The sequence below is a fragment of the Brevibacterium casei CIP 102111 genome, assembly GCF_900169275.1.
Lineage (GTDB): Bacteria > Actinomycetota > Actinomycetes > Actinomycetales > Brevibacteriaceae > Brevibacterium > Brevibacterium casei.
Genome location: NZ_FXZC01000005.1, coordinates 170,619 through 228,289, shown reverse-complemented (window position 1 = coordinate 228,289; position 57,671 = coordinate 170,619). Strand labels below are relative to the sequence as shown.

47 protein-coding genes (1 of these 47 only partly in view) are annotated in these 57,671 nt (G+C 69.7%); 22 read left to right on the top strand and 25 right to left on the bottom strand.

What is annotated here, in order from left to right:
* The 3 genes in view from BC102111_RS13240 to mtrA are tightly spaced (each overlapping or abutting the next) and all read right to left on the bottom strand, a layout consistent with a single transcriptional unit that may run on beyond the window.
* Nucleotides 1-13, bottom strand: partial view of an LpqB family beta-propeller domain-containing protein gene (locus tag BC102111_RS13240; RefSeq protein WP_009374856.1) — the beginning only. Its footprint begins 1,712 nt before the window's first position; the window shows 13 of its 1,725 coding nt (coding positions 1-13); it begins with the start codon at nt 11-13; its stop codon lies off the left edge, out of view.
* Nucleotides 10-1,887, bottom strand: a complete 1,878-nt coding sequence (gene mtrB / locus BC102111_RS13235) for an MtrAB system histidine kinase MtrB (protein WP_101624569.1) — start codon at nt 1,885-1,887, stop codon at nt 10-12. The genes BC102111_RS13240 and mtrB overlap by 4 nt, the downstream gene beginning before the upstream one ends.
* A complete protein-coding gene (gene mtrA / locus BC102111_RS13230) occupies nt 1,884-2,564 on the bottom strand; it encodes an MtrAB system response regulator MtrA (RefSeq protein WP_009374854.1) in 681 nt (226 codons plus the stop codon). Before mtrA ends, mtrB begins: the two co-directional genes overlap by 4 nt.
* Before the next feature lie 79 nt (nt 2,565-2,643).
* Between mtrA and BC102111_RS13225 the strand changes: the two genes are divergently transcribed.
* The 5 genes from BC102111_RS13225 to BC102111_RS13205 are packed head-to-tail and all read left to right on the top strand — an operon-like array spanning nt 2,644 to nt 7,938.
* Nucleotides 2,644-3,699 (top strand): hypothetical protein, encoded by a 1,056-nt coding sequence (locus BC102111_RS13225; protein WP_101624568.1) that lies wholly within the window; start codon nt 2,644-2,646, stop codon nt 3,697-3,699.
* Entirely contained in the window at nt 3,696-4,364 is a 669-nt protein-coding gene (locus BC102111_RS13220; protein ID WP_101624567.1) for a DUF4129 domain-containing protein, read from the top strand. Before BC102111_RS13225 ends, BC102111_RS13220 begins: the two co-directional genes overlap by 4 nt.
* Complete coding sequence (locus BC102111_RS13215; protein WP_101624566.1) at nt 4,361-5,581, top strand: DUF4350 domain-containing protein; 1,221 nt, start codon at nt 4,361-4,363, stop codon at nt 5,579-5,581. Before BC102111_RS13220 ends, BC102111_RS13215 begins: the two co-directional genes overlap by 4 nt.
* The gene (locus BC102111_RS13210) at nt 5,578-6,651 is read left to right on the top strand and encodes an AAA family ATPase (protein ID WP_009374843.1); all 1,074 of its coding nucleotides are present in this window, start codon (nt 5,578-5,580) and stop codon (nt 6,649-6,651) included. Before BC102111_RS13215 ends, BC102111_RS13210 begins: the two co-directional genes overlap by 4 nt.
* The gene (locus BC102111_RS13205; RefSeq protein WP_063249426.1) at nt 6,652-7,938 is read left to right on the top strand and encodes a DUF58 domain-containing protein; all 1,287 of its coding nucleotides are present in this window, start codon (nt 6,652-6,654) and stop codon (nt 7,936-7,938) included.
* 2 nt (nt 7,939-7,940) lie between these two features.
* Here BC102111_RS13205 and BC102111_RS13200 read toward each other — a convergent pair whose 3' ends face one another.
* Nucleotides 7,941-8,939: a stage II sporulation protein M gene (locus BC102111_RS13200; RefSeq protein ID WP_063249427.1), complete on the bottom strand. Its 999-nt coding sequence runs from the start codon at nt 8,937-8,939 to the stop codon at nt 7,941-7,943.
* A 67-nt stretch (nt 8,940-9,006) separates the two neighbouring features.
* Between BC102111_RS13200 and BC102111_RS13195 the strand changes: the two genes are divergently transcribed.
* Entirely contained in the window at nt 9,007-9,840 is an 834-nt protein-coding gene (locus tag BC102111_RS13195; RefSeq protein WP_063249429.1) for an RDD family protein, read from the top strand.
* A gap of 6 nt (nt 9,841-9,846) precedes the next feature.
* Here the strand turns inward: BC102111_RS13195 and ahcY are convergent, their stop codons facing one another.
* From ahcY to BC102111_RS13180, 3 genes are read right to left on the bottom strand one after another with little or no spacing between them, the layout of a single operon-like run.
* The gene (gene ahcY / locus BC102111_RS13190) at nt 9,847-11,307 is read right to left on the bottom strand and encodes an adenosylhomocysteinase (protein ID WP_101624565.1); all 1,461 of its coding nucleotides are present in this window, start codon (nt 11,305-11,307) and stop codon (nt 9,847-9,849) included.
* A 38-nt stretch (nt 11,308-11,345) separates the two neighbouring features.
* Nucleotides 11,346-12,788 (bottom strand): phosphohexomutase domain-containing protein, encoded by a 1,443-nt coding sequence (locus tag BC102111_RS13185; protein ID WP_101624564.1) that lies wholly within the window; start codon nt 12,786-12,788, stop codon nt 11,346-11,348.
* Between the two features lie 30 nt (nt 12,789-12,818).
* Complete coding sequence (locus tag BC102111_RS13180) at nt 12,819-13,181, bottom strand: DUF3499 family protein (RefSeq protein ID WP_257957740.1); 363 nt, start codon at nt 13,179-13,181, stop codon at nt 12,819-12,821.
* Between the two features lie 90 nt (nt 13,182-13,271).
* Here BC102111_RS13180 and BC102111_RS13175 point away from each other — a divergent pair, with 90 nt between their 5' ends.
* Entirely contained in the window at nt 13,272-13,634 is a 363-nt protein-coding gene (locus BC102111_RS13175) for a metallopeptidase family protein (RefSeq protein WP_009374829.1), read from the top strand.
* Nucleotides 13,635-13,644: 10 nt separating this feature from the next.
* Here the strand turns inward: BC102111_RS13175 and BC102111_RS13170 are convergent, their stop codons facing one another.
* The 3 genes from BC102111_RS13170 to BC102111_RS18260 are packed head-to-tail and all read right to left on the bottom strand — an operon-like array spanning nt 13,645 to nt 18,802.
* Nucleotides 13,645-15,102, bottom strand: coding sequence for a DUF5719 family protein (locus BC102111_RS13170; protein WP_101624563.1), 1,458 nt, complete (start codon nt 15,100-15,102; stop codon nt 13,645-13,647).
* Nucleotides 15,099-18,365 (bottom strand): glycosyl transferase family 2, encoded by a 3,267-nt coding sequence (locus BC102111_RS13165; RefSeq protein WP_009374825.1) that lies wholly within the window; start codon nt 18,363-18,365, stop codon nt 15,099-15,101. The genes BC102111_RS13170 and BC102111_RS13165 overlap by 4 nt, the downstream gene beginning before the upstream one ends.
* Complete coding sequence (locus tag BC102111_RS18260) at nt 18,362-18,802, bottom strand: WhiB family transcriptional regulator (RefSeq protein ID WP_269447355.1); 441 nt, start codon at nt 18,800-18,802, stop codon at nt 18,362-18,364. Before BC102111_RS18260 ends, BC102111_RS13165 begins: the two co-directional genes overlap by 4 nt.
* A 318-nt stretch (nt 18,803-19,120) precedes the next feature.
* Between BC102111_RS18260 and BC102111_RS13155 the strand changes: the two genes are divergently transcribed.
* From BC102111_RS13155 to BC102111_RS13140, 4 genes are all read left to right on the top strand, one after another.
* Complete coding sequence (locus BC102111_RS13155; protein ID WP_232252568.1) at nt 19,121-20,248, top strand: coenzyme F420-0:L-glutamate ligase; 1,128 nt, start codon at nt 19,121-19,123, stop codon at nt 20,246-20,248.
* Between the two features lie 271 nt (nt 20,249-20,519).
* Nucleotides 20,520-21,074, top strand: a complete 555-nt coding sequence (locus BC102111_RS13150) for a hypothetical protein (RefSeq protein ID WP_232252567.1) — start codon at nt 20,520-20,522, stop codon at nt 21,072-21,074.
* Nucleotides 21,062-21,844 (top strand): CoA transferase subunit A, encoded by a 783-nt coding sequence (locus BC102111_RS13145; protein WP_040340918.1) that lies wholly within the window; start codon nt 21,062-21,064, stop codon nt 21,842-21,844. The genes BC102111_RS13150 and BC102111_RS13145 overlap by 13 nt, the downstream gene beginning before the upstream one ends.
* 11 nt (nt 21,845-21,855) lie before the next feature.
* Nucleotides 21,856-22,521, top strand: coding sequence for a CoA transferase subunit B (locus BC102111_RS13140; RefSeq protein ID WP_009374820.1), 666 nt, complete (start codon nt 21,856-21,858; stop codon nt 22,519-22,521).
* A gap of 450 nt (nt 22,522-22,971) precedes the next feature.
* Here BC102111_RS13140 and manA read toward each other — a convergent pair whose 3' ends face one another.
* The 6 genes from manA to BC102111_RS13110 form a co-directional block, all read right to left on the bottom strand.
* On the bottom strand, nt 22,972-24,288 hold the full coding sequence (manA, locus tag BC102111_RS13135; protein WP_095375695.1) for a mannose-6-phosphate isomerase, class I: 1,317 nt from the start codon (nt 24,286-24,288) through the stop codon (nt 22,972-22,974).
* A 429-nt stretch (nt 24,289-24,717) separates the two neighbouring features.
* The gene (locus tag BC102111_RS13130; protein ID WP_095375694.1) at nt 24,718-27,315 is read right to left on the bottom strand and encodes an NlpC/P60 family protein; all 2,598 of its coding nucleotides are present in this window, start codon (nt 27,313-27,315) and stop codon (nt 24,718-24,720) included.
* Between the two features lie 359 nt (nt 27,316-27,674).
* Nucleotides 27,675-29,174: an LCP family protein gene (locus BC102111_RS13125; RefSeq protein ID WP_095375693.1), complete on the bottom strand. Its 1,500-nt coding sequence runs from the start codon at nt 29,172-29,174 to the stop codon at nt 27,675-27,677.
* A 252-nt stretch (nt 29,175-29,426) separates the two neighbouring features.
* A complete protein-coding gene (locus tag BC102111_RS13120; protein WP_009374816.1) occupies nt 29,427-30,575 on the bottom strand; it encodes an acyl-CoA dehydrogenase family protein in 1,149 nt (382 codons plus the stop codon).
* A gap of 36 nt (nt 30,576-30,611) precedes the next feature.
* Nucleotides 30,612-31,151 carry a 5-(carboxyamino)imidazole ribonucleotide mutase gene (gene purE, locus BC102111_RS13115; RefSeq protein WP_101624560.1) on the bottom strand — a complete coding sequence of 180 codons (540 nt, stop codon included), beginning with the start codon at nt 31,149-31,151 and terminating at the stop codon, nt 30,612-30,614.
* A gap of 1 nt (nt 31,152) precedes the next feature.
* Entirely contained in the window at nt 31,153-32,322 is a 1,170-nt protein-coding gene (locus BC102111_RS13110) for a 5-(carboxyamino)imidazole ribonucleotide synthase (RefSeq protein WP_101624559.1), read from the bottom strand.
* 143 nt (nt 32,323-32,465) lie between these two features.
* Here BC102111_RS13110 and BC102111_RS13105 point away from each other — a divergent pair, with 143 nt between their 5' ends.
* Complete coding sequence (locus tag BC102111_RS13105; RefSeq protein ID WP_009374813.1) at nt 32,466-32,960, top strand: GtrA family protein; 495 nt, start codon at nt 32,466-32,468, stop codon at nt 32,958-32,960.
* A 42-nt stretch (nt 32,961-33,002) separates the two neighbouring features.
* On the opposite strand, the gene BC102111_RS13100 is transcribed toward BC102111_RS13105, so the two are convergent.
* Both BC102111_RS13100 and BC102111_RS13095 read right to left on the bottom strand, forming a co-directional pair.
* Nucleotides 33,003-34,181 (bottom strand): alkaline phosphatase family protein, encoded by a 1,179-nt coding sequence (locus BC102111_RS13100; protein ID WP_101624558.1) that lies wholly within the window; start codon nt 34,179-34,181, stop codon nt 33,003-33,005.
* Entirely contained in the window at nt 34,181-34,768 is a 588-nt protein-coding gene (locus BC102111_RS13095; RefSeq protein WP_095375688.1) for a DUF5998 family protein, read from the bottom strand. Before BC102111_RS13095 ends, BC102111_RS13100 begins: the two co-directional genes overlap by 1 nt.
* A 61-nt stretch (nt 34,769-34,829) precedes the next feature.
* Between BC102111_RS13095 and BC102111_RS13090 the strand changes: the two genes are divergently transcribed.
* From BC102111_RS13090 to BC102111_RS13080, 3 genes are all read left to right on the top strand, one after another.
* On the top strand, nt 34,830-37,502 hold the full coding sequence (locus BC102111_RS13090; protein ID WP_009374810.1) for a bifunctional acetate--CoA ligase family protein/GNAT family N-acetyltransferase: 2,673 nt from the start codon (nt 34,830-34,832) through the stop codon (nt 37,500-37,502).
* Nucleotides 37,503-37,882: 380 nt separating this feature from the next.
* Nucleotides 37,883-38,434, top strand: a complete 552-nt coding sequence (locus BC102111_RS13085; RefSeq protein WP_009374809.1) for a TetR/AcrR family transcriptional regulator — start codon at nt 37,883-37,885, stop codon at nt 38,432-38,434.
* Nucleotides 38,435-38,589: 155 nt separating this feature from the next.
* The gene (locus tag BC102111_RS13080) at nt 38,590-41,325 is read left to right on the top strand and encodes a DNA gyrase/topoisomerase IV subunit A (RefSeq protein ID WP_095375686.1); all 2,736 of its coding nucleotides are present in this window, start codon (nt 38,590-38,592) and stop codon (nt 41,323-41,325) included.
* Nucleotides 41,326-41,773: 448 nt separating this feature from the next.
* On the opposite strand, the gene BC102111_RS13075 is transcribed toward BC102111_RS13080, so the two are convergent.
* A complete protein-coding gene (locus tag BC102111_RS13075) occupies nt 41,774-43,597 on the bottom strand; it encodes an adenylate/guanylate cyclase domain-containing protein (RefSeq protein ID WP_232252566.1) in 1,824 nt (607 codons plus the stop codon).
* The gene (locus BC102111_RS13070) at nt 43,597-44,550 is read right to left on the bottom strand and encodes a biotin--[acetyl-CoA-carboxylase] ligase (RefSeq protein ID WP_095375684.1); all 954 of its coding nucleotides are present in this window, start codon (nt 44,548-44,550) and stop codon (nt 43,597-43,599) included. The genes BC102111_RS13075 and BC102111_RS13070 overlap by 1 nt, the downstream gene beginning before the upstream one ends.
* Before the next feature lie 67 nt (nt 44,551-44,617).
* Here BC102111_RS13070 and BC102111_RS13065 point away from each other — a divergent pair, with 67 nt between their 5' ends.
* The gene (locus tag BC102111_RS13065) at nt 44,618-46,198 is read left to right on the top strand and encodes an acyl-CoA carboxylase subunit beta (RefSeq protein WP_009374805.1); all 1,581 of its coding nucleotides are present in this window, start codon (nt 44,618-44,620) and stop codon (nt 46,196-46,198) included.
* Nucleotides 46,195-46,530, top strand: a complete 336-nt coding sequence (locus BC102111_RS13060; RefSeq protein ID WP_009374804.1) for a hypothetical protein — start codon at nt 46,195-46,197, stop codon at nt 46,528-46,530. Before BC102111_RS13065 ends, BC102111_RS13060 begins: the two co-directional genes overlap by 4 nt.
* A gap of 22 nt (nt 46,531-46,552) precedes the next feature.
* Here BC102111_RS13060 and BC102111_RS13055 read toward each other — a convergent pair whose 3' ends face one another.
* The 3 genes from BC102111_RS13055 to BC102111_RS13045 all read right to left on the bottom strand — a co-directional run bounded on the left by BC102111_RS13055 (nt 46,553) and on the right by BC102111_RS13045 (nt 49,528).
* Nucleotides 46,553-47,338, bottom strand: a complete 786-nt coding sequence (locus tag BC102111_RS13055; RefSeq protein ID WP_101624556.1) for a TetR/AcrR family transcriptional regulator — start codon at nt 47,336-47,338, stop codon at nt 46,553-46,555.
* 64 nt (nt 47,339-47,402) lie between these two features.
* The gene (locus BC102111_RS13050; protein ID WP_101624555.1) at nt 47,403-48,200 is read right to left on the bottom strand and encodes a carbon-nitrogen hydrolase family protein; all 798 of its coding nucleotides are present in this window, start codon (nt 48,198-48,200) and stop codon (nt 47,403-47,405) included.
* Nucleotides 48,201-48,331: 131 nt separating this feature from the next.
* Entirely contained in the window at nt 48,332-49,528 is a 1,197-nt protein-coding gene (locus BC102111_RS13045) for an MFS transporter (protein WP_063249449.1), read from the bottom strand.
* Nucleotides 49,529-49,703: 175 nt separating this feature from the next.
* Here BC102111_RS13045 and BC102111_RS13040 point away from each other — a divergent pair, with 175 nt between their 5' ends.
* Nucleotides 49,704-51,383 (top strand): DUF885 domain-containing protein, encoded by a 1,680-nt coding sequence (locus tag BC102111_RS13040; protein ID WP_101624554.1) that lies wholly within the window; start codon nt 49,704-49,706, stop codon nt 51,381-51,383.
* A gap of 99 nt (nt 51,384-51,482) precedes the next feature.
* Nucleotides 51,483-52,175 carry a GntR family transcriptional regulator gene (locus tag BC102111_RS13035; protein WP_095375679.1) on the top strand — a complete coding sequence of 231 codons (693 nt, stop codon included), beginning with the start codon at nt 51,483-51,485 and terminating at the stop codon, nt 52,173-52,175.
* A 28-nt stretch (nt 52,176-52,203) separates the two neighbouring features.
* On the opposite strand, the gene BC102111_RS13030 is transcribed toward BC102111_RS13035, so the two are convergent.
* Nucleotides 52,204-53,064 carry an aspartate/glutamate racemase family protein gene (locus BC102111_RS13030; RefSeq protein WP_101624553.1) on the bottom strand — a complete coding sequence of 287 codons (861 nt, stop codon included), beginning with the start codon at nt 53,062-53,064 and terminating at the stop codon, nt 52,204-52,206.
* A gap of 32 nt (nt 53,065-53,096) precedes the next feature.
* Entirely contained in the window at nt 53,097-54,614 is a 1,518-nt protein-coding gene (locus tag BC102111_RS13025) for an NCS1 family nucleobase:cation symporter-1 (protein WP_101624552.1), read from the bottom strand.
* 344 nt (nt 54,615-54,958) lie between these two features.
* Here BC102111_RS13025 and BC102111_RS13020 point away from each other — a divergent pair, with 344 nt between their 5' ends.
* From BC102111_RS13020 to BC102111_RS13010, 3 genes are all read left to right on the top strand, one after another.
* Nucleotides 54,959-56,011, top strand: coding sequence for an Rv2578c family radical SAM protein (locus BC102111_RS13020; RefSeq protein WP_180960646.1), 1,053 nt, complete (start codon nt 54,959-54,961; stop codon nt 56,009-56,011).
* Between the two features lie 147 nt (nt 56,012-56,158).
* Nucleotides 56,159-56,896, top strand: coding sequence for a DsbA family oxidoreductase (locus BC102111_RS13015; RefSeq protein ID WP_101624551.1), 738 nt, complete (start codon nt 56,159-56,161; stop codon nt 56,894-56,896).
* Between the two features lie 73 nt (nt 56,897-56,969).
* Nucleotides 56,970-57,542 carry an NADPH-dependent FMN reductase gene (locus tag BC102111_RS13010; RefSeq protein WP_101624550.1) on the top strand — a complete coding sequence of 191 codons (573 nt, stop codon included), beginning with the start codon at nt 56,970-56,972 and terminating at the stop codon, nt 57,540-57,542.
* Nucleotides 57,543-57,671: the final 129 nt, after the last annotated feature.

The following is a 57,671-nucleotide window of genomic DNA, read 5'->3' as shown; positions in this document are numbered from 1 at the left end:
CGGTCGTCGTCATGGGCGTCCCTCCTGTGTCTCCGCGGGCGGTTCCTCGACCGTGCCGGTCGCCGCCGTCGCCGGCTGCTGTGCCGCCGCGTGCCGTGTCCCCGACTGCTCCGGGGCGGTTGCGGCGGCAGCGGGCGCTGCCTGCGCGGTGCGACCGCCCGACCTCTCCGGCGCAGCGTCCGCGTCGGGTTCGGTCTCGACGACGATCGGGATCGATCCGGTCTGGATCCGCACCGAACCGTCGGATGACAGCGGCCCGGCGACGAGCGCGGCACCGCGGATCTGGGCGTCGCGCGGCGGCAGAGGCAGCGGCGAGGAGGTGATCTCCTGGTCCGGTCGCCGGGGGATCGTCAGCCGGAAGCACGACCCCTCCCCCGGGTTGCCCCACACCTGGAGCCAGCCGTTGTGGAGGTGCGCGTCCTCGAGCGAGATCGCCAGGCCGAGGCCCGAACCGCCCAGGGTCCGCTTGCGCGCGGGGTCGGCCCGCCAGAACCGGTCGAAGACGTGCTCGACCTGCTCCTCGTTCATGCCCACGCCGTGGTCGCGCACGCTCACCGCCACCGCCTCGGCGTTCGAGGCGACGTAGACGTCGATCGGCTTGCCCTCGCCGTGCTCGATGGCGTTGACGACGAGGTTGCGGATGATCCGGGTGATGCGCACGCGGTCGATCTCGGCCATCACCGGCGACGAGGGGGCGTGGACGACGATGTGCGTCGACATCTGGTCGGCGACCATCGAGACGTTCTCGATGACCGAGGTGACGATCGCGCAGACGTCGACGGGTTTGGCGACGAGGGCGGCGGCGCCGGCATCGTAGCGGGAGATCTCGAGCAGGTCCGAGAGCAGGCTGTCGAAGCGCTCGGCCTGCGAGTTGAGCAGCTCGGCGCTGCGGGCGGTGACCGGGTCGAGGTCGTCGCGGGCATCGTAGATGAGGTCCGCGGCCGCGCGGATCGTCGCGAGCGGCGTGCGCAGCTCGTGGGAGACGTCGGAGACGAACTGCCGCTGGAGCACGGACAGCCGTTCCATCTGCTGGATCTGGTGCTGGAGCGTGTCGGCCATATCGTTGAAGCTCTCCCCGAGCACGGCGATCTCGTCGTTGCCGTGGACGGGCATCCGCTCGTCGAGGTCGCCGTCGGCGATGAGCCTGGCCACCTCGGCGCCGGTGCGCACGGGGGTGACGACGAGCCGGGTGACGATCCACGCGACCGCGCCGACGAGGACGACGAGGACGAGGGCGGCGACGAGCATCGAGCGCTGGACGAAGTCGAGCGTGTTCTGCTGCTCGCGGAGGTCGCCCAGGTAGTAGAGCTGGAACTGACCCGCACCGGGGATCGTCAGCTCCTGGGTGATGAGCAGGCCCGGTCCCGCATCGCCGGGCAGACTCACCGACTGGTAGAGCATGTCATCGGTCGGGGCCTGTCCGATGGCCGCCTGGAGATCGTCGCTGACGGGCATCGCCGACACGGAGCCTGCGGAGGAGTCCATGCCCGCGCTGATCGTCGAGAAGGCGGAGTTCGGGTCCTTCGGCTCGAGCGAGAGCGCGTAGACGGACCCGGTCGACCGGTTGTAGATCGACGACAGCTGCGCGGAGAGGTTCTCCTGGGTGATCGCCTGCCCGTCGGCGGGGGCGACGCTGCGCAGCTCGGAGACGATGTTCGACGCCTGCCCGGAGAGCGAGTCGAGTCGGGTGTCGAAGAGTCCGCGAGAGATCTGCTGGGACATGTACGTCCCGACGCCGAAGATCGCCACCGAGGTGAGGATGATGGTGAGGACGACGATGCGGACCTGGAGGGAATAGCTGAAGGACCTGCGGACGAACTCCCAGAACGTCTTCAGACTCTCAGCGGTGGTGCGGAGGGCTCCGCGCACGGCGGAGGAGGGTTTCACGCGGCTCGGCCTGCCTTGTATCCGACGCCGCGCACCGTGACGATGATGTCCGGCTTCTCCGGGTCACGTTCGATCTTCGAGCGCAGACGCTGCACGTGGACGTTGACGAGGCGGGTGTCCGCCGCGTGCCGGTATCCCCAGACCTCCTCGAGCAGGGTCTCCCGGGAGAACACCTGCCACGGCTTGCGGGCGAGCGCGACGAGGAGGTCGAACTCGAGCGGGGTGAGCGAGATCGGCGCCCCACCCTTGGTCACGGTGTGGCCGGCGACGTCGACGACGACATCGCCGACGGTGAGCAGTTCGGGGGCCTGGGGTTCGGAGATCCGCAGGCGCGCGCGCACGCGTGCGATGAGCTCCTTGGGCTTGAACGGCTTGGGCACGTAGTCGTCGGCACCGGATTCGAGTCCGAGGACGACGTCGACGGTGTCGGACTTCGCGGTGAGCATGATGATGGGGACGGACGAGACCTCGCGGATCTCACGGCACACTTCGAGTCCGTCCTTGCCCGGGAGCATGAGGTCGAGGAGGACGAGATCGGGTCCCACCTTCTGGAACTCGTCGAAGGCCTGGTCGCCGGTCGCGCAGAAGAAGGGCTCGAAGCCCTCGCTCTTGAGCACGATTCCGATCATCTCGGCCAGGGCCGTGTCATCATCAACTACGAGGATACGCGCGTTCATACCTCTATTGTCGCCCAAAGTCCGGTGAAGTTTCGACCATGACACTCTCCCCCTGACTTCCATGGCAGGATTGAGGGTGATGGGACGCACGAACGCATGGACTTCGCAGGTCAACTGGCATACGGGCCGGTGGCAGCCCCGCGGTCCCGCTCCCGGTCCGCAGCCGTGGTCACCGCCGCTGAGGCGGGGGATCCTCGCGAAGCGGCCACTGACGTTCTTCGAGGTCCTCGACTCCGGCTTCCGCCTGCTCCGCTTCGCCCCCGGACCGGCGATCGGCGCCCCGCTCATCGTGCTCAGCCTCTGGACCCTCCTGCTCACCGCAGTCGGCGCCGGTCTCGCCCTCACCTTCCTCCCCTTTCTCCGCGACCTCATGGGCAACGACGAGGCGCTCTCCGGGTTCTCCCTCCTCGCCCAGCTCGGGTCGTTCGTCCTCAGCCTCCTCAGCCTCGGCCTCGTCCACTTCCTCGCCGGGCTCACCGTCCCCGCAGCCGAGGCCTCCTTCGGGGCGAGGCGGATGGGGTTGGCCGAATCATGGCGGGCGCTGCGCGGCCGACGGTGGCGTCTCGTCCTCGCCGCCGGACTCATCACCGGCATCGACCTCGGACTCCTCCTCGTCCTCCTCGTCCCCGCGACCCTGCTCAGCCTCGCCGAGGCGACCGTGCCCGCCGTCGTCGTCGGCGTCCTCTCCCTCCTCCTCTGGGTCTGCGCGGTCGTCTGGGTCAACCTCCGCCTCGCACTCGTCGGCACGGCCATCGGCGCCGAGGGGCTGCGCGTGCCCGCGGCCGTGGCCCGGTCATGGCGGCTCACCGGTCGCGGCCTCTGGCGCCTCCTCGGTCAGCTCGGCCTCGGCTACGTCCTCTCCAACCAGCTCATCCAGCTCATCCTCAGCCCGTTCCTCCTCGTCCTCACCACCCTCGCCGTCATCGGCCTCGCCGCCGCCGAGGGCGACGTCGCGGTGATGACCGCGATCGGCATCGTCGTCGGGGCAGTCGTGCTCGCCCTGACGACGATCTCCTCGGCTGTCCTCTTCGGCTACTTCTCGTGCCTCGTGTGCGCGTGCTATTTCGATGCCAGGATGCGCGGCGAGGGCTACGACCTCGTCCTCATCCGCGGTGAGGAGGAGCGCAGCGCATGAACACTGCCGCCGCCCTCTCCGCCGCCCCCGTCGACCGCGACACCGGGCGGAGGTGGCTCGAAGAGGAGCTGCGCCGCGACGAGTACTCCGCGACCGACCTCACCCCGCTCGAACGACTCGGCCGCTGGGTCGACGACGTGCTCTCCGGGCTCGTCTCCGCCGCTCTTAGCGGGAACTCCCCGTGGCTCCTCCTCCTCGTCGTCCTCGCCCTCGCAGCGATCGTCGTCCTCATCGTCTGGCGGGTCCGGCGCCTCGGCCTGCGCCGGGTGCAGGTGCCCGTGAGCGCCTTCGACGCCGTCGTCGCCGCCCCGCAGCCGCAGCCGTGGCGACAGAGCGCGCAGGCCGCAGCGGACCGCGGGGACCTCCGCACCGCCGTCGCCGACCAGGCACGCGCGATCTTCGCCGTCCTTGCGCTGCGCGGCGTCGTCGACCTCGACGACGCGGCCACCGCGAGCGAACTCGCCCGCACCGCAGGCCGGGCCGTCCCCTCCCGTGCGGAGGACCTCGACCGGGTCGCCGAGGTCTTCAACGACCTCGTCTTCGGCGAGGAGTCGGCACCGCAGCGTTCGGACGACGAACTGCGCGCGCTCTTCGCGCAGTTCGTCAGCCTCGACGCCGATCTCTCCCGCCTGCCCGCGGGCCCACAGACGGGAGCGCTGCGATGAGCGCCTCCCTCGACGTCGCCGCCCGCGGCACCCGCACGGCCCCCACCGTGGGTCTGCGGACCCGGATGCGCTCGGCCGGGGTGTGGATCGTCGGCGTCGCCGTCGTCCTCCTCACCGTCATCGTCACGATGCTCCTCGGCGACGACGGACAGCCCGCCGACCCCCTCCACTTCGATTCGACACAGCGCGACGGCACGAAGGCGCTCATCGAGACGCTGCGCGACCACGGCACGCAGGTGAGCACGACAGAGGACGCCCAGGAGGCCCGCGAGGCAAGCGCCGTGCCGGGTACGACGCTGCTCATCCTCACCGGCGCCGAGGGACTCTCCCGGGGCGACGTCGACGGCCTCACCTCGGCGCTGGCCTCCCAGGGCAACCGGCTCGTTCTCGTCGACCCAGGCGTCGCGGTCGCACGCTTCACCGCGCGCCTCGCCGCCGACGCCGACTCCGACCCGCTCGCCCAGCCCGATGCGACCTCCCCGCCCGACTGCCCGCTGCCCGCGGCCCGTGCCGCCGGCGAGGTGAGCACCGGGCAGACCCGCTACGAGCCGGTCGACGGCGCCACCGTGTGCTATCCCTTCACCGGCCCGGGCGTCGACGAGCAGACGAGTCCTGCGGGTCAGCTCGTCGTCGACGACGGCGGCCGGTTCCCCGTCACCGTCCTCGGCAACCCCGCATGGGTGAGCAACGGGACGATCACCGAGGACGGCAACGCGGCGCTTGCCCTCTCGACGCTCTCGCAGACCGACCGCCTCGTCGTCTACTACCCGCGCCCGGACGCCTCCGGGGACGCTCCGCCGTCGACGCTCGACTACGTGCCGGACTGGTTCATCGCCGGCACCGTATGGATGCTGCCCTGCCTCATCGTCGTCCTCCTCGTCGCCGGCCGCCGCTTCGGCCCGCTCGCCGTCGAACGCCTCCCCGTCGTCGTCCCCGCCGTCGAGACCGTCCACGGTCGTGCCGCACTGGCCGAACGCAGCGGCGACCGCCTCGGCGCCCTCCACGCCCTGCGCACCGCCGCCCTGCTGCGCATCGCGCGCCGACTGGCACTGAGCTCGGAGGCCGGGCGGGAGGAGATCCTCGCCCGGATGAGCGCGACCACCGGACGCGACCCCACGCAGCTGAGAACGGTGTTCGTCACCGCGGTCCCTGCCGACGACCGCGAGCTCACCGCCCTCGTCGACCTCATCAGCACCATCGAAAGCGAGATCCCATGACCACAGGCCCTCACCCGCACGACCAGGCTCCCCCGGCACCCGCCCGGCCTCCGATGCCTCCCGCCGAGGCGACCCCGCGTTCCCCCGCCGGAGACGCAGCTCCCGGGCAGGGCGGCGACCCCGACCCGCTGCGGGCGGCCTTCGCCGCTGTGCGCGCGGAGATCGGGAAGGCCGTCGTCGGGCAGGACGATGCGGTCACCGGACTGCTCCTCGCGCTCCTGTGCCAGGGCCACGTCCTCCTCGAAGGTGTGCCCGGCGTCGCGAAGACCCTCCTCGTGCGCAGCTTCGCCACTGCTGTCGACCTCGACCACACCCGCATCCAGTTCACCCCCGACCTCATGCCCTCCGACGTCACCGGCTCCCTCGTCTGGGATGCCTCGGCGTCCGACTTCGAGTTCCGTCCCGGCCCAGTGTTCACCAACGTCCTCATCGCCGACGAGATCAACCGCACCCCGCCGAAGACGCAGTCGGCACTGCTCGAGGCGATGGAGGAGCACCAGGTCTCCGTCGGCGGGCGCTCCCGCAGCCTTCCCGAGCCGTTCCTCGTCGCCGCCACACAGAACCCGCTCGAGTACGAGGGCACGTACCCGCTGCCCGAAGCCCAGCTCGACCGGTTCCTCTTCAAGCTCGTCCTCACCCTGCCCGATCGCGACTTCGAGTACGAGATCCTCGACCGCCATGCCCGCGGCTTCGACGCCTCCCAGCTCACGGCCGCAGGGCTGAGGCCCGTCCTCGACGCCGCGATGATCGCCCGGGCCCGCTCGGCGATCGCCGGCGTCCACATCGCCCCGGAGATCATCTCCTACATCGTCGACCTCGCCCGGGCCACCCGGGAGGCGCCGTCGCTGGCCCTCGGCGTCTCCCCGCGCGGGGCGACGCGGATGCTCGCCGCCGCCCGGGCGTTCGCGTGGCTGGGCGGGCGCGACTACGTCACCCCCGACGATGTGAAGTTCCTCGTCCCGATGACGCTCGGCCACCGGGTCATCCTCCGTCCCGAGGCGCAGATGGACGGCCTGAGCGTCTCCCACGTCCTCGACTCGATCGTCGCGACGACCGATGTGCCCCGCTGAATGACCCCGCGCCTGCTCCTCCTCACGGTCTCAGGGATCGTCCCGGTCATGCTCGCCCCCGGCTGGCAGAGCCTGGCGATCACCGCCGGTGTCATCGTCGTCCTCGCCGTCATCGACCGGTTCGCAGCGCCCTCGCCGGCGCTCGTGCGCCTGCAGCGGACCCCGGGTCCGATGGTCCGCCTCGGCGACGACACCCGGTCGACGCTCACCCTCGTCAACGACTCCGATCGGCCGATCCGGCTGCGCGTGCGCGATGCGTGGCCCCCGAGTGCGGGTGCGCACGAGACGAGGACCCGCCTCACCCTGCCCCCGCACGGGACCCGTGAGATCACCACGGTGCTCTCGCCGAGGCGGCGCGGGGCTCTGGCAGCCGACCGGGTCACCCTGCGCACGACGAGCGTCCTCGGGCTCATCGCCCGGCAGAGGAGCGTCGACGTCCCGGCGACGGTCCGCGTCCTCCCGCCCTTCGTCTCCCGCCGGGAGCTGCCCTCGAAGCAGCAGAAGCTGCGCGAGCTCGACGGCCGCTCGGCGGTGATGATCCGCGGCATGGGCACCGAGTTCGATTCGCTGCGCGACTACGTCGACGGCGACGACGTCCGCTCGATCGACTGGCGGGCCAGCGCCCGCGCCCAGGACCTCGTCGTCAAGACGTGGCGACCCGAGCGCGATCGCCGCGTCGTCATCGTCGTCGACTCCTCGCGGCTCGCGGCCAGGCGCAGTGGAGAGGGCACGGTCTTCGACGCCGCCCTCGAATCGGCCCTGCTGCTCACGGCGCTTGCCGCCGGGGCCGGTGATCGCGTCGACGTCATCGTCGCCGACGCTCGGGTGCGGGCCACAGCGTCGAGCCACCGCGCCCACGATCCCGTCCACGACCTCTCCGTGGCGCTCACCCCCGTCGACCCTGAGCTCTATGACGCCAACTGGGAGCAGATCGCCTCGGCCGTGCTCTCATCGACCCGGCAGCGTGCGCTCGTCGTCCTCGTCACCGCCCTCGACGAGGCGACCGTGGCCGAGGAGATCCTGCCCGTGCTGCCCGCCCTCATGGCCCGGCACCGGGTCGTCGTCGCCGCCGTGAGCGATCCCGAGCTCGACGATCTCAGCGCCCGTCGCGGCGATGCGAGCGAGGTCTACACCGCCGCGGCCGCCGCCACCGAGATCCTCACCGTCCGGGCTGTGCGCTCGCGACTGCGCGGCCTCGGCGTCGACTCCGTGGCCGCGGTCCCCGACGATCTCCCCGGGGCCCTGGCCGACCTCTACATCCGGCTGAAGACGAGCGGGAGGCTCTGAGCTCAGCGGTCGGTCGCGACGATCTGGTAACCGGCTTCGTGGGCGTCGAGGTCGGCCGACAGCTGTGCGCGGGAGGACCGCCTGCCGAGGACGGCAGCGTAGACGACGACGGCGGCCGTGTAGGCGATGCCGATGGCGATCTTGACCAGCGGTGGGAGCGGGTTCGGGGTGACGAAGCCCTCGATGAGGCCGGAGAGGAAGAGCATGATGACGAGTCCGCCGGCGACGACGAGCAGGGAGCGGGCCTCGGTTGCGAGCTTCGTCCGCCGCAGCTGCGGGCCCGGGATCACCCACGCGAAGAAGAGCCGGAGACCGGCGGCCGCGGCGAGCAGGATGCAGCTGATCTCCGGGATGCCGTGCGGGAGGATGTAGAGGAAGAAGTCCGCTCCCCGATCGAACTCGAACATCATCGCTGCCGAGAAGCCGACGTTGACGGCGTTGAGGACGAGCCCCTGGACGACGAAGACGCCGGTGACGCCGAGGAGGACGAACTGGACGGCGATCCACGCGTTGTTCGTCCACACGCCCACGGCGAAGAAGCCGTTCGGGTTCTCCTTGTAGTACTCGACGAAGTCGTGTTCGGCGAACTGCTGCCGGGAGGCGCGGTCGCCGAAGGTCTCGAGCACTTCGGGGTGAGTGCCCGCCCATACCCCGGAGAGCACGGAGACCGAGAGGAAGAAGACCGCGACGGCGACGAAGTCCCAGCGCAGCCGGTAGAGCGACAGCGGCAGGGCGACGACGAAGAAGCGGCTGAGTCCCGAGAGCCCGCCGGCGGGGACGGAGGAGAGGTGGGTGCGCGCCCGGTGGACGATCGTCGAGAGCCGCGCGGCCTCGAGGGAGTCCGGGGCCACCGTCATGATCTGCGAGAGGTCCTTCGACGCCGCCCGGTAGAGGACGAGGAACCGCTCAGCCTGCGCCGGATCGAGCCGGTTGCGCTTGGCCAGGGCCGACAGCTCCCTCCACTGGTCCCCGTGCATCTCGGCGAGCAGGTTGGGATCCATGCCTCCACCCTAGACGATGCCGCCCCGGCATCGGGCCGCCGTGGAGCAGGTGTGCCAGGATGGTGGTGTGAGCACTCTGGTGACAGGCGAGGCCGTCGAACTCAGCGTCCAGCCCGCGGCGCTGGCCGCCCGCGCGCTCAGCTGCCTCATCGACGCCGTCGCCTACACGCTGGTCAACATCGGACTGCTCGTCGCGACGTTCTGGCTGCTCCTCCAGCTCCGGTCGCTCAACGGGCTGCTCCTCACCGCGGTGATGACGATGATGACGGTCGCCGTCTTCGTCCTCCTCCCCCTCCTCGTCGAGGTCCTCACCCGCGGGAGGTCGCTCGGCAAGCTCATCCTCGGCCTGCGGATCGTCCGTGACGACGGTGGGGCGGTCCGCCTCCGGCACTCCTTCGTCCGCGCCCTGCTCTGGCAGTTCGAGGTCATCGGGACCGGCGGTGGGATCGCCGCACTCTCGGGACTCGTGTCCCCGCAGACGAAGCGCCTCGGCGACTACATGGCCGGCACCATCGCGGTGAGCGAACGCGCGACTCCCCCTCCTCCGGTGCACACGCACGTCGCCCCGCAGCTCGTCCCCTGGCTTGCGGAGACCGACGTCTCCGCGGTGCCGGCCGGCCTGCGCCGCCGGATCGTCCAGTTCCTCGCCGTCGCCCCCGGGCTCGGCCACGAGTCACGCTGGCAGCGGGCGATCGAGCTCGCGACCGAGCTTAACCCCTACGTCGCCCCGGCTCCACCCGAAGGGACGCTGCCCGAGCAGTTCCTCGCCGCCGTCGTCGCCCGCCAGCGCGTGACCGACCGGGACAGGGCCCACCGCCGAGGTGCGCAGGCCGAGTCCTTCCGCGCCGGGGTCGACCGGCTGCCGCACGGCCTGCGGCTGAGCGCCGACCGGCAGCGGTAGCGGCGCTCAGTACCGGTAGTGGTCGGGCTTGTACGGCCCGGCGACGTCGACGCCGATGTACTCGGCCTGCTCCTTCGTCAGCTCGCTCAGCTGCGCCCCGAGCGCGGGCAGATGGAGCCGGGCGACCTTTTCGTCGAGCTCCTTCGACAGCCGGTGCACCGCATCGTCGTAGTCCGACCCTCGGGTCCACAGCTCGATCTGAGCGAGGACCTGGTTGGAGAACGAGGCGCTCATGACGAACGAGGGATGCCCGGTGGCGTTGCCGAGGTTGAGCAGCCGACCCTCGGAAAGGACGAGGATCTGCGTCGTTTCCCGTCCGAGTCCGGCCTCCGTCGGCACGGGGATGGTCCATTCGTGGACCTGCGGTTTGATCTCGACGACGCTCACCCCGTCGACGCGACGCAGGCCGGCAAGGTCGATCTCGTCGTCGAAGTGGCCGACGTTGCCGACGATCGCTCCCGGTTTGAGGCTGCGGAGGACGTCGACGTCGACGACGCGGGTGTTGCCGGTCGTCGTGATGACGATGTCGGCGACCTCGGCGACGTCGGGCAGGAGAGCCACCTGGTAGCCGTCCATCGTCGCCTGGAGTGCGCAGATCGGGTCGATCTCGGTGACGATGACGCGCGCCCCCTGACCGCGCAGCGCTTCGGCCGCGCCCTTGCCGACGTCCCCGTAGCCGACGACGACGGCGATCTTGCCGCCGATGAGGACGTCGGTGGCCCGGTTGAGGCCGTCGGGCAGGGAATGGCGGATGCCGTAGCGGTTGTCGAACTTCGACTTCGTCACCGAGTCGTTGACGTTGATCGCGGGGAACGGCAGGCGTCCCGCCTCGGCGAGGCGGTAGAGGCGGTTGACACCTGTCGTCGTCTCCTCGCTCACGCCCTGGATGCCCTCGGCCAGGCGGGTGAAGCGGCCGGGAGCCGCGGTCATCGCCGTCTCGAGCTGGGCGAGGAAGGCCCGATACTCCTCGGGGGCGTCCTCCCCGGCGGTGGGGACGCGGCCGGCGGCTTCGGCGGCCGCACCTTCGAGGACGTACATCGTCGCATCCCCGCCGTCGTCGAGGATGAGGGTGGGTCCTTCGGCGAAGTCGAAGATCCGGTCGGCCGCCCACCAGTACTCCTCGAGGCTCTCGCCCTTCCATGCGAAGACCGGGACCCCGGACGGCGCCTCCGGGGTGCCGTCGCCGACGACGACGGCGGCCGCGGCCTCATCCTGGGTGGAGAAGATGTTGCAGCTGGCCCAGCGGACCTCGGCGCCGAGGGCCACGAGGGTCTCGATGAGCACGGCCGTCTGCACGGTCATGTGGAGGCTGCCTGAGATCCTCGCCCCGGCCAGCGGGGCGGAGGCGGAGTACTCCTCGCGCAGCGCCATGAGGCCGGGCATCTCGCGTTCGGCGAGCCGGATCTGATGGCGTCCCGCCTCGGCGAGGGAGAGATCGGCGACCTTGAAGTCGGTGGGTGCGAGCACGGGTCCTCCTTGGGATTTCGGGACGTTGGGGGCAGCGGTCAGGCGACGCGGCCTTCGACGATGTCGGTGGCGCGGGCGGTGAGCTCGCGCATCCGGGCGTCGTCGGGGGCCTCGACGTTGAGCCGGACCAGGGGTTCGGTGTTCGACTTGCGCAGGTTGACCCACCAGTCGCGGCCCTGCAGGCTGATCCCGTCGAGGTCCTCGACGAGCTCAGGGGCGAACCGGGGCGCGGCGGCGGCAAAGGCTTCGAGCACGGCGTCGGGGTCGGCGACGGTGAAGTTGATCTCCCCGGACTGCCGGTAGGTGTCGTAGGCGGCGACGAGACGGGAGGCGAGCCCGTCGGCCTCGGCGAGGGCGGCGATGAGGTGGCATGCGGCGAGCATGCCGGAGTCCGCGCCGTAGAACTCCTCGAAGTAGAAGTGCGCGGAGTGCTCGCACGCGAAGACCGCACCCTCCTCGCGCATGAGGGTCTTGATCCCCGAGTGGCCCACCTTCGAGCGCACCGCGCGGCCCCCGGCGGCGGTGATCGCCTCGGGCACGCTGCGGGAGGTGATGAGGTTGTGGATGACCGTGGGTTCGTCGCGACCCGCCGCTCGGGCGCGGGCGATCTCCCGTTCGGAGACGAGGGCGCCGACCGCCGAGGCCGACATCGTCGCCCCGGTCTCATCGATGAAGAAGCAGCGGTCGGCGTCGCCGTCGAAGGCGAGCCCCAGGTCGGCGCCGTGCTCGCGCACGGCGGCCTGGACGTCGACGAGGTTCTCCGGCTTGAGCGGGTTGGCCTCGTGGTTGGGGAACGTCCCGTCGAGTTCCGTGTAGAGCCCGATGATCTCGAGTCGGGTCGCCGGCAGCCCGGCGTCGGTGCCGAAGACCTCGCCGATGAGGCGCCCGGCCATGCCGTTTCCGGCGTCGACGACGACGGTGAGGTCCGCGACCTCGTCGAGGCGGGTGAGCTCGCGGATGCGCTGCGCGTACCGGGTGCGCACCGAGGCGGCCGCGGATTCGTCGACGGAGACCGCCGGGGTCCCCACCGCAGGGTCGGGGGCGTTCGGGGCGAGGTCGCAGATGCGGCCGAGTCCGGTCTCGAGGCTCACCCCGCCGGCGCCGGGGGCGCAGATCTTGATCCCGTTGTAGTCGGCGGGGTTGTGGCTCGCGGTGATCATCGCCCCGGGCAGGTCGAAGATCCCGGAGGCGAAGTAGAGCTGGTCGGTCGAGCACAGGCCCAACAGCACGGCCCGCGATCCCGCGGCCTCGACTCCGGCGGCGAAGGAGCGGGCGAAGCCCGGGGAGCTCGGGCGCATGTCGTGTCCGATGACGACCTCGCCGCTGCCGTGGATCTCGCCCATCGCCGAGGCGGTCGCCCAGCCGAGGGCGAAGAGGACGTCGTCGTCGAGCTGGTCGGGGATCCGTCCCCGGATGTCGTAGGCGCCGACGGCGGTGTCGAGGGCGCGGGAACGGGAGGCGGAGAGGGTCTCACCTGACATGGGGGTCCTTCGGTTCGTGCGCGGAGAGGCTCAGGGGCCGATGATGCGCAGGTGGCCGTGCTTGCGAACGGCGGGGGCGGGCTCGTCGACAGGGGTCGGACCGTCGGGGCGCGGTGTCGTCGTTCCCGCCGCTTCGCGGACGGCGTCGGCGATCGCGAGGAGGTCGTCGTGGGTGCGCTCGGGCGGTTCCTCACCCGTCCCGATGCGGATGAGCTGCCAGTCCACCGGCGGGGTGAGCCTCGCGGCGTGGTCGGCGCACAGGTCGTGGGCGCCGGGTTCGGCGCGCCGGGCGAGGGGACCGATGACGACGCAGGCGTCCGCGTGGACATAGGTCATGGTCGCGGTGGCGCTGCGCGAGCAGCTGACTTTCGAGCACGTACGCAAGGCTGACACAGTACTGAACTCTACACGCTGGCCCCGTCCGTTCCGGGCAGGCGCCGCCGGGTGCGAGCCGATGGGATCGCCTCGGTAGAATGACGGGCTATGAGCACGCGCCGCAGACGGGATCGCCACGGCCGGGGACTGCGCTCCCCGCTCCACCGCGCCGACGTGCCCGCACGCGAGACGCGGGCGCAGAGCTTCGCCCGCCTCGCCGCCGAGGAGTTCGCCCGGCACCGGGCCAGGGACCCTGAGCTGCTCGCCGACGTCGTCCTCGCCGTCGACGCGGTGCCTCCGGCGGGGTCGGATGAGCCGAGCTTCGGGCGGGTGTTCCCTGCGACCCCGCACCGGCGGACCCACATCGTCCTCTACCGTCGCCCGATCGAGTACCACAGCCTCGGCGGCAGCAGGGAGAGCCTCATCGCCGAGGTGCTCGCCGATCAGGTCGACCTGCTCCGCGGAGCGTGAGCGGACCGCGTCAGCGGAGCCGGATGTCGCGGTAGGCGACGCCGGCGGGGGCGGGCGCGGGCATGACCGCCGAGACCCCGGTGTCCGAGGTGACAAGGAGGCTCGCATGCACACCGCCGGTCACCGTGCCGGAGGCGTTCGCTGCCCCGATGACGAGGGCGCGGACGGCATCCGGGGAGATCTCGGCCGGGTTGAGTCTCGTCGTCGTCGACTCCTCGAGGTCGACGGTGCGGGGGTCGGTGAGGGAGCCGTCGTCGCGCATCCCCGCCACCTGCACCTGACCCTGTCCGGGTGAGAGGAAGAGCTCTGCCGAACCGGTGCGCGGCAGCGCCATGAGCTGGGTCTCGGCGAGGTCGTCGGTCGCGCTCAGCGTCGCGAAGTCCCCCTTGCCGCTGTCGTCGTTCGTCGCGACGATCCCCGAGGCCTGGACGGTCCGGTCCGAGGAGACGACGATGCTCGCGGCGTCGAGCTCCCCGAGATCGGCTTCGGCCACACCCTGGGCGACGACGGTGAGCGAGGAGCGCGGGAGGTCGATCTCCCCGTCGGGACCGTAGGCCTTGAGGTCGACCTCGGCGAGGTCGTCGCTCGGGTTCGCCACGCGCACCCGCACGCTCTTGCCGCTCATGCCGGTGAGGACCTGTTCGGAGTCCGCCCCGGCCCCTGCGGCGGCGAGGTCGATGCCCTGCGGGGTGAGGCCGTCGAGTTTCGTCTCCTGGACGGAGCCGGCGAGCACTCCCCCGTCGACGGAGACGTCGACGGCGAGCTCCTCGGCCCCGGCGGCGAGCCCGGCCAGGCGCACGGCCCGCTGGGATCCGGCGCGGATGCTCAGCTCCGTCGGCTCTCCCCGGGCGCCGGCGGCCGTCATCATCTGCACGCGGGCTTGGACGGGCGCGGAGCCGGGGTTGCTCAGCAGCAGCTGCGAGTTCGAGCCCGGCTGGCCGGAGCCGGCGAGGATCCGGAAGTTCGAGGCCGGTTCCGCACACGTGAGCGTCGCCAGGCCCGCGAGGTCGCCCGAGGTGCCTTCGACGGTCTCGAGAGCCGTCGTCAATGCGGGCGCTCCCGGGCGTGCGAAGCCGGTGACGATCTTCGTGCCCGCCACCGGGTCGTCGCCGGAGACGAATCCCGCCGAGGCGGGCTGGTCGAAGTCCGGGCCGCCCCCGAGGTCGGCGACCCGCAGTCGGGCGGCCGAGACCGAGCCGTCGGCGGCGCTGATCGGCGCCGAGGCGGCGAGGACGCGGGTGCTCACGTTCGAGTCGTCGACGAACTCCGCATCGGTGCCTTCGGCGGCTTTGTCGGTGAGCAGGGGTCCCGGGCAGATCACCCTGGTGTCGGCCGTGGGCATCCGCACCTGCTCCGGGCTGCGGTCGAGGGTGCCCGAGGTGATCGGGGCGAGGAACGAGGTGGTGGCGACGATGACGCCGGGAACGGCGATCGCCGCGAAGGTGACGATGCTGCGGCTGAGCTTCATGGCCTCTCCCTCGTCAGTGTCCGCGAGTGGGTGGCAGCGCTGCGGTTCGGGCGCTCCTCCGAGTCGGCGGGCCGCCCGGCGTCCGAGGAGTCCGCGGTCTCGGCTGCGTCGGGGTCGCCTGCTCGGCCGGTGTCGGTGCCGCCGGTCTCCGCCTGTGACAGAGTCCCTCCGTCGTGCGCCTCTTCGTCGCGCGTCTCTTCGTCGCGCGTCTGCCCGTCCCGATCGCTGGAGCGGGCCTCGCCTCCTCGACCGCCCGCCCGCGGGCGGTGGCCTCCCGTGCGGCGGGTGCCGATCGGCAAGGCGACGATGAGGCAGACGAGACCGAGCACCCATCCGGCGATGACACCGGCGCTGACCAGTGGGGATCCCTCGTCGAGGTCGACGGTGCCCCCGGCGGCGGGCAGCGAGAACTCCGCATCCCATGCCGCGCTCGGCTCGGCCGGCCGCGGCAGGGTCTGATCGCCGATGGCGGCCTCGAGGTCGGGGGCGTTCTCAGCGACGATGAGCGTGCGTCCCTCGGCGCCCGCCGGGACTTCGATCCGTCCGTCGACGATCGGTGCCGTGGACAGCGTCCCATCGGGCTCGGCGATGAGGAAGCGTCCGCTGTAGGGCTTGTCGACCTGCCAGAGGGTGCCCGTCTCGGTCGGACCGACCTCGACGAGTCCGGTGGCTGCGGCCACGGAGCTGCGCAGTCCGTCCTCTCCCGAACCGACGAGGACGAAGTCGACGCCGAGGCGGCCGAGGAGGTCGCGGACGTCACCGGCGTCGTCGGCGGACAGGGCGGCCGCGGCCTGGGCGATGAGGACCTTGTCCTCGCCGATCGGCAGCGGGCGACGCTGCCCCGGAGGGCCGCCGACCGCCTCGGCGGAGAGCACCGTCGAGGTGCCGAGAGCGGTGCCGTCCGCGGTTGAGATGAGGGTGGCGATGACCTCGCCGTCGACGGCGTCGAGGCGCAGGGTGCGCGCCTCGGTGTCTCCGGCCCCGCGGTCGGCGGCCAGGGCCGGGACGGTCCCGTGCTCGGCGGTGGCGACGGTGTCGTTCGAGGTGAAGGCGGGTCCGACGCCGAGCATCGCGAAGCCGAGGGCGGCGAGGACGACGAGTCCGGTGAGCACGCGCATCGGCGCCCGTGACCGCCCCCGGGAGCCGGCGGCGAGACGGTCGGCGCCGAGGGCGAGCAGAGCGATGGCCCCGAGGCTCGTCAGCGTCAGACCGGCCGCAGGGTAGGACCCGATGAGGGCGAAGGGCCCGACCTGCGCGGGGAGGTGGACCTGAAGGGTGGCCAGGGCGAGCCCGGCGAGGTAGAGCCCGACCGTCCACGTGAGGACCGGCAGGGGGATGCGGGCCTCGATGAGCGTGAGGAAGGCGAGGACGAGCATGGGCACGACGACAGCCGGAGCCCACAGACCCACGGTCGCCGCAGCAGCCGAGCTGAGGCCGAGGGCGTCGGCCGCGGCACCGAGCCAGCCCAGGTCGAGCGGGGCGGGGAAGCCGACGGCGAGCAGGTAGGTCGGTGGCGCGCCCGGGGCGAGCGTCTGGCCCGGCGTGACGAGCAGGGTGCCCGGCTCGGTGATGACGCCGAGGAGCCACGGCCATGCGAGCACGAGCGTGGGGGCGAGCAGCCAGAGGTGGCGCAGCCCCTGCCGGGTGGCGAGGAGGACGACGGTGAGCACGAGGCCGATGACGAGCAGGAGCGGGCTGCCGGCGATGAGGACGAAGAGGAGGAGCCCGGCTCCTGCGGCGGCGGAGACCGACCCGGTGCGCAGGCTGCGGGTGAGAGCGATGACGAAGAGCGGGGCGGCGATCCAGACGACGATGACGCCGAGGCGACCGGCGGACAGTCCGGTGAGGAAGAGCGGGGCTGTGACCCAGAGGAGACCTGCGAGTCCCCGCACCCAGCGACCGTGGACGAGCATTCCGGCTGCGGCGTAGGCGGCGATCGCGGCGCCGACGGGGGCGAGCAGGATGAGCACGCGGACCGTGAGGTCGAGGTCGCCGAGGAAGGGCAGACCGAGGACGGCGAGGACGAGCTGGAGCGGATCGGCGGGGACGTCTGTCCCGGTGCCGACGTCGAGCCTGCCTCCGAGGAGGCGGGCGATGAGCTCGCCGTAGCCGACGTCGGTCGAGCCGAGCGCGCCGCCGACGAGGTGGCCGGGACCGAAGAGGCGGTGCGAGACGATGCCGGAGAGCACGCCGGAGACGAGGATGAGGTACGTGAGCGGGTGGGTGAAGATGCCGGCTCCCCCGCTCACCTCGAGGCGGGAGAACGAGTCGATGGCCTCTTCGGTGTCGCCGACCTGGTGGAGATCGGCCTCGTCGCGCACGTCGTCGACGCCGACGCCGGAGGCGGTGCCCTCGACCATGCTGCGGCGTTGGACGGCGAGCTCGTCGGAGTCGGCGTAGAGCGCCGAGAGGTGCGCGCTGTTCGCCCGCCTGCCGAGGCGACCGCGCTTGCCGTTCGCCCTCCGCAGACGTCCGGTCGCGCGGACATCGGAGGGCAGGCCGAGGAGCGCGGAGAAGTGCCAGCGGGCGGTGCGCGGGTCGTTGCCGAGGAGGGCGAGGAGGGCACGGCCGATCCGGGTGAGCGCGAGGCCGAGGACGAGCGCCGGCAGACCGGGACGAGCGAGGCTGAGACGGTACCGCTGTTCGGAGCGGATCTGGCCCGACGAGCGCGGCGGGCGGGCAGAGGACCCGAGTTGGGCCGCCTCGGCGGCGGAGACCTCGAGCCGGGCACGGGGGGCGACGACGACGCGTTTGCCGAGGTCGCGGAAGCGGCGCGAGAATTCGATCCCGCGGTAGGCGGGGCCGAGCACCCGACTCGGCGCCCCGACCCGGGAGAGTTCGGCGGTGGCGATGAGCATGCCGGGCAGGTCGAGGGCGAGGGTCTCGCCGACGCCGTCGCGCTGGCCCTGGTCGACCTCGCCGGTGCCCACGGGGTTGACCCGCTCCCCCGCCGAGGTGGTCGTCACGCCCGCGGAGACGATCCGGTCCGACGCCATGAGCTTGGGGCCGACGGCGGCGATCGATTCGGTGGCGCTGATCGCCTCGACGAGTTCGTCGAGGCAGCCCGGCTCGGGCCGGGAGTCAGGAGTGAGGAACCACAGGTACTCGCTGCCCGAGACGGCCGGCAGGGCGAGCGCCTCGGTGACGGTGAGCCCCCCGAGATCGACGACGGGGATCTCGGGGTGGATCCGGTGCAGAGCCGTCTCGAGCTCGGCACGGCGGGAGTCGTCGCCGGAGACGACGACAGTGACAGCAGGCCTCACACGACTCGCTTCTTGAGTCGGCGGCGTTCGCGCTCGGACATGCCGCCCCAGATCCCAAACCGTTCGTCGTTGGCCAGGGCGTACTCGAGGCATTCGGAGCGGACCTCGCAGGACTCGCAGACCCGCTTGGCCTCACGTGTCGAGCCGCCCTTCTCCGGGAAGAAGGCCTCGGGATCGGTCTGGGCGCACAGCGCCTGGTCCTGCCACGAGAGCTCTCCGTCTCCGGCGGCGCCGAGGAGCAGCGACAGCGGTGACACTGCGGTATCGTCGACGGGAAGCGGTGTGAGATCGTTCGGGTCGATGGCCAGCGGGTCCGGCAGCGTGTCCGGTGTCCTGGCGCCGGGTTCGACGAACCAGTCGCCGGCGCTGCGGGAGGTCACTCCCGGTATCGCGGAGTGCTCCTCCTGTTCGAGCCTCTTTCTCTGTGCGCTCTGCACGATGTTCCCCTTTCTCACGCTCAGCGTGTTGTGCCTTCCGAATCCGAGAATTCGTGCTAAGCGCGTTCCCCTTAGGTATAAATTACACGCGTGTCATTACTGTCGAGTCAAGCCCTCTTGGAGTATCGGGGCGGCCCCGGTGACCGTATTCGAACACACCTTCACATGCACACGCGCCCCCGACACAACATATGGTGCGGTGAGGCCCCCGCCCCACTATCCGTGGTGTCGCGACGGGGATTCTGTGAGAATTTCGGATTCGTTCGGCAGGGATGGGAATATGGAGGGATGAGCCACGGAACCGGAGCGAGGGCGGGCATGAACGACAGACTGCTCACGGTCTACGCCCCGCCGGTCGACGAGGACATCCGCCCGGGATCGGACCTCGCGGCGATCCTCGTCACCAGCCTGCGCCGCAACCGCATCGACCTCAAGGACGGTGACATCCTCGTCATCGCCTCGAAGGTCGTCTCGAAGGCGGCCGGACGGCTGGCGAGCGTGGCCGACCGCACCGAGTTCGAGGAGCTCGTCGCCCGCTCCTCGACCCACCTCGTCGCCGAGCGCAGCTACGCCTCGGGCACGACCGTCCAGGTGGTGCGGACCCGAACGGGCACCGTCCAGGCCGCTGCCGGCCTCGACCAGTCGAACTCCGGAGGCGACGTCGTCCTCCACCCGCTCGATGCCGACCGCTCGGCCGACGAGCTGCGCTCGCGTGTCGAGGAGGCCTTCGCCGTGCGCATCGGGGTCGTCGTCTCCGACACGACCTCGCGGCCGTGGCGGGTGGGCGTCGGCGACATCGCGCTCGGCCTCTCCGGCTTCTCGGGCCTCGACGACCAGCGCGGTCTGCCCGATGACGACGGACGGCTGCAGTCGGTGACCGTGCGCGCCGTCGCCGACGAGATCGCCGCGGCCGCCGACCTCGTCAAGGGGGCGGCCAGGGGTCTGCCGATGGCGCTCGTGCGCGGAGCCGGCGGCTATCTCGACAACGGCGGCGACGGTGCGAGCGCACTGTGCCGCGACCGCGCCGAGGACTGGTTCCGCTACGGCCACGTCGAGGCGATCCAACGGGGTCTCGGGGTCGAGACCGTGCCCGGGCGCCCAGCGGCCGGCGACGGCGGCGACGACATCCTCGAGCGGGTCTCACGGGCCGTGCGCGTCGTCCGCGGCGGGATCTCCCGGACGCCTGGACACGCGGCGTGGCGGATGCGCATCGAGGGCTCGGGGTCGCGGATCGTCATGAGCCCCTCGGACTCCCCGGCGGTGACGCAGGCCGACGGGCCGCCGATCCTCGAGGCGATGGTCGGACTCGGCTCCCTCGTCGAACGGATGCACACCGCGCTCTTCGCCGAGGACCTCTCGGCGACGACGAAGTGGCAGTGGGCCGACGGGGAGCTCGGAGCCTTCCCCCGCGGCGTGATCATCGACATCGGACTCCTCACTCCCTGAGCCTCCGACACAGTCCCTCCCAGCGACACAGTCCCTCCCAGCGACGAAAGCAGGTTCCCTGGTCCTCTCCCGCCTCAGCCGCACCGGCGGTCCCGTCCTCCTCTGGCGCGGCCCCGAATACGACCGCCTCGACCTCACCGGCCCGGTCATCGCCAACTGGGTCCACAAGGGAGTCGGCCTCTTCGGCGACTACGACCTCGGTCCCGACTTCACGCTTTTCGTCCCCTCGCCGGCCGGTCTCCACTGGCGTGAGCTCGTCGCGATCCTCAGCGTGCTCCTCGGCGGCGGCCGTGTCGTCCTCGGCGGGCCCGGCCAGGCAGCCGGCAACCAGGAGGCCGCCGAGGGACCGCCGGCGATCGACCCGGCGATCGTGCCCGATGGGGACTTCCACGCCTTCGTCGCCGCGGGCGTCGAATCGGACCCGGCGATCGCCTCGGCGGAGGAGATCTTCGTCTTCAACCCTCCCGCGCTGGCCCTGAGCACCCCCGTCGACGCCGATCTCATCGACGTCAACTCCGCGATCCGCGCCTACCCCGACGTGACCTCGGGGCGGCTCGACCGCTCCGGCGTCCTCGTCGTCGCCGGCCCCGGTGCCGAGCCGACGGAGGTCGCCTGGGCCGAGGCCGAGGAGGCGGGGACCGGTCGGCCCGCGGGGATCCTCGTCTCCCACTCGACCCCGCTGGCCGGGCAGTGGCCGGAGTTCCTCGGCCACCTCCTCGGCGGGGGTGAGACGCTCCTGGCCACAGGCGTGGATGAGGCCCACATCACGGACCTCGCGGGAACCCTCGGGGAGGTCCGTGGCAGACTGGGCTCATGGACAAAGTAGTTGACACGCCCGCAGAAGCGGTGGCCGATATTGCCGATGGATCGTCGATCGCCGTGGGCGGTTTCGGGGTCGTCGGAGTCCCCGAATTCCTCATCCGCGCGATCCGGGACCAGGGAACGACCGACCTCGAGGTGATCTCCAACAACGCGGGCGTCGACGGCCGCGGACTCGGCGTCCTCCTCGCCGATCACCGGCTGCGCCGGATCATCGCCTCCTACGTCGGGGAGAACAAGGAGTTCGCCCGGCAGTACCTCTCCGGTGAGCTCGAGGTCGAGCTCACCCCGCAGGGCACGCTCGCGGAGAAGCTGCGGGCCGGGGGCGCGGGGATCCCCGCCTTCTACACGGTCACCGGCGCCGGCACCCAGGTCGCCGAGGGCGGCATGCCGTGGAAGTACGACTCCGAGGGCAACGTCATCAAGGAGTCCCCGGCCAAGGACACGCGCGTCTTCGACACGTTCGGGGAGGAGCAGCAGTACGTCCTCGAGGAGTCGCTCGCCCCCGACTACGCACTCGTGCGGGCGGCGATCGGCGATCGGCACGGCAATCTCGTCTTCCACTCCTCGGCCCGCAACTTCAATCCCCCGGCCGCGCAGGCGGGACGGATCACGATCGCCGAGGTCGAGAAGCTCGTCGAACCCGGTGAGATCGACCCGGACCAGGTCCACGTCCCCGGCGTCTTCGTCCACCGGGTCGTCCCGCTCACCCCCGAGCAGGTCGCCGACAAGCCGATCGAGAAGCGCACCCTGCGCCCCACCCCTGAAAGCGCCTGAGGAGAGCCCCTATGTCACTGACCCGCAACCAGATGGCCGCGCGTGCGGCGCAGGAGCTCGCCGACGGCAGCTACGTCAACCTCGGCATCGGCATGCCCACACTTGTGCCGAACTACGTTCCCGACGACGTCCACCTCGTCCTCCAGTCGGAGAACGGCCTCCTCGGCGTCGGACCCTACCCGACCGAGGACGAAGTCGACCCCGATCTCATCAACGCGGGCAAGGAGACCGTGACGATGCTGCCCGGCGCCTCGTACTTCGATTCGGCGGCGAGCTTCGGGATGATCCGCGGCGGCAAGATCGACGCGGCGATCCTCGGCGCGATGCAGGTCGCCGTCAACGGCGACATCGCCAACTGGATGATCCCGGGCAAGATGGTCAAGGGCATGGGCGGGGCGATGGACTTGGTCCACGGTGCCAAGCGCGTCATCGTCGTCATGGACCACGTCGCCAAGGACGGCTCCCACAAGCTCCTCGAGGTCTGCGACCTGCCGCTGACCGGCAAAGGCGTCGTCGAGCGCATCATCACCGACCTCGCCGTGCTCGACGTCAGCGGGAACGCCTTCACCCTCGTCGAGCTCGCCCCCGGAGTCACCGTCGAGGAGGTCAAGGAGAAGACCGGCGCCGAGGTGATCGTCGACGGCGAGATCCCCACCGTCGACGTCCCCAACGTCTGAGCCCGCGCGGCTGAGCGGCGCTGCGGCTGAGCGGCGCTGCGGCTGAGCGGCGCTGGTCCCCTACGCCGTTTCGAGGACGCTCAGTGTCGATTTCTGATTGCAGAATCGACACTGAGCGTCCTCGACTCGTTTCTGTGCAGAGGCTCAGCTCGGGTGGTGCCGCGAGACATCCCTGTAGGCGCGAAACATCCACCTGCGCGCAATTCCTACCTTTGGGCGATCATCATCCCCACGCGCGCAATTCATCCCCGCACGCGCAATCCTCACCCGAAGGCGCGACGCATCCCGGGAGCGTCACAGACAACCGGCAGTCGCATACACCGCACTCGCAGCCGCAGATCCTCCCCTCGCACACGTAGGACGAGACGCTTGGGGTGAGGGATGCGCGCTGGACCGGCCGCGAACCGCTGGGGCGCTGAGCGAACGATGCTCAGACGAGAGGGACGCTGCTCAGGCGAAGGGCAGCGCCGGGTCGAGGCCTGTGGTCGCGACGAAGAGGTCGCCGTGCCCGTCGGCGGTGACCGCGGGCTCGTTCGCGCCGATGAACACGCTCTGGCCGCGGGTCAGCGTCGTCGACGCGCCGACCGAGGTCAGGGTGATGGTGCCGGAGGTGCACAGGGCGATCGCCGCGCCTCGGCGCTCGATGCGCTTGAGTCGGGGGCAGCGCAGCGCCTGGAGGGCGAAGTCCTCGGTCGCGCCGGTGAGCACGCCGTCGCGGTCGGGTTCGAGCAGCGTCGGTGCGCTCGCAGCGAACGAGGCGATGCGCGTGAGCTCGGGGATGTCGACGTGCTTGGTCGTCAGTCCCCCACGGAGCACGTTGTCACTCGAGGCCATGATCTCGATGCCGGTGCCGCCGAGGTAGGCGTGGAGGATTCCCGAGTCCATGGCCAGCGCCTCTCCGGGCTGGAGGTGGACGCGGCAGAGCATGAGGGCCACGAGCACCCCGGGGTCGCCAGGGTAGTCGGCGACGAGTTCGCGGAACGTCTGCATCGGGTCGACGGCGGTGCCGATCTGCGAGGCGTGGCCGCGCGGCGGCGTCGCGAAGTCCTGGTCGGCGATCTCGGTGACGAGCTGCGGCGCCCGCCCGTCGCCGAGGAGACGCTCGACCGTCCGGGCAAACGCTTTGGTCTCGCTCAGTCCCTTGAGGGAGGAGAGGATCTCCCCGAGGAAGTCGAGCGCGGAGACGCTCAGCGACAGCGAGAGGAAGCGTTCGAACGTCGCCCGCACAGCTTTGCGGGGACGGAACCCGGAGAGGGCGTGGAATTCGGTGAGCGCGTAGATGAGCTCGGGCTTGGCAGAGGCGTCCTTGTAGTTGCGGTCGGGCGCGTCGAGGTCGGGACCCGTCTCCTCTTCGCGCGCGAAGCCCTCTGCGGCCTGGGCAGGGGTGGGGTGGACCTGGATCGAGAGCGCACGCTCGGCCGAGAGGACCTTGAGGAGGAACGGCAGGCGCGGGCCGAAGGTCTCGAGCGAGTCCCGTCCCAGCAGGCCTTCGGGATCGCCGGCGATGTATTCGATGAGGTTGGGTCCGAGGTCGGTCCGCCCTTCCGCCCGAACGTCGACCGACGAACTCGAGCCGACCCGCCCGTAGCCCGACGATGCGTGCCGACCGCTGCCGGCGGCGAGTTCGAGGCGGGACGGGCTGAGCGGATGCGCACCGAGCCACAGCTCCGCGCACGGCGTTCCGTCCGGGACGGTGCCGAGGATCGCGGGGATCGCGTCCGGGGTTCCCCAGTCGAAGTTCTTCACCGTGTTGGTCAGCCGTCGCACAGGCTCCGCCCCTTTCTCTCTCTCGCCCGCTGGTGCCTATCACTCAACCGTAGCGTGCGCCCGCCCCGCTTTCCGGCGAAGACGCTGTGACTTCATCTCCTGTTCAGTCCTGTACATCAAGAGTTCACCACAGGACAGGTTGCCGGCAAGGGGGTTCGCCTCAGGTGCTGTGGCAGTTCCCCGCCGAGATGGTCGACCCGCCACCTTCGCCCCGCCGACGCGGCCCCGTCACCCTCGCCCCGCCGAGGTGGCCCCGTGGCCCCGCCGAGGTGGTCGGCCGCCCCAGCCGTCGGACTGCCTCATCTTGGCCCGAGCAGTCGTGAGGTGCCGGAGCGCAGTTGACGAGAGTCACCGTGGGCGGATGCGAGCGGGCCCCGCAGCACGATCGTGCTGCGGGGCCCGCTTCACTGACTTCCCGGCGGCTGAGCCTCAGCCGACGACGCGGATGACCTTGGCGCCGCGGCCGAGCATCCACTCGTAGCTGCGCTTGGCGGTGTTCGTCCGGGTCGAGCCGGCATCGTACATCTGGCCCTTGGTCTCGGAGATGATTCCGATGTGACCGGGGATCCAGATGAGGTCGCCGGGCTTGGCGTCCTTGATCGAGATGACCTTGCCGGCGTTGCGCTGCTGACTCGTCGTGCGCGGCAGCTTGATGCCGTTCTTGCCGTAGACGTACTGGGTGAAGCCCGAGCAGTCCCATCCCTTCGGCGTGGTGCCGCCCCAGACGTACTTGACCCCGAGGTAGGACTTCGCGTCCTTGATGATGGCGTTGCGCTGCGCCTGGATCTTCTCCTCCTTGGACGGCTTGTCCTTCTTGCCGTCCTTGGAGTCCTTCGATCCCTTGTCGTCCTTGGAATCCTTGGAGTCCTTCGATCCCTTGTCGTCCTTGGAGTCCTTCGAGTCCTTGGAGTCCTTGTTGTCCTTCGAATCCTTGTCGTCGTTGCCGGCTGCAGCACCTTCCCCGGAGTCTGCACCCGAACCGCCATCGGCGGCGCTGTCCCCCGGAGGGGAGCTGTCGCCCGAGGCATTCTCATCGACGACTCCACCCGAGATGGTCCCGTTGGGAGAGAACTCCGTCGTGCCGTAGCCCTCGGCCCAGACGAGCTTCGCCCCTTCGAACAGCTGCTCCCCACGGCCGTCCTTGTAGGTGGGGTTCGACTTCGGGTAGCCGAGGTGCCCGCGCTCGTACCCCTTGGCCTTCCAGTAGCCCTGGAGCACGCCGGTCGTGTACCTCGCCCCGGTCTTGGGCGACCAGTGGATCGAGCCCTTGGAGAAGGTCTGGTACGCTCCCCCGTTCTTCAGCCCGCCGCGCTCGTTGCCCGTCGGCAGTCCGATCGTCTGGACGACATCGCCGCTGAACGCTCCCCGGATGGCGCCCTTGACGTGGTAGGCGCCGGTCTTCTTGGACCAGTAGACGACGCCCTTCTCGTAGTTGCGTCCCTTGGCGCCTGCGATGCCCTTGACATCGAACTCACCGCTCGTGGCCTTGCCGAGGTTGTTCTTCTCCGCGTAGTCCTCGATCGCGGTCTTCGGCTTCGGCTTGGGCTTAGGCGACTCGGTCTTCTCGTCCGAGGGCAGGTCGCCGGACTTGAGGATCGAGTTGACGGTGCTGCGGATCTCTCCGAGCTTCGCGTAGAACGCATCGCCCGGGCAGTCGGTGCTGCCGAGGTCGCGGTGGCCGACGAGGGTCGACTTGCTCGCGGTCAGCCCGTTGAGCGAGAACTTCCACGCGATGGCGGCGGCCACAGCGTCACGGGTCTTCTTCGGCGGGGCCGAGCCGTTGTACGTGCCGAGGACCGAGATGCCGAACGTGCCGGAGTTGTGTCCGGCGACGTGGGCGCCGATGACGGCCTTCTCGAGCTTGCCGTCGCGGGCCTGCCACAGGCGGCCGTACTTGTCGGCGACGACGTTGTATCCGATGTCGGACCAGCCGCGTCCCTTCTGGTGGAAGGACTGGATGCCGCGGATGATCGCCGGCACGTCCTCGGCGGAGTAGCTGTTCGATCCCGAGGTGTGGTGGACGACGGCCTGCTTGATGCCGCTCGCGTAGTCAGGGCTGCCCTTGTAGGGCTTGGCGCCCCACGACTTGCGGGAGGCAATGTCGGGCCGCGGGACCTTCGCCGACTTCGCGACGGTGGACACCGAGGACGAGCCGGGGACGTAGTTCTGCGTCGTCACGGTCGCCGCTCCGCCGGCGGAGACGGTCGTCGCCTCGGCGGCGTCGCCGGCGCTGCCCGCACCGGTCTCGGTCGCAGCGGAGTCACCGCCGGTGGCCGGCTGCGCGCTCTGCGGGTCGATCTGGACGGGTGCGTTCTCGGCGACCGCCTCGGCGTCCGCGGACGAGCGCTTCGGGTCGACGAGGACGAGTTCGGCATCGCTGGGAGCCTTCTCGCCGAGGATGCGCATCTGGACGCCTGCCGCACGGTTGACCGTGAAGGGTTCGGAGCCCTCGTTCTTCGCCTCCTCCTGCTTCTCCTCGTCGAGCGTCTGCCAGTTCCCCCAACCGGAGTCGCTCTTGACGCGGACCTGGATGCGGATGCTCGACGGCGCGTTCGAGAAGGTGACCCCGACGAGGCTGGGGTTCTTCGACGGAACGTCGAGGACATCGGAGATGAGGGCGATGTTGACGCCGTCCTCGGTCTGCTGACGGACCGACCCGGAGATATCGCCGTCGTCGTCGGCCTTCTCCGTCGGGGTCGACCCGTCGGTGGGGGCCGTGCCCTCGGCAGGTGCCGTCTCCTCGGTCTTCTCGCCCTGCTCGGCCTCGGCCGGGGCCGGGGGTTCGCTCGAGCCCTCAGGTGAGGTCAGCCCCGCCGAGGTGGGGGTGACGGCTGCCGTCGCCGCCGACGCACCGGTGCCGACCGTGGCGGGCACCTGGGTGGCGGCGAGTGCCGTCTGCGACTTGAAGACGTTGGGAAGGTTGCTCGACGCGCTCTGGTTGGCGACGGAGGCAGCGGAATCGCTGGAGTCGCGTGCGCCGGGGACGTTGAGTCCGTCCTCGCTCACCTTGAGCGCCTGTTGGGTCACTTCCGGCTCGACGGTTGCAGCAAAGGCAGTCGGAGCCGTGACCGCTAAGGTGCCGACGAGAGCGACTGAAGCGCAGCCCGCGACAGTGGGCAGTATGTATTTCATCGTTACAGCCTTTTCGAGGAAGTCAGGGAAGTTCAGGCCTCGGGGTCGGCTTCACCGTCGGCAGTACGGTGGGCAACCCCAACATCTCAAAATTGTTACACATTTCCGGCGTGTCAGACTAGCCAAATAACGAATGAACATAATTACACCGGTGTGGTTCCCAGTGTTCTCAGGCGACACACCGAGCGAAAGTTTTTTCGCGGGGTCCCTCTCCGGTCATCCTCGACCGGGGATCAGCCCCTCTTCCGCACCCTTTACGGGACGTAGCAGATGGCGCGCGCGTCCTCGTCTCCGCCCTTGTCAGGGCTGGCTGAGGCGGCGAGTTCGCGACCGGCGGAGGCGTCGACGTCAATGCCGGCGGAGACGCCCGCAGCGACACCTGTCGGCGCCGAGAGGGCGCTGTCCTGCTTCTCAGCGTCCGTGGAGGCTTTCTCGATCGCGTTCGCAACGAGGCGTCGCGCCTCGGCGAAGTCCGGTTGTGATGGTGTCACGCGCGGCGGAGTGAGGTCAAGCGACTCGATCTTCTGACTCTTCACCTTGAGGGCAAGGTCGACGAACATGTCGACCTGTGAGGACGGGATGTCCGTCGACACCGCTCCGGGGGTGGCCGCGGCGATGTCCTGGTACCGCGTGAGCACGGTCGCCGGGTCGAGCTGCTTGACCATGGCCTCCTGGACGCAGCGCTGGCGGATCATCCGCTCGTAGTCGCTGGAGAACTCGCGGGAGCGGGCGAACCAGAGCGCGTGGTAGCCGTCGAGCTTCTGCTTGCCCGGTTCGATCCAGCCCTTGACCGGGCCGTGCTTGCCCGTGGCCTTATTCACCTTCGAGGAGATCGGCACCCGCTTGCCCGAGACCAGGGTGATCCCACCGAGGGAGTCGATGAGGTTCTCGAAGCCCTTGAGGTTGACCATGGCGTAGTACTGGACCTCGAGGCCGGTGACGGCTGAGACGGCGTCCATCGTCGCCTGCTCCCCGGCGCGCTTCGGGTCGGGGAACTTCTCCTTGTACTTCTCCCCCTGCTGGAACACGGCATTGAGGAGGCATTCGCTGCCGCAGTTGAAGCCCTGCGGGTAGACCGCGTTGAGCGGCGAATCCTCGGGGAAGGGGACGTTCTGCATGTTGCGCGGCAGTCCGATGATGACGGTCTTGCCGGTCTCGGCGTCGATCGAGACGAGGGAGAGCGAATCGGGTCGGATGCCCGTGCGGCCCTTGCCGGCGTCCGAGCCGAGGAGAAGGATGTTGTAGCGCCCGTCGACGGGTTTCGCGGCCTTGCCCGAGGCGAAGAGGTCGCTGACGAGCCCGCGCTGGCTGTTGAGGATGTTCGTGCCCCACGCCAGCGGTCCGACGACGACGAGGAGGAGGGCGCAGAATGCGCCGAGGAATCGAGTGCGCGCCTTCTTCGACAGGGTGACCAGGCGGATGCGGCGGACGGTGTCGAAGAGGCAGACGACCCAGTTGAGCCCGACGACCGGCACCCAGATGGTGAGGAAGGTGAGGATGTACGGGTTCGTGCCGATCGTGAACGCGAATGTGCGATTGATGAGGATGGCGACGACGGCGATGATGACGAGCAGCCAGCTGATCGCCGTGATCGACAGCGAGATCTTCGCCCACCGGCGGGCACGGAAGAGCAGCTGGACGCCACCGGGAAGGAGGACGGAGACGAGGAGCAGCAGCCACGCCCGCAGGTCCCTGGTCGGCTGTGAGGCGTACGACGGGAAGCGGATCGGGTCGATGTACTTCGTCTCGGCCACTGCCTCACCTCTGCCTCTTGCTCGCTGACTGACTTCGGGCGCACCGACGCCCAGGCATCAATCGTGCCAAACCAACGTCCGAGTCCTCTGTGTCCCTCCATTGTGGCGCGTGGCAGAGGCCGAAGCCCGCACCTGCGCGCCTCGCATGTCGCCGATCACACCGTGTTCTCCCCCACACCTCTGCCCCCGGACACGCAGACGGCCGTTCCCGCCGCGAATGCGGTGGGAACGGCCGTGGAGTCGCCGGAGGCCTCAGCCGAGGAGCTGGCGGCCCATGACGAGGCGCTGGATCTGGTTCGTGCCTTCGTAGATCTGCGTGATCTTCGCATCGCGCATCATCCGCTCGACGGGGTGGTCGACGACGTAGCCGGCACCGCCGAGGAGCTGGACGGCGTCGGTGGTGATCTCCATCGCGGCATCGGAGGCGAAGGCCTTCGCCGCGGCCCCGAAGTACGTGAGGTCGGCGTCACCGCGTTCGCTCTTCGCCGCCGCGGTGTAGGTGAGCTGACGGGCGGCCTCGAGCTTCATGCCCATGTCGGCGAGCATGAACTGGATGGCCTGGAAGTCGGCGATGCGCTTGCCGAACTGCTGGCGCTCCTTGACGTAGTTCAGCGCGTAGTCAAGCGCTCCCTGCGCGATGCCGACGGCCTGCGCGGCGATCGTCACCCGCGTGTGGTCGAGGGTGCGCAGCGCGATCTTGAGACCCTCGCCGGGTTCGCCGACGATCCGGTCCCCGGGCAGGCGGACGTTGTCGAAGAGGAGTTCGCGCGTGGGCGATCCCTTGATGCCGAGCTTGCGCTCCTTCTCCCCGAAGGTGAACCCCTCGTCGGACTTCTCGACGACGAAGGCGGAGATGTTGCGGCCCCTAGCCCCATCGGGGTCGGTGACGGCCATGACCGTGTAGTACTCGGAGACCCCGGCGTTCGTGATCCAGGTCTTCACCCCGTTGAGGATCCAGTCGTCCCCGTCACGGGTCGCGCGGGTCTTCATCGACGCGGTGTCGGAGCCGGCTTCGCGTTCGGAGAGCCCGTAGGAGAAGCCGGCCTCTCCGCGGGCGACGGGTGCGAGGTACTTCTCCTTGATCGCCGCGTCTCCCCCGAGCTGGACGGGCATGCTCCCGAGCTTGTTGACGGCCGGGATGAGGGAGGAGGACGCACAGCCGCGGGCGACCTCCTCGATGATGATCGCCACGGCCAGGGCGTCGGCCCCGACTCCCCCGTACTCCTCGGGGATGTGCGCGGCGAAGAAGTCGGTCTCGACGAGCGCGTCGTGGGCTTCCTGGGGGTACCGGGATTCGGCGTCGACCTCGGCGGCGAAGGGGGTGATCCGCTTCTCGACGACGTCACGCACCGCCTGGCGGATCTCTTCGTGCTCTTCACTGGGCTGGTAGAGGTCGAACATCGTGCTCCTTTGACTGATCGATCGTTCAGTCAACAATTATTGCCCGAGTGCCGCCCCTTTGTCGAGGGCGACCTGACGCAGACGGGCCCGATGCTCGTCGAGGCGGGAGCGGATCCGCGCCGCCTCCTCGTCGGTCCCGGCGCCGAGGATGCGGGCGGCGAGCAGGCCCGCGTTCTTCGCTCCGCCGATCGAGACCGTGGCCACGGGCACGCCGCCGGGCATCTGGACGATCGAGAGCAGAGAGTCCATCCCGTCGAGGTACTTCAGCGGCACGGGCACGCCGATGACCGGCAGGGACGTCATCGAGGCGATCATGCCCGGCAGGTGGGCCGCTCCCCCGGCCCCGGCGATGATCACCCGCAGTCCCCGGTCGGCGGCGGTCTTCGCCCACTCGACCATGTCCTCGGGCATCCGGTGGGCGGAGACCACCTCGGCGGTGGAGTCGATGCCGAGTTCGCTCAGCGCCTCGGCGGCCTCCCGCATCGTCGGCCAGTCCGAGTCGGATCCCATGACGATCCCGACCGGGGGCCTCGCCGAGGCGGCTGTCCCGGTGCTCGTCTCGTCTGCAGCTTCCATGTCAGGCCCTTTCGTCGGGGTCCGCAGCGCCGGAGCGTGCGGGTGCGGTCGCGGGGACTCCCGCGGGTGCGGGCATCTCGGGATGGGGGTTCGGGTCGACGCCGGCGATGAAGTCCGCGGCATGCCTGGCCCGGGCGAGGACGAGCTCGCGATCGGAACCGTAGGCGTTGACGTGGCCGACCTTGCGGCCCGGACGCACGCCCTTGCCGTAGAGGTGGACCTTGACCGCGGGATCGTGGGCCATGACGTGGAGGTAGGGCCGGTAGAGGTCCTCGTGCTCGGCGCCGAGGATGTTGACCATGACCGAGACGTCCTCGCGGGCCGCGGGGCTGCCGAGGGGCAGGTCGAGGACGGCGCGCAGGTGCTGCTCGAACTGGCTCGTCACCGACCCGTCCTGGGTCCAGTGACCGGTGTTGTGCGGGCGCATGGCGAATTCGTTGATGAGGAAGCCCTCAGGGGTCTCGAACATCTCCATCGCCATCACCCCGGTGACGTCGAGGGCGCCGGCGACGGTGAGGACCGCCTCGGTGATGGCGCGCGCCTTCTCCTCCGGCAGTCCCGGGGCCGGGGCGATGGCCTCCTTGCACACCCCGTCCTGCTGCCAGGTCTCGACGACCGGCCACACGGCGGTCTGGCCCATCGGGGACCGTCCGACCATGACGGCGAGCTCCCGGGTGAAGTCGACCTTCTCCTCGGCGAGGAGGACGGGGACATCGCTCAGCCAATCGGCCACCTCGGCGGAATCGGTGATGACACGCACGCCCTTGCCGTCGTAGCCCCCGCGCGGGGTCTTGGCGATGAACGGATACCCGACCTCGGCGGCGAAGGCCTCGGCATCGGCGGTCGAGGTGATCTCCGCCCACCGCGGGTTGGGCAGTCCGAGCTCGTCCATGCGCCGGCGCATGAGGATCTTGTCCTGGGCGAAGATGAGGGCCTGCGGGCCGGGCCGAACCGCGTGTCCGGCGGCGACGAGGGCCTCGAGGTGCTCGGGCGGGACGTGCTCGTGGTCGAAGGTGAGGACGTCGACGGTCTCGGCGAAGGCCTTGAGCGTCGCAAAGTCCGTGTAGTCGCCGACGACGACGTCGTGGATGACCTGGGCCGCCGGGGAGTCGGCGGTCTCTGCGAGGACGGCGAAGCGGACTCCGAGGGCCTCTGCTGCGGGGGCGAGCATGCGGGCCAGCTGGCCTCCGCCGATGACGCCGATGGTTGGAAAAGTCACGCACCCATCCTAGCGGCGGCTCCCAGCCGGGCCACATCGGCGCTGTCGTACGATGGACCTCGTCGAAGCCGCGCGTCAGGGGACAGGAGGGCACCGTGGGCCGCACCCGCGCCGAGCTCTCCCGCCTCGCGAAGTTCACCGCCGTCGGGGCCCTCGCGTTCCTCGTCGACCTCGCCGTCTTCAACCTCGTCCTCTTCACCACCGACATCGGCCCGCTCATCCCCAAGGTCGTCTCGGTCGCCGCGGCGACGACGGTGAGCTGGCTGGGTTCGAGGCACTGGACGTTCCGCGACGGCCGCACGAGCCGACCGTGGCGCGAGGCCATCGGCTTCTTCGCCGTCAACGCCGCAGGCCTCGGCATCGCCGGACTGTGCCTGATCATCAGCCACTACGTCATGGGCCTGACCTCGCCGTTGGCCGACAACATCTCCGGCAACGTCGTCGGCGTGCTGCTGGGCAACGTCTTCCGCTACGTCATGTACTCCCGCGTGCTCTTCCGCGTCCCCGGCACCTCCTCGCCGAGGCGGGAGGTCGTCGTCGGCGGGTCCTCGGTCGACGAGCCGTGCGTCGACGTCCCTGCCCGACGGTGACAGCGGTGACCGTCGCGGGCGCACTCCCCCGGAAGGCAGCGCTCACACCACGAGGAGCGGGATCCGCAGTTCGGCGTCCGTCGTCGCTCCGTGGTGTCCGATGAGGGCGAGCGCCGAGGCGGACTCGGTCTGCGAGTCGACGACGGCGAAGCCGTCGGTGCACACGGCGATGACGTCGCCGATGCGGCCGAGCACCCGCGGATCGACGGGTCCGAAGTAGCCGCGGGCGATCGCCTCGGCGCGCGGGAGGACGAGGGCCCGGTCGCCCAGGGTCTCGGTCCAGGCGGCCGCGACGTCGGCCTCGGCGCCGGGCTGCGCGTAGAGATGGAGGGCCCTGGGCTCCCCGCCGAGGTGGCGCAGCCCCGCCTTGAGGTCGGGGGCGTCGACGAGGTCGAGGCGACGATCATGGTCGATGTCGACCATGCCGTGGTCGGCGGTGACGACGAGCGCCGAATCGTGGGGCAGGTCCTGGGCGAGACGGGAGAGCGCGCCGTCGATGCGTTCGAGCTCCTCGCTCCAGTTCGCCGAGTTCGATCCGCTCACGTGCCCGGTCTTGTCGAGGTTGCCCCAGTAGAGGTAGACGAGTCGGGTGCCCGGCGCCCTGACCTCGGCCAGCGCCTGCGCGGTGCGCTCCTCGAGCGTCTTCGACGCACGGAAGCGTCCCCCGCGCAGGGAGGCGCGGTTGAGGCCGCGCCCGGCGAACTTCGCCTCGCCGAGGCTGACGACGTCGACGCCGGCGCCCTCGAGGCGTTCGAAGAGCGTCGCATCGGGCACCCACGTGAGCGGGTCGACGTCGAGGTCCCACGTGAGCTGGTTGAACACGGCGTCGCGGGAGGGGTCGAGCAGACGGTAGCCGACGACTCCGTGGGCTCCGGGCAGACGACCGGTGGCGAGCGAGGACAGGGAGTTCGCCGTCGTCGATGGGAATCCCGTCGAGATCGGCCGCCTGGTCGAGGCGAGCGACCGGAAGAAGGGGGTGTAGCCGCTGTTGCGGCTGAGCAGCTCCTCGCCGAGCCCGTCGACGAGGACGACGACGACGGTGCGCGCCTCCCGGTCGAGGCCGAGCCCCTCGGCCCGCCTGCCGGCGGTCTCATCGAGGATGTGACCGGCACCGAGGGCGAGCGACGCGGCGGGGACGACGTCGGAGAGCAGCGGCCCCGCATAGTCGGGAGGACCGAGCAGGGTCGAGAGGTCGACGCCGTCGGTGTCGGGGGCGGTCATCAGCGACGCGCTCGGAGGCGGGCGTGGAAGACGGCCTGACGCAGCCGGTCGGCGAAGGCCGCGATCCGGTCGACGGCCGCCTGCCCTTCGGCTTCGGCGGAGACGCGGAGGACGACGTCCTCGGCGAACGTCGACCCGCCGTAGCCGTGATCGCCCATGCAGTCGGGGTCCCCGCACGTCTCGGGGAAGGCCTCGATGCGGCGGGCGGCACCCCACGAGAGGGTGAGCGAGACCTCGACGGGAGCATCGCCGGGAGCGTAGGAGGCGGGGTCGGTGAAGGTGCGCCCGACCATGACGGTGCCGAGTCGTTCGAGTTCGATGTCCTCGCTGCTCGTCACCGCCCTGGCTCTCCCGCCGGGAGCCGCTGCCGGGTCGTCGTCGACGTGGGCGAGCAGCAGCCTCGTCTCCGTGAGGACGAAGGCGGTGACATGACGGTGGATCGACTCGATGTCGACGTGCGTGTCGATGTGGACGAAGTGGCTGAGCACCGGCTCGCCGAAGAGGGAGTCGGCGAGGATGCCCTGGGTGAGCTGCGGATAGTATCCGGCCGACTGGAGGTCGCGGACGAGGACTTCGGGTAATGCCATGGACTCCATTGTGCCGTACTCGCCGCCTGTGCCGAGTCCGCGGCCCGCCTATGCTTGAGGCATGGAAGACTATCCTGCCGGGTGGGAAGCCGATGTCGTCCTCCGTGACGGCGGCACCGCCCATCTGCGCCCGATCGTGCCCTCCGACGCCGATGCGCTCGCGCGCATGCACGAGGCGCAGTCGCCGGAGTCGATCTATCTGCGCTTCTTCGCGCCCCTGCCCAAGCTGCCCCAGCGCGACCTCGACCGCTTCGTCAACGTCGACCATCACGACCGGGTGGCGCTGGTGATGACGATCGGCGACGACATCATCGGGGTCGGTCGCTACGACAGGATCTCCCCCACCTCGGCGGAGGTCGCGTTCAACATCGCCGACGCCCACCAGGGGCGCGGGATCGGCTCGATCCTCCTCGAGCACCTCGCCGCGGCCGCTCGGGAGTCGGGCCTGCGGAAGTTCACCGCCGAGGTGCTCCCCCAGAACCGCTCGATGCTCCAGGTCTTCCAGGCCGCCGGCTACGAGGTCAGTCGCGGCTTCGACGACGGGGTCGTCGCCGTGACCTTCGACATCGACCCGACGGCGCGGTCGATCGAGGTCCAGGCCACCCGCGAGCACCGCGCCGAGGCGAAGAGCGTGCGCACCGTCCTCCATCCCTCCTCGGTCGTCGTCATCGGGGCGAGCCGAAAGCGGAACTCGACGGGCAACCTCCTCATCCGCAACATCGTCTCAGCCCATTTCACCGGCGAGCTCTGGGTCGTCCACCCCGAAGCGGACCAGGTCGCGGGCGTGCCCGCGTACCCCAGCCTCGGCGATCTGCCGGGCACCGCCGACCTCGCCGTCATCGCGGTGCCTGCCGACTCCGTCACCGAGGTGGTCCAGGAGTGTGCAGCCCACGGCGCCAAGGCCGTCCTCGTCATCTCCTCGGGCTTCGCCGAGACCGGACGCGCCGGCGCCGAGCTGCAGCGGCAGGTCGTCGCGACCTCCCGGGCGTACGGGATGCGGCTCATCGGACCGAACTCGTTCGGGATCGTCAACGAGGCCCCCGATGTCCGGCTCAACGCCTCGCTCGCCCCGTTCCTCCCCGAACCGGGCACGCTCGGGCTCTTCAGCCAGTCGGGGGCGCTCGGCACCGCGCTGCTCGCGACGGCGAAGAACCGGGGCCTGGGCATCTCGACGTTCGTCTCCGCGGGCAACCGCGCCGACCTCTCCGGCAACGACCTCCTCCAGTACTGGGAGGAGGACCCGGCCACGCACACCGTCGGCCTCTACCTCGAATCGATCGGCAATCCGCGGAAGTTCTCCCGCATCGCCCGCCGCGTCTCCCGGGTCAAACCCGTCATCGTCGTCAAGTCCGATGTCACGGGGCGCGAGCTGCCGCCCGGGCACGTCGTGCGCACCTCCTCGCTCGCCCCGCACGCCCTCGACCAGGTGCTCGGTCAGGCGGGCGTGGTCCGTGCCGACACCGTCCACCAGCTCTTCGACTTAGCCCAGGTCTTCTCGACCCAGCCGCTGCCGGCCGGGCGCCGGGTGGGTGTCATCGGCAACTCGGCGGCGCTGTCGACGCTCATCGTCCAGCGCGCCCGGGCCGAGGGGCTCACCGTCGAATCCGCCGTCGTCTCCCTCCATCCCGAGGTCGATGCCGAGACCTTCGGGGAGGCGCTCGAGGCGATGTACGACCGCGACGACATCGACTCCGTCATCGTCACCTTCACCCCTTCGGCCGGGGCCGAGGAGAACGAGATCGCCGCCCGTCTCGCCGAGGCCGCCGCACGGTCCGCGAAGACGACCGTCGCGTGCTTCCTCGGCATCCACGGCGTCCAGGACGAGCTCACGAGCTTCCTCACCGACTCCGAGGGCAGACGCGTCACCCACACGGTGCCGAGCTACTTGGGACCCGAGGACGCCGTGTGGGCGCTCGCGCGCGCCACCGACTACGCCCGCTGGCGCTCTGCCGACCACGGCCGCTTCCTCGAGATCGAGGACCTCGACGACAAGGGCGTGCGCGAGATCGTCGATGAGGCGCTCACCGGCGCCGCCCCCGGCTGTCCCGTCGTCCTCTCCCGAGAGCGCGCGCGGGAGCTGCTGGCCTGCTACGGGATCGAGACCGTCCCGTACATCACGGCCGCCTCGGTCGCCGAAGGGCTGCAGGCCGCGGAGACGATCGGCTACCCGGTCGCACTCAAGGCCGTGACGAAGTCGCTGCGCCATCGGATGGAGCTCGGCGGTGTGCGGCTGAACATCGACACCCCCGAGGAGCTCACCGAGGACTTCACCGCGATCCAGGACCTCATCGCCTCCCTGCCCTCGGACGAGGAGCCGCTCATCGACGTCCAGGCCATGGCCCCACCCGGCGTGCCCTGCGTCATCCGCGCCGGCGAGGACCGCCTGCTCGGCCCGATGCTCTCGTTCTCCCTGGCCGGGGACACGACCGAGCTCCTCGGCGACGTCGAGCACCGGGTCGCACCGCTGACCGACAAGGACGCCGGGGAGATGATCCGTGCGATCAAGTCCTCGCCGAGGCTGTTCGGCTATCGCGGGCTGCCGCCGGTCGACATCGACCCCCTCATCGACGTCCTCGAACGCCTCTCCGTCCTCGTCGAGCGCCACCCGCAGCTCCTCGACATCGAGATGCATCCGATCGTCGCGACCGAGACGACGAGCTACATCCTCGACGTCCGCATCTCCCTGCTCGCCGACGCCACCCGGATCGACACGACGCGGCGCCTGCTCAGCTGAGGGCTCCGCCGAGACATCCGACGTCTGCGGCGCACCTCGGGTATCGTCGGAGGTGCAGGGGTCCGCGTCGGACCGCCGGGCCGGCACCTGGCCGACAGGGATCGTCCGGTGCGACGACAGTGCCGCTGTTCGGGTCGAAACGCCTGCTCATGGGCGCGGGCGACCCGATTGGTGGGAACCGACTGGCAGTTTGGCGAGTCATATACCAATCCCCCGAGCGAACATGTAGTGTCTGTATCCGTTCGAGCATGAATAGTTATGCATTTGTGCCCAAAACCCCGCGGCCGGACCCGGCCGCTGTCTGTGACCCCCAGTGGTCATTCACCGTCAGCAGGCACTCCTGCGCTGCAGGAGCGCCCACGAGAGCGAGGCAGAGAGCATTGATCTCACGCAAAGATGTCGTCACGGATTCCGCGATCGCCGTCGTCGCCGAGCAGGGAGTCCGCGGGCTCACGCACCGCGCCGTCGACGCCATGGCAGAGCTGCCGGTGGGGTCGACATCCAACGTCTACCGCACCCGCGACGCCCTCGTCACCGGGATCCTCGAACGGATCGGCGAACTCAACGCCCGTCAGTTCGACCGGCTCGTCGAGAACACGGCGGCCGGCGGCACCCCGCTCGCCGATGCCGCCGTCGGACTGTGCTTCGATCTGCTCACCACCGACCGTGACCGCTTCTACACCTCCGTCATGCTCAGCCTCGACCCCGCGCTTCCGGCGGAGGCGCTCGCGGCGAAGCGGTCGAACATGGCGACCGTCGACTCGTTCGTCATGAACCTCTGCGGCATCGACGCCGACCTCGCCCGCCGCATCACCAGCTCGGTGCTCGGCATGATGATCGCCGAGCTCATGTCCGGTTCGCCCTCCCGTGAGCACGTCGAGGCCTACATCGGCGAACTCTCGAAGTGGATGAACGACCTCCCGCGCTCGTAGCAGGACTCTCCCGTCCACGGTGCCCCTGACCACCGCCTCGGCGGGGCGGAAGCGACACGAGACCCCGAGGTGGGCCTGGGAACACGATTCGAACGCTAGAATCGACGGGTGCCGCCGCTGAGGGACAGCGGACGCGAGTGTGTGACAGGAGTTCCATGACCGAAGGCAGAGTCATCGATGTCGACGTCTCGGCGGAGATGGAGAGTTCCTACCTCGAGTACGCCTACTCGGTCATCTATTCGAGAGCTCTGCCCGACGCCCGTGACGGCCTCAAGCCGGTGCAGAGGCGCATCGTCTACCAGATGGGCGACATGGGACTGCGACCCGACCGCGGCCACGTCAAGTCCTCGCGCATCGTCGGTGACGTCATGGGCAAGCTCCACCCGCACGGCGACTCCGCGATCTATGACGCGCTCGTGCGGCTCAGCCAGGACTTCATCATGCGGGTCCCCCTCGTCGACGGCCACGGCAACTTCGGTTCCCTCGACGACGGACCCGCCGCCCCCCGCTACACCGAGGCGAGGCTGACGACGGCGTCGATGCAGATGATCGCCGGCCTCGACGAAGAGGTCGTCGACTTCGTCCCCAACTACGACAACACGCTCACCCAGCCCGACGTCCTGCCCGCCGCGTTCCCCAACCTCCTCATCAACGGGGCCTCGGGCATCGCCGTGGGCATGGCGACGAACATGGCCCCGCACAACCCGGGTGAGGTCATCGCCGCGTGCAGCCACCTCATCCGCAATCCCGACGCCGACCTCGCCGAGCTCATGCGCTTCATCCCGGGACCCGACCTGCCCACAGGCGGGCGGATCATCGGCCTCGACGGCGTCCGGGAGGCCTACGAGACCGGCCGCGGAACCTTCCGGACCCGGGCGACGGTCTCGATCGAGAACATCAACGCCAGGCGCAAGGGCATCGTCGTCACCGAGCTGCCCTACCTCGTGGGACCGGAGAAGGTAGTCGCGAAGGTTAAGGACGCCGTCGGGGCGAAGAAGCTCACCGGCATCGCCTCGATCGACGACTACTCGGACCGGAAGAACGGCCTGCGGCTCGTCATCGGGATCAAGAACGGCTTCAACCCGGAGGCGGTCCTCGCCGAGCTCTACCGGCAGACCCCGCTCGAGGAGTCCTTCGGGATCAACAACGTCTGCCTCGTCGAGGGCCAGCCGCGCACCCTCGGGCTGCGCGAGCTCCTCACCGTCTACCTCACCCACCGCATCGACGTCGTGCGCCGGCGCACGGTCTTCCAGCTGCGCAAGGCCAAGGACCGCCTCCACCTCGTCGAGGGTCTGCTCATCGCGATCCTCGACATCGATGAGGTCATCCAGCTCATCCGCTCCTCCGATGACGCCGCGACCGCGCGGACGAGGCTCATGGACGTCTTCGACCTCTCGGAGCTCCAGGCCACCTACATCCTCGACCTGCAGCTGCGGCGGCTGACGAAGTTCTCGCGTCTCGAACTCGAGGCCGAGCGCGACGAGCTCAAGGAGCGCATCGACTACCTCGAGAGCCTCCTCGCCGACGAGGCGAAGCTGCGCGAGCTCGTCGCCTCCGAACTCGAGGCGACCGCGGAGATCATCGGCACGCCCCGCCGGACCGTCCTCATCGAAGGGGCGATGAAGGAGCTCACGGCGAAGGGGAAGAAGGCCCCGGAGAACCTGCGGATCGCCGATGCACCGACCCGCGTGCTCCTCTCGACCTCCGGTCGGATCGCCCGCACCTCGGATGCCGCGGTGCTCGCCCGCTCGGGCAAACGCGCGAGCCACGACGCCCTCGTCTCCGAGGTGGTCGCGACGACTCAGGGCAAGGTCGGGGCGCTGACCTCGACCGGCACCCTCCACCTCATCGATGTCGTCGACCTTCCCGCGCTGCCGCCCGGTGCCTCGCGGCCCAACGTCGCCGGCGGGGTGAAGGTCGCCGAGTACGCGGCGCTCGAGAAGAACGAGAAGGTCATCGGGCTCATCGACCTCGAGCGCGAGTTCCTCCTCGGCACAGCCGAGGGCGTCGTCAAGCGCGTGTCCGTGGCGGGCCGTCCGAACAAGTCGGAATGGGACGCGATCGCCCTCAAGGGCAAGGACACCGTCATCGGCGTCGCTCAGCCCCGCGACATCGACGCCTCGCTCGCCGTCTTCGTCACCTCGGCCGCGCAGCTGCTCGCCTTCGACGCCGCAGGCCTGCGGGCCCAGGGATGGAACGCCTCGGGGGTCGCCGGCATCAAGCTCGGCGCCGAGGCGAAGGCGATCTTCTTCGGGGCCGTCCCCCGCGAACCCGATGAGGAGATGTCGCTGTCAGTCGTGACGATCGCCAGCGGCGAGAACTTCTACGGTGCGCCGTCCTCGTCGATCAAGGTGAGCGAGTTCGTCGAGTTCCCCACGAAGGGACGGGCCACCTCGGGTGTGCGCGCCCACAAGTTCCTCAAGGGCGAGACCGAGCTCTCGCTCGCCTGGGTCGGCGACTCCCCGCAGGCGGCGGCGCAGGCCGGAGGCGCACGCACGCTGCCCGGTGAGATGTCGCGCCGTGACGGGACGGGGTCCCCGCTCGAGTCCAAGATCGACGTCATCGGCACGCTCCCCCGCCTCGGCGAACCGGGCGAGGACGTCACCGGCGGCGGTGGCACCGATGGTGCGGCGGCCGATGGCTCCGGGGGCGCGTCGGCGGGCAGCAGACGCTCCGGCGAAAGCGTTCGGGGCGACAGCGGTGCTTCGGGCAGCGGTTCGCCTCAGGCGGCAGGTTCCGGCGGGCTCGCCACGAGCCTCGACGGTCTCGACCTCGATGCCGACGACGCCCGCGAGGCGATCTCGCGCGCCCGCATCGACACGGACAACGGCGTCATCGTCTCCCACGACGAAGACGATGAGGACGACGGCGACGACTCAGCGCTGTTCTGACGGCGGACACGTGCGGGAACGCGCGTACGTTCCCGCCGCAGCACGTCCTACCCGTAGCGTCGTGTCGCACCCCGGACGCCACGTCATCCCGTACGCTCCGCATCCCATACCCGTAGCAACAAAACCTCTCCTTGCAACGGGAGGTTTTAACGCTAAGAGGGCGGGATGCGAATGGCGGCGCTCGGCCGCATACTCGCAGCAGCACGTCCTACCCGTAGCGTCATGTCGCACCCCGGACGCCACGTCATCCCGATCGCTCCGCAACCCGCACCCGCGGCGCCTAATCCGCCCCGTGCAACGGGAGGTTTTGGGGCTAAGAGGGCGGGATGCGCTGAGTGGGCGGGATGCGAAATACTCTCCGCCAAGGGGAGGCTCCGGCGCCAAGGGTGCGAGGTAAGAAAGCCGCAGCATCCGTCCCGCTCCTCGCCGCGCCGCCGCGCCGCCGAACCTACGATTCGTCGTCGAGGTCGAGCTTCATCCGTGCCGCGGTGCCGCGCTCCATCCGGCAGATCCCGGTCTCGCCGAGTCCCTGGAGAGTGAGCGAGCCACGCGGTTCGAAGACGTAGGCGTCGGAGGTCGAGAGCACCCGCGCGGTCTCCTCGTCGGTGAAGATCGTTCCCGGTTCGGCGACGGCGGTCAGCCGCGCTGCCAGGTTGACGCTCGAGCCGAAGATGTCGCCGAGGCGCGAGAGCACCCGCCCCCACACGAACCCGACCCGTGCCTGCGGCAGATCGGCGGCCGCGGTGACGCGCTCCATGAGCGACATCGCGATCTCCGCGCCGGCCAGCGGGGTCTCGGCTGCGAAGAACACCTCGTCGCCGACGGTCTTGATGATGCGCCCGCCGCCGGTGGCGACGATGTTGTAGCAGATGCCCTGGAACTCCTGGACCATGTTCGCCAGCTGCCTCGGCTCCATCTTCTGCGACAGCCGCGTGTACGAGACGAGGTCGATGAAGCCGACGGCCCGGGCCAGCGGCATCGACGAGTCGTACCAGCCCTGCCGGTTGTCCATCGCGAGCCCGTCGGAGACGTTGACGTTGAGCCGCCCCATCACCTCGGCGAGGTTGCGCCGCCACGAGTACGTGAGCATCTTCTGCAACGGGTCGATGAGGTCCTCGATGACCTCGAGTGCCTCCCGCCGGGCCTCGGGTTCGCTCAGGCCCTTCTCCTCGGTGAGGTATTCGACGATCGTCTCCATCTGCCACACGACGAGGCGGTCCGTCGTCTGCCCGATCGCACGCGCCAGCGACAGCGCGGTCTCCTGGTCGATGAGTCCGTCCGCGACGGGCTTCGCCCACATCCGCAGCGCGTGCGCATCGCTGACCGTGTACGCCTTGTCGTGCGCATCCGTCTGCGCCATCCCCAGCGCCCGCCACATCTTCCGCGCCGACACCGTCGAGATCCCGCCGAGCTTCGCCGCCTCCCGGCGATCGAGCACGCGCTTACCGTCGAGGAGGATCTCCTCGAGCCGCTCGGCCGCCGTCCGCGTCTCGTAGACCGGATCGTCGTCGTCATCGTCGACGATGTCGATCGCCGAGGTGCGCGGGTCCTCGTGCAGTCCCTCGGAGAAGTCGTCGGCCCGGTCGGGCCTGCCTGAGGCACCGTCGTCGACGGATGCCGGGTGTCCGTTGAGCATGTTCGCGGTGATGACCGGCATCGCCGAGGTGGCAGGCAGTTCGCTGTCATCGATCCTCGCCCGCCGGCGGGTCGTGTCAGTGCCGCGTGAGACGGTGTCATCAGAACGGGAGGCGGTGTCATCAGATCGGGAGGCGGCACTGTCGCCGGAACCGGCGTCGGCGATATCGGCGCCGGTGGCGTCGTCTGCGCTGGCGTCACCCGGGCCCCCGTGCGCCGATCCGCTGCGCGCTGATCCGCTGTGTGCTGATCCGCTGTGTGCAGAGTCGACGTCCTGCGGTCCGTCGTGGGTCACGCCCTCAACCCTCGACGCGCCGTGTCCTGGGGTTGAGAGCACTGGAGCGGGATGCCCCGAGGCGTCCTCTTCACTCGTGCCCGCGGAGGCACCGTCTGCCGAGCCGGCCTGTGCAACCGCATCCTGCGCGGGAGCACCCGTCGACGTGTCCTGTGTCGGCGCGCCCTCCGCGTCGTTGCCCGCCGTGGCACTGCCCCCGGCAGCGCTGTCCGCCGGACCACGGTTGACCGGCGCGTCCTGTCCCGCAGCGTCTCGCGAGGCGTGCTCCCGCGCACTCTCGTCGTTCCGACGGTGCTCGACATCGTCCGCGGACACGGCGGCCTGCCGGGTGTCCTCACTCATCATCTCGCGGTCGTCCCGGCAGCAGAGGTGTCGGTCCCAGGGGCCGGTCGCAGATGGTGGACGTCGCCGGCGCTCACAGTGGTCCGGTCGTCGATGATGAGGTCCCCGGACGGGTCGAGCCCGGTGGCCGTCCCGATGAGGTGGCTGCCGTCGGGCCGTTCGACCTTGACCCGTGTCCCCAGCGTCACCATTCCCTCGCGCACCTTCTCCGCGATCCGGCTCCGGCTGAAGTCCTCGTCACCATACTCGTCGATCTCCCTCAGGGCAGGAATGAGCGTGCTGAGGATCGACACTAGCAACGCTTCATGATCGATCTCTGAATCCGGCTGACCGAGCTCGATCGCCAGCGAACTCGCGTCTTCCCGCACGAGGTCTTCAGCCGCGAGCCGGGTGTTGATCCCCATTCCCAGGACGATGCGCGGACCCGAGTCGATCATCTCGATGCGCGCGAGGATCCCGCACAGCTTCTTCCCCTCCGCCGTGAGGACGTCGTTGGGCCACTTGAGGACCGCGGGAACCCCCGCCTCGGCGACGGCCCGGCGAACGGCCTCCCCGGTGAGCAGCGGAATCCAGCCCCAGGACTCAACCCCGGTGCGGGGCGCGAGGAGGATCGAGAACGTCAGCGACTTCCGCGGCGGCACCGTCCACGTCCGTCCGAGTCGACCATGGCCGGCGCTCTGAAAGTCGGTGCCGAGGACGGTGAACGCCGGCAGCTCGGACCGGTCCGCGCCGTTGCCGACGACAGCGCCGGCGACGTCGCGGACGGGATGGCCGACCGCCTTGGCGGGGTGGGGATCGAGGTGCTCGGGCTTGCGGACCAGGGCGGCGAGCTCGTCGTTCGTCGACGAACAGGACTCGTCCCAGACGACGAGGGGAAGGTCGAGCCCGACGGCCTCGGCGCGGGCGCGCAGCGAGCGGACGTCGACGAGGAAAGGCGCGTGTTGGCTGGTCACCAGTCCACTCTAGATTCTTTTGGTGGGAGTGCACAATGAACTCGTGCGCCCTCGATAAGGTGGGGGCATGACGGAAACCCCACGCACCACCGCCGAGCGCATCGACGCCTTCCTCGAGCGTCGCGACGCCGCCCACACCGGCAACGAGAAGTCGGTGGAGAACCAGCACAAGCGCGGCAAGCAGACCGCCCGGGAGCGCATCGACCAGCTCCTCGACGAGGGATCGTTCCAGGAGATCGACGAGTTCGCCCGCCACCACAACACCCAGTTCGGGATGAGTGCGAACCGCCCCGACGGTGACGGCGTGGTCTGCGGTCTGGGCACGATCGACGGGAAGACCGTCGCCGTCTTCGCCCACGACTTCACGGTGCTCGGCGGGTCGCTGGCCGAGGCGAACGGCCGCAAGATCGTCAAGGTCCAGAAGCTCGCGCTCAAGCTCGGCTGCCCGATCATCGGCATCAACGACTCCGGCGGCGCCCGCATCCAGGAGGGCGTCGGTTCGATCGCGCTCTTCGCAGAGATCTTCCGCCTCAACGTCGCCTCGTCGGGAGTCATCCCGCAGATCTCGCTCATCATGGGTCCTTCGGCCGGCGGTGCCGTCTACTCCCCGGCGCTCACCGACGTGACGATCATGGTCGACAAGATCAGCCACATGTACATCACCGGCCCGGACGTCATCAGGACAGTCACCGGTGAGGAGGTCGGCCACGAGGAGCTCGGCGGCGGCCGGACGAACAACACGGTCTCGGGCAACGCCCACTACCTCGCCAGCGACGAGGAGGACGCCCTCAACTACGTCCACGACCTGCTGTCGTTCCTCCCGCAGAACAACCTCGACCCGGCCGACGCCGACGTCTTCGAATCCGACCTCGAGCTCACCCCCGAGGACGAAGCGCTCGATGCGCTCATGCCGGATTCGCCCTCCCAGCCCTACGACATCCTCGACGTCGTCACCACGGTCCTCGACGACGGCGAGTTCCTCCAGGTCTCCGAACTCTTCGCCCCCAACGTCGTCACCGGATTCGGTCGTGTCGAGGGCGTGAGCGTCGGCGTCATCGCCAACCAGCCGATGCAGCTCGCCGGCACCCTCGACATCGACGCGTCCGAGAAGGCCGCCCGCTTCGTCCGCCTCTGCGACGCCTTCAACATCCCGATCCTCACCTTCGTCGACGTCCCCGGCTTCCTGCCGGGCACCGACCAGGAGCTCGGCGGCATCATCCGCCGCGGCGCGAAGCTCATCTACGCCTACGGCGAGGCGACCGTCCCCCTCATCACGCTCATCACCCGCAAGGCCTACGGCGGAGCGTACTGCGTCATGGGGTCGAAGCAGCTCGGCGCGGACATCAACCTCGCATGGCCTTCGGCGCAGATCGCCGTCATGGGTGCCCAGGGGGCGGCGAACATCGTCTACCGGCGCAAGCTCAAGGCCGCCGAGGAGGCCGGTGAGGACGTCGATGCGCTGCGCGACGAGCTCATCCAGGACTACGAGGACGCTCTGCTCAACCCGTACCTCGCGGCCGAGGAGGGCTACATCGACGCGGTCATCAAGCCGAGCGAGACGCGGGCCCGCATCGTCCGCTCGCTGCGGGCGCTGAAGAACAAGCACGTCGACGCTCCCGCGCGCAAGCACGGTAACATCCCCCTATGAGCGAGGATTCGACGCAGACCGCCGAGCAGAGCACGGCACCGAGCGACGGTGCCGTGTCCGAGGCGAGCACTGGGACGCCGGTGACTTCGGTCGAGGACCGCGCTGTGGTCCGCGCCGACGACGGTCAGCCGGTCAGCGATGAGATGGCCAGTGCGGCCGCGGTCGCCGCGGTCGTCGCGATCCGCCAGGTCGCTCTCGCCTACGCCGCCCACCAGGCCGAAGCGCTCGCCCAGGTCGAGACGACGAAGCACGACCGCGCCGGGTTCAATGCGCCCCGGCGCAACGTCCGCCGTCGCCTGCCCCAGACCTGGACGCAGCCGCTCGGCCGCTGAGGCCGGCCCTGGTGAGGTCTGCTCAGGCGGTGAAGATCGCCCGCAGCTCCGCAAAGAGCTCGTCAATGATGGGGTCCGGTTCGCCCTCGTCGCGGCGCAGGCGCATGAACGTCGCCTTGATCGCCATCATCGCCACCGCCGCGAGCACCTCGGCTCGGTAGGAGACCGCAGGCCAGTCCTCGGGGCAGCCGTTCGGGGTCCCCTTCCCCGCCGAGGCGGTCGTTGGGTCCCCGGCTGAGTCGACCGCCGCACTCGCCCCTTCCGTCGCCGAGGCGGTCGCTGAGTCGCGCGTGCCCGTGACGTCAGACTCTGCCGACCCGTCGGCTGCCGTCGCGTCGAGGCGGCGCTGGATCATCTCGCGGAACAGGCGCTCGTTGTTGCCCATCCGCGACATCTGCAGCTGCATGAGCTGAGGCTCCTGCTGGAGGACCCGGTGGTACTGGTGCATCTCCTCGCGGCGGCGAAGCCGGCTGCGGACGACTGCGGCGAGGAGTCCCTCGAGGTCGGTGAGCATGTCCCCCGTCGGTCCGCCCGCCTCGAACTCGGCGATGACCGGCTGGTCCTCGTCGTCGAAGACGGTGTCGGAGCGCCCGAGCAGCGCCTCCTCTTTGTTCGCGAAGTAGTTGAAGAAGGTCCGCCGGGAGACTCCTGCGCGTTCGCAGATCGCCTCGATCGTCACATCGGCGTAACCGCTCTCGAGGGTGAGCTCGAGCGTGGCTCGGCGCAGCGCCCGCCCGCGTTCGCGCTTCTTCCGCTCGCGCAGGCCCTCCGGCCGGTCGGCTGCGGTCACGTCGGCTGCTGAAGACATGCCAACATTATTGCACTCCGTGCATTTTCATCTCAATCCCGTCTCGGCCCCGCGGCAACTGACGTCAGTAGCCGAGCTTCGCGTTCGCGAGGACGGGAACCGCCTCGGCGGCCTCATCGGCGAGACCGAGGTCGATCTCGACGATCTCGAGCGTCTCCTCCCCGCCGAGGGAGACGACGACGTGCCCGTACGGGTCGGCGACGAGGCTGTGGCCGACTCCCGTGGGGCCCTTCGGGGGCACGTCGACCCCGCTGACCTCGGGATCGGCCTGGCCGAGGGCGACGACGAACATGTTCGAGTCGATCGCCCGGGCTCGAGCGAGCAGCTCCCACTGCTCGACCTTCCCCGGCCCCGCACCCCACGATGCGGAGACGATGGCGAGGCGAGCGCCTCGGCGGCTGAGTTCGGCGAAGAGCTTGGGGAAGCGGATGTCGTAGCAGATCGCGATCCCCACGGCCTCTCCGCCCAGGTCGACGACGGCCGGTTCCTCACCGGCTGCGACGGTGTCGGACTCCTTGAACCCGAAGGCATCGTAGAGGTGGATCTTCGCATACTCGGTGCGGGAGCCGTCGGGGGCGTAGACGGCGAGCAGGTTGACGACCTTGCCGCCGGAGACGGCGAACTCCCCGGCGATGACGGTGGTATCGGCATCAGCGGCCAGCACGGTGAGCGCCTCGCGCCAGCCCTGCGCCTCGGTCTCGGCGATCTCGCGCAGGCCGCGCCCGAACGCGGACATCGTCGCCTCGGGGAAGACGACGACGTCGGCGTCGGCCTCGACGGCCCGGCGGGTGTAGTCGCGGACCTTCTCGAGGTTGGCCGCGACGTCGGTCGTCGTGTTGATCTGGGCGAGTGCGAGTCTCATCGCGATCCTCCTGCGGCGGACGGTCGGTGGGCTCCTCTCAGGCTACTCGGGTCCCGACCTCGGGTCACCCGCCGTCCGCACCACGGTCTGGCGGCCGAGGTCCGCCGCCCACGCGGGCGCAGGCGCGCCCGTCAGCCGATGAATTCTCGTCCCGGGCGTCCGCCCCGGCCGCGGCCGTGGACGATGGAGTAGACGCCCATCGCGACGACGACGAGTCCGGCGCAGAGGAGGAACATCCCCCGACCGCCGGTGAGCGGCATGAGGGCGCCGAGGATGATCGGCCCGATGCCGGATCCGACGTCGAGGAGGAGGAAGAACGACGAGGTCGCCACCGGCACCCGGGCCATCTCGACGGACTTGACCGTGATCGTCTGGGCGCTGGGCATGAGCGAGCCGAAGCCGAGTCCGACGAGGACGCCGGCGATGACGATGCCGGTCATCGTCGGCCACAGGGCGATGAAGAGGTTGCCGGCGGCGTTGAGGGCGAGGACCGGATAGATGACGACGTTGTCGCCGTAGACGTCCTGGATCCGGCCGACGAAGAGGCGTGCGACGAGGGAGGCTGCGGCGAAGGCGACGAAGAACATCGAGGCGGCGGCGGGCACTCCGTTCTCGGCCGCGTACCCGGCGAGGAAGACGAGGGCGGCGGCGTAGGCGGTGCCGGCAATGAGCATGATCAGCCCGATGCGCAGACCGTCGCGGTCGACGAGGGTCCGAGGGTGGAGGTGCCATTTGGCGGCCCGCTGCTCGGGCGTGAGCTCCTGCTTCGGCAGCCGCAGGAGGAAGCAGAGGATGAGGGCGATGAGCGACATGAGCGCCGAGGCGAGGAAGAGCACCCCGAAGTCCCAGCGCTGGGGCAGGACGACGCCGAGGTAGGGCCCGAGGGCCGTCGACACCGTCGTCGCCGTGCCGAAGTAGCCGGTGCCCTCACCTCGGCGGGAGGCGGGGATGATCGACTGGATGGCCGTCATGATCGCCGTGTTCCCGGCTCCGAAGGCGACGCCGTGGATGAGGCGGATGACGATGAGGAGGACAAGGCTGTCGGCGGCGATGTACGCGAGCGAGGCGAGGACGAAGACGGCCATGGAGATGACGAGCAGGGTCCGGCGGCCGATGAAGTCGAGGTACTTGCCGGTGAGGATGCGGGCGATGACGGCGCCGACGATGAAACCGGACGAGGCGAATCCGGCGGCGGCCTGGCCGGCGGAGAAGCGGGCGACTGCGTACCCGGCCATCGATGTCATGAGCAGGTAGAAGACCATGGACATCGCGAGGTTGAGGCCGACGCCGACGACGAAGTCCTTGGTCCACAGCTGTGCTCGTGCCACGTCCGATCCGTCTCTCTTCCCTCAGCCGTCCGCGTCCCGCCGGGCGGCGGGACCATCCAAGGCTATAGCTTCAGCGAACTCCCAGGATGCGATGTCCGCACTGTGCCCATGTGCCTCTCCTCATGGCCTGTGACCGGAGCCATGAGGTGTGCGTCAGCTCATATAGGGTGAGGTCATGACCGAAAAGAGAACCCCTTCCGCCGTCGACGCCGTCGCTGAGGACTTCGTCGACCGTTCCCTCGCCCTCTCCCCCTCCCTCGCCCTCTACCTCGGGCTCGAAGGAGGCAAGGGCTTCGACGACCTCTCCCCCGCCGGCCTCGCCGCGCTCAACGACCTCAATGTCGAGACCCTGCGCCGCCTCGACGAGGTGGAGGCGAGCGCCGACCTCGACGACGTCGACCGGGTCACCCTCGATGCGATGCGCGAGCGCCTCGGCGTCGCCCGTGACTACTACGAGGCGGGCTTCCAGCACGCCGACCTCAACGTCATCGCCTCCCCCGTCCAGCACGTCCGCGACACCTTCGACCTCCTGCCGACCACGACGGTGGCCGACTGGGAGACGATCGACACGACCCTGGCCGCCGTGCCCGCATCGCTGGCCGGATACCAGGAGTCACTCGCGCTCGCCAAGAGCCGCGGTCAGGTGGCGGCCCGGATCCAGATCGAGAAGGTCATCGACCAGGCCCGCGATCTCGCCGGGGACGACTCGACGTTCCTCACCCTCATCGCCGGTGCCGATGATGTCGCCGAGGTGTCCCCGCAGCTGCGCAACGACCTCGCCGCCCACGCCGATGGAGTCCGACAGGCGTACGCCGACCTCGCCGATTTCCTCGGATCCGAGCTGCTGCCGGCGGCACCGGAGAACGAGGCGTGCGGCAGGGAGGCCTACGCCCTGCACTCGCGGAACTTCCTCGGCGCCGAGGTCGACTTCGACGAGACCTACCGGTGGGGACTTGCGGAGCTCGAGCGCATCGATGCCGAACAGCGCCGGATCGCCGAGGAGATCATGCCCGGCACCGACCTCTTCGACGTGATGAAGGCGCTCGACGCCGATCCGGAGCGCACCCTGCACGGCAAGGACGCGCTGCGCGAATGGATGCAGGGGGTCGCCGACGAGGCGATCGCCGAGCTCGGGAAGACCCACTTCGATATCCCCGAACCCGTGCGCACGATCGAGGCGATGATCGCCCCGTCGTCGACCGGCGGCATCTACTACACGGGCCCCACCGACGACTTCTCCCGTCCGGGACGGATGTGGTGGTCGGTGCCCGAGGGCGTCACCGAGTTCGCGACCTGGCAGGAGAAGACGACCGTCTACCACGAGGGCGTCCCCGGCCATCACCTCCAGGTCGGGCAGGCCACCTACGTCTCCGACACCCTCAACCGCTGGCGCCGGCTCATGTGCTGGGTGTCCGGACACGGCGAGGGCTGGGCGCTCTACGCGGAACGGCTCATGGCCGACCTCGGCTACCTCGACGACCCGGCCGACTACCTCGGCATGCTCGACTCACAGCGTCTCCGTGCCGCCCGCGTCGTCCTCGACATCGGCTTCCACCTCGGTCTCGAGGCGCCCGAGAGCCTCGGCGGGGGCACGTGGGACCGGGAGAAGGCGTGGCAGTTCCTCACCGACAACGTCGCGATGGACCGCAGCTTCCTCGCCTTCGAACTCGACCGCTACCTCGGCTGGCCGGGACAGGCACCGAGCTACAAGATCGGCCAGCGTCTGTGGGAGCAGTTCCGCGACGAGGCGAAGGCCGAGGCCGGCGACGACTTCGACCTCAAGGCCTTCCACACGAAGGCCCTCAACCTCGGCTCGGTCGGCCTCGACACCCTCGGCCGGGCGATCCGCCGCTGAGCGGGGTCAGACCTGCGCCGGCCGGGTCTGCGCAGGTCGGGCCCGGCCAGCCGGGTCTGCGCCCTGCAGCCTCGGCGCCCGGAGTGGGAGAATGACGACGTGAAGAACAATGACAGCCCCCGGTCGGAGACCGTGCGGGTGACGGAGATCCTCCGCGACGAGATCATCGACGGGGTGCGCGCGCCCGGCAGCCGCCTCGTCGAGCGCAATCTCGCCTCCGAACTCGGAGTCAGCCGCGTCCCGGTCCGCGAAGCCCTCAAGCAGCTCGCCTCGGAGGGGCTCGTCGCCCACCGTCCGAACACGTGGGCGACGGTGCGCGAGTTCTCTCCCAGCGATGTCGCCGACCTCGCCGAGGTGCGTCAGGCCTTCGATCTCCTCGCCTTCGAACTCGCGGCCCAACGGCACACGCGTGATGGACTCGCCTCACTCGAGGCGACGATGGAGGCGGGTCGACGGCAGGCCGAGGCCGGGGACGCGGTCGGTGCGCACCGCAGCGCCGCTGCCTTCCACTCGATCGTCACGGAGCTCTCCGGCAACCGGCTCCTCGTCGAGGTCGGGCAGCTCCTCGACTCGCGGATGCGCTGGCAGCTGAGCCAGCACGACGAGCTCGACGTCGTCGCCACCGAACATGCCGAGCTCTTCGACGCGATCGCCCACCGCGACGTCGACCGGGTCCGCGAGCTCGCGACCCACCATCTGAGCACGAGCCGCCAGCAGCATGACAAGCACCGGGAGCGCCTCGCCCACGAAGGCAAGACGGCGGAAACCGAGGACGCGAAGGCCGAGGGCTGAGGGCGACGGGCTGAGGGAGACGACGCGCTCAGCCGGCGGCCGGATGCGTCCTGACGGCCGGGTCGGCCGTCGCGGGTCGGTTCGTCGCCGCTGAACCTGCGTCATCGGACCGCGGCCCGGCGTCTGTCGCCGCACTCGCCTCCTGCGCCGCACCCGCCTCCTGCGCACCCCGAGCGAACGGCCACCCGGTCATCCGCTTCGGTCGCGCCGGCGAGAACGTGCGCACCTTCGAGGTCGAGAGTCCGAGGCCGACGAGGGACTCGGCCAGCCTGACGGCGGCGGCGACACCGTCGACGACGGGGACCGAGCAGCGGTCGACGATCACCTCGGCGAGGTCGGCCATCCCCCCGCAGCCGAGGACGATGACCTCGGCACGGTCACGATCGACCGCCTCGGCGGCCTCACCCGCGATCGCGTCGACGGCCCGGTCGGGATCGGCCTCGAGGTCGAGGACGGCCATCCCCGAGGAGCGCACGGAGGCGCAGTGCCGGTCGAGCCCGGCGAGCAGAAGCCGATCCTCGATGAGCGGGACCGTGCGGTCGAGGGTGGTGACGACGGAGTATCGGCGGCCCAGCAGCATCGCCAGCGTCGCACCCGCCTCGGTGATGTCGACGACGGGGACGTCGAGGAGCTCCTGCAGGGCTTCCCTGCCGTGCTCGCCGTAGCCGGCCTGGATGACAGCGTCGTACTCACCGTCGTATCCGAGCACGGCGTCCATGACGCCGAGTGCCGCGAGGTGGCTCTCGACATTGCCTTCGCAGGATTCGGAGCCGAAGCTCGGGGTCAGGCCGATGATCTCCGTGTCCGCCGAGGCGGCCTCCCGTGCCGCTCGGGCGATCCCGTCGGTCATCGACGCGGTCGTGTTGACGTTGACGACGAGGATTCTCATGGGTCTCTCCAGGTCAGGTGGGTGTGTGCGGGTCAGTGTGCGGTCGGGACGGCGATCTCCTCGCCGTCGACCTCGCGGAAGGTGAAGTCGCGGCGGGCGATGACGAAGTAGATGACGGCGGCAAGCCCGGCGCCCAAGAACCACGAGAACTCCGAGACCGAGGAGAAGGCCGGCACGAGGGCGAGGATGAGCGCGATGAGGGACGCGGGGATGAATGCGCCGATCGCCCGCCAGTTGACCCCGTGGTGGTAGAAGTACTCGCCGTCGTTCGCCTCGGTGTAGAGCTGGGGGACGTTGACCTTCGTCTTCCGCACGAGCCAGTAGTCGACCATGATGATGCCGAAGAGCGGTCCGAGCAGGGCACCGAGACCGCCGAGGAAGTAGACGATGACGACAGGTGAGTCGTAGAGGTTCCACGGGAGGATGGCGAAGCCGATGATAGCCGAGATGATCGCGGCGCTGCGGAAGTTGAGATGACGCGGGAAGAGGTTCGTCAGGGCGTAGGTCGGGGCGACGAAGTTCGCCATGAGGTTGACTGCGACGGTGAGGATGAGCAGGGACAGCGAGGCCAACGCGAGGAGGATCGGACTGCCGATCGCCTGGACGATGTCGGCGGGTGAGGTGATGACGGTGCCGTCGATCGTGTACTGCGCGCCGGCGAGCGAGATGACGACGAGGCCGAAGACGAGCATGTTGATGGGGATGCCCCAGAAGTTGCCGACGACGATCGAGCCGCGGGTCTTCGCCGAGCGGGTGAAGTCGGAGAAGTTGAGGACGAAGGTGCCGTAGATCGCCACCCACAGCGCACCGCCGCCGAGGATCTGCACCCACATCTCCCACCCGGTGAGCGGATCGTCGATCGACCACGAGATCCGGAAGTCGACCCTGACGAGCATCCACACGGCCAGGGAGACGAAGGTGAGGAGGATGATCGGTCCCGCGATCGCCTCGTACCTGCGGATCATCTCCATGCCGTAGCTGACGATGATGACCTGGACGATCCAGAGCAGGGTGAAGGAGAACCAGCCGAGGCCGCTGAGTCCGAGGAATTCGACCTCGGCCCATGACTGCAGACCCGGCAGGAACGTGAGCAGCAGGACATTGAGGACGTTCGCGGCGAGGTAGGTCTGGATGCCGAACCATGCGATCGCGACGATTCCGCGCACCGAGGCGGCGAGCTGGGCGCCGTGGATGCCGAAGGCGATGCGGCTCATCACCGGGTAGGGCACCCCGGTCTTGTGCCCCATGATTCCCGAAAGGGTGAGGAGGATGAAGAGGAGGGCGGCGCCGACGAGAAGGGCGACGAGGATCTGCCACGCACCGAGGCCGAGGGCGAAGAGTCCGAGCGCGAAGCCGTAGTTGCCGAGCGAGTGGACGTCGTTGGCCCAGAGGGAGAAGACGCTGTAGGCCGTCCAGCTGCGGCCCTCCTTCTTACAGGGAGCGAGGTCGGCATTGTAGAACCGCGGGCTGATCCGGTGGGCCGCCAGTTGCTCGGGGCTCGGCCCGAGGCGCTCGGGATTCGGCTGGTCGGAGGTCACTGTCGTCGCCATGGGGCACTCGCATCCGAGACGGCATAACACTGGAATACCAAACGAGGATCCACAGGGTCATGGTGATGATTGCTAACCGGTTCAGCGTAACGTGGGTCACAGTTCTTCCGCAATGAAGAAAGAGGCTTTCGTCTTCGAGAAATCAGACCGCAAGCATGGCTCCCGACGGTCCGCACCTGGGCGGATGGCCGTCACGACGCCCGTTGCGGATCTGGATTTTTGGCATACCATTTGTCCGAATGGTGAGCGAAGGGTGCGAGGTGGACGCGCCCGCACCCCCACGGGCGAGCACCCCGGCGGACAGCCCCCTTGACACGGAATCGAACACGTGTTCGAATGCTGGCATGAGGTGGAACGAGCAGGAGAAGGTGGCCGGGCTCTTCGGAGTCAAGGGGCTCGTCCGCAGCGTGCGCACTCCGGAGTTCGCGGGGATGACCTTCCACGAGGTCCTCGCGAAGTCGGCGCTCAACCGGGTGCCGAAGTCGAGCGGGATGCCCTTTTCGTGGACGATCAACCCCTACCGCGGGTGCTCCCACGCGTGCGTCTACTGCTTCGCGCGGAGCACCCACCGCTACCTCGACCTCGACGCGGGTGAGGACTTCGACCGCGAAGTCATCGTCAAGGTCAACGCACCGGAGGTCCTCGCCGCCGAGGTGGCCAAGCCGAAGTGGTCGCGCGAGCTCGTGGCCCTGGGCACGAACACCGACCCCTACCAGCGCGCCGAGGGTCGCTACGGTCTCATGCCCGGCATCATCACGGCCCTGGCCGACCATGCGACTCCCCTCTCCATCCTCACGAAGGGCACCCTGCTCCGGCGAGACCTCCCTCTGCTCGCCCGCGCCGCCGAGGATGTCCCCGTCGAGATCGGCATGTCGATCGCCGTCCACGACGACACCCTGCAGCAGGCCATCGAGCCGGGTACGCCGACGACGACGGCGAGGCTCGCGACCGTGCGTGCGGCAGCCGACCTCGGGTTCCGGGTGACGGTCTTCATCATGCCTGTCCTGCCGAAGCTCACCGACTCCCGCGAGCACCTCGACGCGGCCCTGCGGGCGATCAGCGAGGCCGGGGCACACCGGGTCGTCTACGGTGCCCTGCACCTGCGGCCCGGCGCCAGGGAGTGGTTCTTCGAGTGGCTCGGGCGCGAACATCCCGAGCTCCTCCCCCGCTACCGACGGATGTATGCGAACTCGCCGTATGCCTCGAAGGAGTACCGGACGTGGCTGCGCGCACGGATCGATCCGCTCATCGACCGCTACGGCCTGCGCGGGTCGAGGGACGAGGACTACGGCAAGCGCAGGGCGCTCGGCACCAGGGGTGACCGGTCCGCATCCGGGACGTCCTCGATCGCCATCGGCGCGGAAGGCCTCCCGCAGCTTCAGGCCGCCCTCTTCTGAGCCCCGGGCTTCCATCCCACCGGCCCCTGACCCCAACCGGCCGCTGACCACACCCGATACCTGAGCGCCGCCGACCGATCGGCGGCGACCGCGCTCACACCTGTTCGCCCGGGGAATAACGCGCGCTGACCGGTAGTTGAAAGTGTCATGAAAATTGAGATCTGGTCGGACATCGCGTGTCCGTGGTGCTACATCGGCAAGCGACGCTTCGAGACCGCGCTGGAGGGGTTCGCCCACAAGGACGAGGTCGAGGTCCGGTGGCGCAGCTTCCAGCTCGACCCCTCGCTCCCCGATCACGTCGAGGAGTCAGAGGCCGCCTACCTCAGCCGGACGAAGGGCATGCCCCCGGAGGCGGTCAAGCAGATGTTCGCGCAGGTGAGCGAGCAGGCCTCTGGCGAAGGACTCTCGTACGACTTCGACTCCGTCGTCGTCGCCAACAGCTTCACGGCACACCGCTTCCTCCACTTCGCGCAGACCCACGGCGTCATGGCCGAGGCCGAGGAGGCACTCATGTCCGGACACTTCGAGACCGGTCGTGACATCGGCAGCATCGACTACCTCGCCGAGGTGGGTGAGAGTCTGGGAATCGATCCCGCCGAGACCCGCAGGGTCCTCGAATCCAATGAGTACACGCGCGCCGTCGAAGCCGACATCGCCGAGGCGCGCTCACTCGGCGCCAACGGGGTGCCGTTCTTCGTCATCGACCGCAAGTACGGGATCTCCGGGGCACAGCAGTCGGAGACGTTCTCCCGCGCCCTCGACACCGCATGGGAGGAGAGCTCCACGCTCACCGTCCTGTCCGGTGCCGGCTCCACAGCCGCCGATGCGTCCGACGGTGCCGATGCGCCCAGCGGTGCTGTGTGCGGCCCTGAGGGCTGCGACTGAGGGTCCGACGGTCCAGCCCCTCGTCCCTCCCCCTGAGCACCACCTCCACCCCCTCCGAAAGGACACCCCCACAGTGAACGATTCCGCCCCACTCATCCGCATCGTCGTCGGCAGCATGCGACCGGTCCGCGTCGGTGACCAGATCGCGGCCGCCGTGTCCGAGGTCATCGCCGACGCCACCGGCGCCCGCGTCGAGATCGTCGATCTCGCCGACCTCAGGCTGCCGATGCTCGATGAGCCGGCGATGCCGGCTCTCGGCAACTACCAGAACACCCATACGAAGGCCTGGGCCGAGATCGTCTCCGAAGCGGACGGAATCGTCTTCGTCACCCCGCAGTACAACGGCGGCTATCCGGCGTCGCTGAAGAACGCGATCGACTACCTCTTCGCCGAATGGCGGGACAAGCCCGCACTCATCGTCAGCTATGGCGGGCACGGAGGCGGGATGTCCGGGGAGCAGCTGCGCTCGGTGCTCGAATTCATCGGGGTCGACCTCGTCGCCGACAACGTCGAGATCACCCTTCCCCGCGAGTCGTACGGCGCGGACGGTCGCCTCGTCGATGCGCCGGAGATCGTCCAGGGCTACGCTGACAAGCTTGAGACCGCGGCGAAGACTCTCGACCGGACGTTGGCCCCACAGGCCTGAGCCAAGCGCTGGCCGGGGCTCAGGAGGCACCGGAACTCTGAGGCACGAAGACGGCAGCCCGATCCTGCGCAGTGCAGGGTCGGGCTGCCGTCTCTGCTCGTCCGGCGTTCCGAACCGAGCGGTGCAGGA

Excerpts from the sequence above, each read along its gene's own strand:
- mtrA (WP_009374854.1), bottom strand. The coding sequence starts at position 2,564 with ATGAACGCGCGTATCCTCGTAGTTGATGATGACACGGCCCTGGCCGAG.
- purE (WP_101624560.1), bottom strand. The coding sequence starts at position 31,151 with ATGGAAGCTGCAGACGAGACGAGCACCGGGACAGCCGCCTCGGCGAGG.
- BC102111_RS13100 (WP_101624558.1), bottom strand. The coding sequence starts at position 34,181 with ATGACCGCCCCCGACACCGACGGCGTCGACCTCTCGACCCTGCTCGGT.
- BC102111_RS13155 (WP_232252568.1), top strand. The coding sequence starts at position 19,121 with ATGAACGACAGACTGCTCACGGTCTACGCCCCGCCGGTCGACGAGGAC.
- BC102111_RS13075 (WP_232252566.1), bottom strand. The coding sequence starts at position 43,597 with ATGAGTGAGGACACCCGGCAGGCCGCCGTGTCCGCGGACGATGTCGAG.
- BC102111_RS13030 (WP_101624553.1), bottom strand. The coding sequence starts at position 53,064 with ATGAGAATCCTCGTCGTCAACGTCAACACGACCGCGTCGATGACCGAC.
- BC102111_RS13225 (WP_101624568.1), top strand. The coding sequence starts at position 2,644 with ATGGGACGCACGAACGCATGGACTTCGCAGGTCAACTGGCATACGGGC.
- BC102111_RS13110 (WP_101624559.1), bottom strand. The coding sequence starts at position 32,322 with ATGCTCGCCCCCGCAGCAGAGGCCCTCGGAGTCCGCTTCGCCGTCCTC.
- BC102111_RS13215 (WP_101624566.1), top strand. The coding sequence starts at position 4,361 with ATGAGCGCCTCCCTCGACGTCGCCGCCCGCGGCACCCGCACGGCCCCC.
- BC102111_RS13175 (WP_009374829.1), top strand. The coding sequence starts at position 13,272 with ATGAGCACGCGCCGCAGACGGGATCGCCACGGCCGGGGACTGCGCTCC.
- BC102111_RS13060 (WP_009374804.1), top strand. The coding sequence starts at position 46,195 with ATGAGCGAGGATTCGACGCAGACCGCCGAGCAGAGCACGGCACCGAGC.
- BC102111_RS13120 (WP_009374816.1), bottom strand. The coding sequence starts at position 30,575 with ATGTTCGACCTCTACCAGCCCAGTGAAGAGCACGAAGAGATCCGCCAG.
- BC102111_RS13140 (WP_009374820.1), top strand. The coding sequence starts at position 21,856 with ATGTCACTGACCCGCAACCAGATGGCCGCGCGTGCGGCGCAGGAGCTC.
- BC102111_RS13020 (WP_180960646.1), top strand. The coding sequence starts at position 54,959 with ATGAGGTGGAACGAGCAGGAGAAGGTGGCCGGGCTCTTCGGAGTCAAG.
- BC102111_RS13145 (WP_040340918.1), top strand. The coding sequence starts at position 21,062 with ATGGACAAAGTAGTTGACACGCCCGCAGAAGCGGTGGCCGATATTGCC.
- BC102111_RS13065 (WP_009374805.1), top strand. The coding sequence starts at position 44,618 with ATGACGGAAACCCCACGCACCACCGCCGAGCGCATCGACGCCTTCCTC.
- BC102111_RS13015 (WP_101624551.1), top strand. The coding sequence starts at position 56,159 with ATGAAAATTGAGATCTGGTCGGACATCGCGTGTCCGTGGTGCTACATC.
- BC102111_RS13040 (WP_101624554.1), top strand. The coding sequence starts at position 49,704 with ATGACCGAAAAGAGAACCCCTTCCGCCGTCGACGCCGTCGCTGAGGAC.
- BC102111_RS13205 (WP_063249426.1), top strand. The coding sequence starts at position 6,652 with ATGACCCCGCGCCTGCTCCTCCTCACGGTCTCAGGGATCGTCCCGGTC.
- BC102111_RS13095 (WP_095375688.1), bottom strand. The coding sequence starts at position 34,768 with ATGGCATTACCCGAAGTCCTCGTCCGCGACCTCCAGTCGGCCGGATAC.
- BC102111_RS13080 (WP_095375686.1), top strand. The coding sequence starts at position 38,590 with ATGACCGAAGGCAGAGTCATCGATGTCGACGTCTCGGCGGAGATGGAG.
- BC102111_RS13025 (WP_101624552.1), bottom strand. The coding sequence starts at position 54,614 with ATGGCGACGACAGTGACCTCCGACCAGCCGAATCCCGAGCGCCTCGGG.
- BC102111_RS13090 (WP_009374810.1), top strand. The coding sequence starts at position 34,830 with ATGGAAGACTATCCTGCCGGGTGGGAAGCCGATGTCGTCCTCCGTGAC.
- BC102111_RS13055 (WP_101624556.1), bottom strand. The coding sequence starts at position 47,338 with ATGTCTTCAGCAGCCGACGTGACCGCAGCCGACCGGCCGGAGGGCCTG.
- BC102111_RS13170 (WP_101624563.1), bottom strand. The coding sequence starts at position 15,102 with ATGAAGCTCAGCCGCAGCATCGTCACCTTCGCGGCGATCGCCGTTCCC.
- BC102111_RS13185 (WP_101624564.1), bottom strand. The coding sequence starts at position 12,788 with ATGTCAGGTGAGACCCTCTCCGCCTCCCGTTCCCGCGCCCTCGACACC.
- BC102111_RS13050 (WP_101624555.1), bottom strand. The coding sequence starts at position 48,200 with ATGAGACTCGCACTCGCCCAGATCAACACGACGACCGACGTCGCGGCC.
- BC102111_RS13210 (WP_009374843.1), top strand. The coding sequence starts at position 5,578 with ATGACCACAGGCCCTCACCCGCACGACCAGGCTCCCCCGGCACCCGCC.
- BC102111_RS13220 (WP_101624567.1), top strand. The coding sequence starts at position 3,696 with ATGAACACTGCCGCCGCCCTCTCCGCCGCCCCCGTCGACCGCGACACC.
- BC102111_RS13200 (WP_063249427.1), bottom strand. The coding sequence starts at position 8,939 with ATGGATCCCAACCTGCTCGCCGAGATGCACGGGGACCAGTGGAGGGAG.